Source organism: Streptomyces paromomycinus (assembly GCF_003865155.1).
Classification (GTDB): Bacteria; Actinomycetota; Actinomycetes; order Streptomycetales; family Streptomycetaceae; genus Streptomyces; species Streptomyces chrestomyceticus.
The window spans coordinates 459154-515412 of record NZ_BHZD01000001.1 but is presented as its reverse complement, the minus strand read 5'-3'; the positions used below and the strand labels follow the sequence as shown (position 1 = coordinate 515412).

At 71.6% G+C, this 56259-nt stretch carries 50 protein-coding genes (1 of these 50 only partly in view); 26 read left to right on the top strand and 24 right to left on the bottom strand.

Features of this window, described 5'->3' with window-relative positions; genetic code table 11:
* Window positions 1-239: 239 nt before the first annotated feature.
* Window positions 240-431, bottom strand: a complete 192-nt coding sequence (locus OEIGOIKO_RS02015; protein WP_125058385.1) for a ferredoxin — start codon at window positions 429-431, stop codon at window positions 240-242.
* A gap of 34 nt (window positions 432-465) precedes the next feature.
* Window positions 466-1686, bottom strand: a complete 1221-nt coding sequence (locus OEIGOIKO_RS02010) for a cytochrome P450 (protein WP_125051247.1) — start codon at window positions 1684-1686, stop codon at window positions 466-468.
* Between the two features lie 221 nt (window positions 1687-1907).
* On the opposite strand from OEIGOIKO_RS02010, the gene OEIGOIKO_RS02005 reads away from it, so the two are divergent.
* Window positions 1908-2480, top strand: coding sequence for a TetR/AcrR family transcriptional regulator (locus tag OEIGOIKO_RS02005; protein WP_125051245.1), 573 nt, complete (start codon window positions 1908-1910; stop codon window positions 2478-2480).
* Window positions 2481-2557: 77 nt separating this feature from the next.
* Window positions 2558-3175 carry a TOPRIM nucleotidyl transferase/hydrolase domain-containing protein gene (locus OEIGOIKO_RS02000; protein WP_125051243.1) on the top strand — a complete coding sequence of 206 codons (618 nt, stop codon included), beginning with the start codon at window positions 2558-2560 and terminating at the stop codon, window positions 3173-3175.
* Between the two features lie 91 nt (window positions 3176-3266).
* Here the strand turns inward: OEIGOIKO_RS02000 and OEIGOIKO_RS01995 are convergent, their stop codons facing one another.
* A complete protein-coding gene (locus tag OEIGOIKO_RS01995) occupies window positions 3267-3935 on the bottom strand; it encodes a TetR/AcrR family transcriptional regulator (protein ID WP_125051241.1) in 669 nt (222 codons plus the stop codon).
* A gap of 70 nt (window positions 3936-4005) precedes the next feature.
* On the opposite strand from OEIGOIKO_RS01995, the gene OEIGOIKO_RS01990 reads away from it, so the two are divergent.
* From OEIGOIKO_RS01990 to OEIGOIKO_RS01970, 5 genes are all read left to right on the top strand, one after another.
* On the top strand, window positions 4006-4242 hold the full coding sequence (locus OEIGOIKO_RS01990; protein WP_125051239.1) for a hypothetical protein: 237 nt from the start codon (window positions 4006-4008) through the stop codon (window positions 4240-4242).
* 299 nt (window positions 4243-4541) lie between these two features.
* Window positions 4542-8225: an nSTAND1 domain-containing NTPase gene (locus OEIGOIKO_RS01985; protein ID WP_125051236.1), complete on the top strand. Its 3684-nt coding sequence runs from the start codon at window positions 4542-4544 to the stop codon at window positions 8223-8225.
* A gap of 165 nt (window positions 8226-8390) precedes the next feature.
* A complete protein-coding gene (locus OEIGOIKO_RS01980; RefSeq protein ID WP_218039966.1) occupies window positions 8391-9155 on the top strand; it encodes a GNAT family N-acetyltransferase in 765 nt (254 codons plus the stop codon).
* A gap of 180 nt (window positions 9156-9335) precedes the next feature.
* Window positions 9336-9602: a hypothetical protein gene (locus OEIGOIKO_RS01975; protein ID WP_125051232.1), complete on the top strand. Its 267-nt coding sequence runs from the start codon at window positions 9336-9338 to the stop codon at window positions 9600-9602.
* Between the two features lie 337 nt (window positions 9603-9939).
* Entirely contained in the window at window positions 9940-10665 is a 726-nt protein-coding gene (locus OEIGOIKO_RS01970) for a GAF domain-containing protein (RefSeq protein ID WP_125051230.1), read from the top strand.
* 111 nt (window positions 10666-10776) lie between these two features.
* Here OEIGOIKO_RS01970 and OEIGOIKO_RS01965 read toward each other — a convergent pair whose 3' ends face one another.
* On the bottom strand, window positions 10777-11238 hold the full coding sequence (locus OEIGOIKO_RS01965) for a lamin tail domain-containing protein (protein WP_125051228.1): 462 nt from the start codon (window positions 11236-11238) through the stop codon (window positions 10777-10779).
* A gap of 616 nt (window positions 11239-11854) precedes the next feature.
* Here OEIGOIKO_RS01965 and OEIGOIKO_RS01960 point away from each other — a divergent pair.
* The gene (locus OEIGOIKO_RS01960; RefSeq protein ID WP_246177132.1) at window positions 11855-12769 is read left to right on the top strand and encodes a chaplin; all 915 of its coding nucleotides are present in this window, start codon (window positions 11855-11857) and stop codon (window positions 12767-12769) included.
* 272 nt (window positions 12770-13041) lie between these two features.
* Here the strand turns inward: OEIGOIKO_RS01960 and OEIGOIKO_RS01955 are convergent, their stop codons facing one another.
* Both OEIGOIKO_RS01955 and OEIGOIKO_RS01950 read right to left on the bottom strand, forming a co-directional pair.
* The gene (locus tag OEIGOIKO_RS01955; protein WP_246177130.1) at window positions 13042-13437 is read right to left on the bottom strand and encodes an STAS domain-containing protein; all 396 of its coding nucleotides are present in this window, start codon (window positions 13435-13437) and stop codon (window positions 13042-13044) included.
* Window positions 13438-13640: 203 nt separating this feature from the next.
* Window positions 13641-14270: a hypothetical protein gene (locus OEIGOIKO_RS01950; protein WP_125051226.1), complete on the bottom strand. Its 630-nt coding sequence runs from the start codon at window positions 14268-14270 to the stop codon at window positions 13641-13643.
* Window positions 14271-14484: 214 nt separating this feature from the next.
* Here OEIGOIKO_RS01950 and OEIGOIKO_RS01945 point away from each other — a divergent pair, with 214 nt between their 5' ends.
* Window positions 14485-16017, top strand: a complete 1533-nt coding sequence (locus OEIGOIKO_RS01945; RefSeq protein WP_125051224.1) for a class I adenylate-forming enzyme family protein — start codon at window positions 14485-14487, stop codon at window positions 16015-16017.
* Between the two features lie 259 nt (window positions 16018-16276).
* Here the strand turns inward: OEIGOIKO_RS01945 and OEIGOIKO_RS01940 are convergent, their stop codons facing one another.
* Both OEIGOIKO_RS01940 and OEIGOIKO_RS01935 read right to left on the bottom strand, forming a co-directional pair.
* Window positions 16277-17905, bottom strand: a complete 1629-nt coding sequence (locus OEIGOIKO_RS01940) for a DUF885 family protein (RefSeq protein WP_125051221.1) — start codon at window positions 17903-17905, stop codon at window positions 16277-16279.
* A gap of 216 nt (window positions 17906-18121) precedes the next feature.
* On the bottom strand, window positions 18122-19051 hold the full coding sequence (locus OEIGOIKO_RS01935; RefSeq protein ID WP_125051219.1) for a LysR family transcriptional regulator: 930 nt from the start codon (window positions 19049-19051) through the stop codon (window positions 18122-18124).
* A gap of 216 nt (window positions 19052-19267) precedes the next feature.
* On the opposite strand from OEIGOIKO_RS01935, the gene OEIGOIKO_RS01930 reads away from it, so the two are divergent.
* Both OEIGOIKO_RS01930 and OEIGOIKO_RS01925 read left to right on the top strand, forming a co-directional pair.
* Entirely contained in the window at window positions 19268-19747 is a 480-nt protein-coding gene (locus OEIGOIKO_RS01930; RefSeq protein ID WP_125051217.1) for a hypothetical protein, read from the top strand.
* Window positions 19741-21102, top strand: coding sequence for an MFS transporter (locus tag OEIGOIKO_RS01925; RefSeq protein ID WP_125051214.1), 1362 nt, complete (start codon window positions 19741-19743; stop codon window positions 21100-21102). Before OEIGOIKO_RS01930 ends, OEIGOIKO_RS01925 begins: the two co-directional genes overlap by 7 nt.
* A 101-nt stretch (window positions 21103-21203) precedes the next feature.
* On the opposite strand, the gene thiD is transcribed toward OEIGOIKO_RS01925, so the two are convergent.
* The 4 genes from thiD to OEIGOIKO_RS01905 all read right to left on the bottom strand — a co-directional run bounded on the left by thiD (window position 21204) and on the right by OEIGOIKO_RS01905 (window position 26909).
* On the bottom strand, window positions 21204-22034 hold the full coding sequence (gene thiD / locus OEIGOIKO_RS01920; protein ID WP_170251495.1) for a bifunctional hydroxymethylpyrimidine kinase/phosphomethylpyrimidine kinase: 831 nt from the start codon (window positions 22032-22034) through the stop codon (window positions 21204-21206).
* A gap of 175 nt (window positions 22035-22209) precedes the next feature.
* A complete protein-coding gene (locus OEIGOIKO_RS01915; protein ID WP_125051210.1) occupies window positions 22210-22722 on the bottom strand; it encodes a nucleoside 2-deoxyribosyltransferase in 513 nt (170 codons plus the stop codon).
* Between the two features lie 261 nt (window positions 22723-22983).
* Window positions 22984-23997 (bottom strand): thymidylate synthase, encoded by a 1014-nt coding sequence (locus OEIGOIKO_RS01910; protein ID WP_125051207.1) that lies wholly within the window; start codon window positions 23995-23997, stop codon window positions 22984-22986.
* On the bottom strand, window positions 23994-26909 hold the full coding sequence (locus OEIGOIKO_RS01905; RefSeq protein ID WP_125051205.1) for a molybdopterin-dependent oxidoreductase: 2916 nt from the start codon (window positions 26907-26909) through the stop codon (window positions 23994-23996). The genes OEIGOIKO_RS01910 and OEIGOIKO_RS01905 overlap by 4 nt, the downstream gene beginning before the upstream one ends.
* Before the next feature lie 549 nt (window positions 26910-27458).
* Between OEIGOIKO_RS01905 and OEIGOIKO_RS01900 the strand changes: the two genes are divergently transcribed.
* Genes OEIGOIKO_RS01900 through OEIGOIKO_RS01885 form a run of 4 tightly spaced genes read left to right on the top strand, consistent with a single transcriptional unit; the run spans window position 27459 to window position 31533 of the window.
* The gene (locus OEIGOIKO_RS01900) at window positions 27459-28793 is read left to right on the top strand and encodes an MFS transporter (RefSeq protein WP_246177128.1); all 1335 of its coding nucleotides are present in this window, start codon (window positions 27459-27461) and stop codon (window positions 28791-28793) included.
* Window positions 28794-28851: 58 nt separating this feature from the next.
* The gene (locus OEIGOIKO_RS01895) at window positions 28852-29751 is read left to right on the top strand and encodes an FAD binding domain-containing protein (protein ID WP_125051203.1); all 900 of its coding nucleotides are present in this window, start codon (window positions 28852-28854) and stop codon (window positions 29749-29751) included.
* Window positions 29751-30446: a TenA family protein gene (locus OEIGOIKO_RS01890; protein WP_125051201.1), complete on the top strand. Its 696-nt coding sequence runs from the start codon at window positions 29751-29753 to the stop codon at window positions 30444-30446. The genes OEIGOIKO_RS01895 and OEIGOIKO_RS01890 overlap by 1 nt, the downstream gene beginning before the upstream one ends.
* Window positions 30430-31533, top strand: coding sequence for an alcohol dehydrogenase catalytic domain-containing protein (locus OEIGOIKO_RS01885; protein ID WP_125051199.1), 1104 nt, complete (start codon window positions 30430-30432; stop codon window positions 31531-31533). Before OEIGOIKO_RS01890 ends, OEIGOIKO_RS01885 begins: the two co-directional genes overlap by 17 nt.
* Here OEIGOIKO_RS01885 and OEIGOIKO_RS01880 read toward each other — a convergent pair.
* From OEIGOIKO_RS01880 to OEIGOIKO_RS42050, 8 genes are all read right to left on the bottom strand, one after another.
* On the bottom strand, window positions 31505-32197 hold the full coding sequence (locus OEIGOIKO_RS01880) for an HAD family hydrolase (RefSeq protein ID WP_125051198.1): 693 nt from the start codon (window positions 32195-32197) through the stop codon (window positions 31505-31507). The two genes, OEIGOIKO_RS01885 and OEIGOIKO_RS01880, sit on opposite strands and share 29 nt — an antisense overlap.
* Window positions 32198-32629: a YciI family protein gene (locus OEIGOIKO_RS01875; RefSeq protein ID WP_170251493.1), complete on the bottom strand. Its 432-nt coding sequence runs from the start codon at window positions 32627-32629 to the stop codon at window positions 32198-32200.
* Window positions 32630-33148: 519 nt separating this feature from the next.
* Complete coding sequence (locus OEIGOIKO_RS01870; protein ID WP_246177126.1) at window positions 33149-34930, bottom strand: ABC transporter ATP-binding protein; 1782 nt, start codon at window positions 34928-34930, stop codon at window positions 33149-33151.
* 148 nt (window positions 34931-35078) lie between these two features.
* Window positions 35079-35495: a lasso peptide biosynthesis B2 protein gene (locus OEIGOIKO_RS01865; protein ID WP_125051192.1), complete on the bottom strand. Its 417-nt coding sequence runs from the start codon at window positions 35493-35495 to the stop codon at window positions 35079-35081.
* A gap of 43 nt (window positions 35496-35538) precedes the next feature.
* Window positions 35539-35796, bottom strand: a complete 258-nt coding sequence (locus OEIGOIKO_RS01860; RefSeq protein ID WP_125051190.1) for a lasso peptide biosynthesis PqqD family chaperone — start codon at window positions 35794-35796, stop codon at window positions 35539-35541.
* 21 nt (window positions 35797-35817) lie between these two features.
* Complete coding sequence (locus OEIGOIKO_RS01855) at window positions 35818-37677, bottom strand: lasso peptide isopeptide bond-forming cyclase (RefSeq protein WP_125051188.1); 1860 nt, start codon at window positions 37675-37677, stop codon at window positions 35818-35820.
* Between the two features lie 147 nt (window positions 37678-37824).
* Complete coding sequence (locus OEIGOIKO_RS41340) at window positions 37825-37932, bottom strand: keywimysin-related RiPP (protein ID WP_125043397.1); 108 nt, start codon at window positions 37930-37932, stop codon at window positions 37825-37827.
* Between the two features lie 133 nt (window positions 37933-38065).
* A complete protein-coding gene (locus OEIGOIKO_RS42050; protein ID WP_174857111.1) occupies window positions 38066-38551 on the bottom strand; it encodes a hypothetical protein in 486 nt (161 codons plus the stop codon).
* 148 nt (window positions 38552-38699) lie between these two features.
* Between OEIGOIKO_RS42050 and OEIGOIKO_RS01840 the strand changes: the two genes are divergently transcribed.
* The 7 genes from OEIGOIKO_RS01840 to OEIGOIKO_RS01810 all read left to right on the top strand — a co-directional run bounded on the left by OEIGOIKO_RS01840 (window position 38700) and on the right by OEIGOIKO_RS01810 (window position 45661).
* Complete coding sequence (locus OEIGOIKO_RS01840) at window positions 38700-39389, top strand: HEAT repeat domain-containing protein (RefSeq protein WP_125051184.1); 690 nt, start codon at window positions 38700-38702, stop codon at window positions 39387-39389.
* Window positions 39376-40380, top strand: a complete 1005-nt coding sequence (locus tag OEIGOIKO_RS01835) for a MerR family transcriptional regulator (protein WP_125051182.1) — start codon at window positions 39376-39378, stop codon at window positions 40378-40380. The genes OEIGOIKO_RS01840 and OEIGOIKO_RS01835 overlap by 14 nt, the downstream gene beginning before the upstream one ends.
* A gap of 55 nt (window positions 40381-40435) precedes the next feature.
* On the top strand, window positions 40436-40633 hold the full coding sequence (locus OEIGOIKO_RS01830; RefSeq protein WP_125051180.1) for a hypothetical protein: 198 nt from the start codon (window positions 40436-40438) through the stop codon (window positions 40631-40633).
* 14 nt (window positions 40634-40647) lie between these two features.
* On the top strand, window positions 40648-42222 hold the full coding sequence (locus tag OEIGOIKO_RS01825; protein ID WP_371859009.1) for an FMN-binding glutamate synthase family protein: 1575 nt from the start codon (window positions 40648-40650) through the stop codon (window positions 42220-42222).
* A 157-nt stretch (window positions 42223-42379) separates the two neighbouring features.
* Entirely contained in the window at window positions 42380-43018 is a 639-nt protein-coding gene (locus OEIGOIKO_RS01820) for a nucleotidyltransferase domain-containing protein (protein WP_125051176.1), read from the top strand.
* Window positions 43019-43922: 904 nt separating this feature from the next.
* Complete coding sequence (locus tag OEIGOIKO_RS01815; RefSeq protein WP_125051174.1) at window positions 43923-44516, top strand: hypothetical protein; 594 nt, start codon at window positions 43923-43925, stop codon at window positions 44514-44516.
* A gap of 323 nt (window positions 44517-44839) precedes the next feature.
* Window positions 44840-45661: a hypothetical protein gene (locus tag OEIGOIKO_RS01810; protein ID WP_170251491.1), complete on the top strand. Its 822-nt coding sequence runs from the start codon at window positions 44840-44842 to the stop codon at window positions 45659-45661.
* A gap of 201 nt (window positions 45662-45862) precedes the next feature.
* Here the strand turns inward: OEIGOIKO_RS01810 and OEIGOIKO_RS01805 are convergent, their stop codons facing one another.
* Genes OEIGOIKO_RS01805 through OEIGOIKO_RS01795 form a run of 3 tightly spaced genes read right to left on the bottom strand, consistent with a single transcriptional unit; the run spans window position 45863 to window position 51048 of the window.
* Window positions 45863-48463, bottom strand: coding sequence for an AMP-binding protein (locus tag OEIGOIKO_RS01805; RefSeq protein ID WP_125051170.1), 2601 nt, complete (start codon window positions 48461-48463; stop codon window positions 45863-45865).
* Window positions 48463-49986 carry an MFS transporter gene (locus OEIGOIKO_RS01800; RefSeq protein WP_125051168.1) on the bottom strand — a complete coding sequence of 508 codons (1524 nt, stop codon included), beginning with the start codon at window positions 49984-49986 and terminating at the stop codon, window positions 48463-48465. The genes OEIGOIKO_RS01805 and OEIGOIKO_RS01800 overlap by 1 nt, the downstream gene beginning before the upstream one ends.
* Before the next feature lie 30 nt (window positions 49987-50016).
* Window positions 50017-51048 (bottom strand): hypothetical protein, encoded by a 1032-nt coding sequence (locus OEIGOIKO_RS01795; protein ID WP_246177125.1) that lies wholly within the window; start codon window positions 51046-51048, stop codon window positions 50017-50019.
* A gap of 719 nt (window positions 51049-51767) precedes the next feature.
* Here OEIGOIKO_RS01795 and OEIGOIKO_RS01790 point away from each other — a divergent pair.
* Window positions 51768-52016 (top strand): hypothetical protein, encoded by a 249-nt coding sequence (locus tag OEIGOIKO_RS01790; protein WP_125051166.1) that lies wholly within the window; start codon window positions 51768-51770, stop codon window positions 52014-52016.
* A gap of 60 nt (window positions 52017-52076) precedes the next feature.
* Here OEIGOIKO_RS01790 and OEIGOIKO_RS01785 read toward each other — a convergent pair whose 3' ends face one another.
* On the bottom strand, window positions 52077-52721 hold the full coding sequence (locus OEIGOIKO_RS01785) for a TetR/AcrR family transcriptional regulator C-terminal domain-containing protein (protein ID WP_125051164.1): 645 nt from the start codon (window positions 52719-52721) through the stop codon (window positions 52077-52079).
* Between the two features lie 58 nt (window positions 52722-52779).
* Here OEIGOIKO_RS01785 and OEIGOIKO_RS01780 point away from each other — a divergent pair, with 58 nt between their 5' ends.
* The 3 genes in view from OEIGOIKO_RS01780 to OEIGOIKO_RS01770 are tightly spaced (each overlapping or abutting the next) and all read left to right on the top strand, a layout consistent with a single transcriptional unit that may run on beyond the window.
* Window positions 52780-54297 carry an FAD-dependent monooxygenase gene (locus OEIGOIKO_RS01780; RefSeq protein WP_125051162.1) on the top strand — a complete coding sequence of 506 codons (1518 nt, stop codon included), beginning with the start codon at window positions 52780-52782 and terminating at the stop codon, window positions 54295-54297.
* Window positions 54294-54716 (top strand): RidA family protein, encoded by a 423-nt coding sequence (locus tag OEIGOIKO_RS01775; protein WP_125051159.1) that lies wholly within the window; start codon window positions 54294-54296, stop codon window positions 54714-54716. The genes OEIGOIKO_RS01780 and OEIGOIKO_RS01775 overlap by 4 nt, the downstream gene beginning before the upstream one ends.
* Window positions 54704-56259: the 5' portion of an MFS transporter gene (locus OEIGOIKO_RS01770; protein WP_125051157.1), read on the top strand. Its footprint extends 28 nt past the window's final position; 1556 of the gene's 1584 nt are visible here — the first part of the coding sequence; it begins with the start codon at window positions 54704-54706; the stop codon falls past the right edge of the window. The genes OEIGOIKO_RS01775 and OEIGOIKO_RS01770 overlap by 13 nt, the downstream gene beginning before the upstream one ends.

The following is a 56259-nucleotide window of genomic DNA, read 5'->3' as shown; positions in this document are numbered from 1 at the left end:
GTTGTGTACTCAACGTGCGGAATTCAAGGGGTAGGTGAATGTTGCGTAGGTGAAGCCTGGGGGCTCGACAGTTACGTACGTAATCGCGGCCGGCGGCATCGTCACATGCGGAAGCGCCGACCACTCCACGAGCCCCGCCCTGTACCGGCGCCCGTGGCAAGTGATCGGCGAACCTCACCGAAGCCGGAGCCCGTCCGGCTTCGCCGCTGTCCCTCGGTTGCTCCTCCGCTGTTTCTCCGTCATTCCTCCACCCGCAGGGCGCCGGACGGACACAGCATTCCGGCTTCGAGGGCGGCGTCCCGGCTGTCGTCGCCGGGCTCCGGGGTGAGTACGGTGACGATGCCGTCCTCGTCCTGGTCGAAGACGTCGGGCGCGGTCAGTGCGCACATTCCGGCGCCGACGCAGACCGCTCGGTCGGCGGTCACCTTCATCGGTTCCACCTCTTCTCCCTCTCCTCTGTCCGGGTCACCAGGTGACGGGAAGTTCGTTGACGCCCTGGATGGTGGTGCCGGGACGCAGTTCCAGGCGCTCGACCGGGGTGGCCAGCCGCAGGGTGGGGATGCGCTCGAACAGCGCGGTCAGGATGATCTCCAGTTCGAGCCGGGCCAGGTTCTGGCCGAGGCACTGGTGGACGCCGTAGCCGAAGGCGAGATGGTGCCGGGCCGAGCGGTGGATGTCGAAGGTGTCGGGATCGCGGAAGACGTCCGCGTCGCGGTTGGCGATGGAGTTGGTGACGATCACGCCCTCACCGGCCCGGATCAGCTGCCCGTCGATCTCGATGTCGGCGGTGGCGACCCGGCCGCCCGCGATGTCGGCGATGGCAAGATAGCGCAGCAGCTCTTCGACGGCGCCGGGGACGAGTGCCGGATCGGCGCGCAGGGCGGCCAGCTGGTCGGGGTGGTCGAGCAGGGTGATGACACTGAGGGAGGTCATCGACGCGGTGGTCTCGTGCCCGGCGATGAGCAGCAGCATGGCGTTGGAGATCAGCTCTTCGCGGTCGGTCGCACCTTCCGCGAGCTGCCGGTGGACCAGCGCGCTGAGCAGGCCGGGTCCGGGCTCGGCCGCCAGGCCGGTGATCAGTTCGTCCAGATACCGCTCCAGGTCGTCGCGCGCGCCGGCCGCGTCCGCCGCGTCCGTGGACTGCACCAGGCGCCTGCTGGCGTCCTGGAAGAAGTCGTGATCGGCGTACGGGACACCCAGCAACCGGCAGATCACCATCGAGGGCACCGGCAGCGCGAACCGGCTGACCAGGTCGGCGGGCGGGCCCGCCGCGAGCATCTCGTCGAGGAACCCGTGCACGATGCGTTCGACGTCCGGGCGCATCCCCTTGATGCGCTTGACGGTGAACTCGCTGATCGTCATCCGGCGCCGCTTGCCGTGCTCGGGCGGGTCCATGCCGATGAAGGCGGGTCGGCGGTCGCGCAGCGCCTCCAGGCGCGGGGAGGTGAGCGGGAAGGTCGGGTGGTTGCGGTCGGAGGACAGCCGGGGGTCGGCGAGCAGCTTGCGGGCGGTCTCGTGCTTGGTCACCACCCAGGCTTGCCGGCCGTCGTAGAGGGTCACCGCCCGCAGCGCGTCCGGTTCGTCACGCAACCGGGCGTAGGAGGCGGGTAATTGGTACGGGCAGGTGCGGTTGCTGGGGAAGGCGGGGGCGTCGGTCGTACGGAGAGGTGCAGAGGTCTCGGTCATCGGTCCCCTTGAAGGTGCTGACAGCCTTTTTAAAGAACGGTCAGTTCTCTAACTCGGAGGCTAGAGTGCTCCCTTAGAGAACGCAACGTCCTCTCGGCATCCTTTGCCCACTCCAAGGAGTCACGCTGTCTTCGAACGCCGACGACCGGCCCGCCCCGCCGGCCGCCGACCACCGCAAAGGGCCGCGGCGCCGCGGCGAGGAACTGGAACACGCCATCCTGATGGCGGCGTTCGACGAACTGGCCGAGGTGGGCTACGCCGCGCTGACCATGGAACGCGTCGCCGCCCGCGCCCGTACGAGCAAGGCCGCCCTCTACCGCCGGTGGACCGGACGCGCCGAACTGGCCCTGGACGCCTGGCAGGCACGCGGCCTGTCCGACGTCGAACTGCCCGACACCGGCACACTGCGCGGCGACATGCTTGCCCTGCTGCGGCAGGTGTCCGCCAAGATGGACAGCCCGATCGGCGGCATCATGCGCGGCCTGCTGGTGGATCTGACCCGCGACCCCGAGTTCGCCCGGCTGATCCGTGAACGTATCCACACCACCGGCCCGGTGGCGGTCCGGACCATCCTGCGGCGGGCCGTCGAGCGCGGCGAGGTCGAGGAGTGGGTGCCGGTCTCACGGCGGGCCGGCGTCGCCACCGACCTGCTCCGCAACGAGTTCCTGCTCTTCGGGGCCCCCGTGGAGGACGAGACCATCATCGAGATCATCGACGATGTCTACCTGCCGCTGGTCCTGGCCCCGGCCCCGAGACCGACGCCGCGCTCCGGCCATCCTCGCGAGGAGCGGTAACTGCGGGGCTGCTGAAGGGCGCGAGGCGCCGTCGAAAATGCCGTGCCGCGCCAGCGGCGGAGGCGCAGACTCGCTCCATGGCGGACATGTGCGCGTTCCGGGACGCGGTCAGCGGCTGGGCCGGCGGCGGGCGGGGCGGGCCCGCGAGCGATCTGGCCGTGCGCCTGGGAGTGCGGACGGCGGTGCTGCTGGAAGGGCCGAGCGACCACGCGGCCGTCGAGGCGCTGGCCGAACGGCGTGGCCGAAACCTCGCCGCCGAAGGAGTGTGCGTCCTGCCGATGGGCGGGGCGATGTGCGTCGGCCGCTACGCCGGACTCCTCGGGCCGCCCGGCCTCGGCCTGCGCCTGGCCGGCCTGTGCGACGAGGGCGAGCAGCGGTACTACGAGCGCGGCCTGGCGCGGGCAGGGGCTCCGTGCGCGGGGTTCTTCGTGTGCGTGACGGACCTGGAGGACGAGCTGATCCGGACGCTGGGCACGGCGAGGGCCGAGGAGATCGTACGGGCCGAGGGCGACCTGCGGGCCTGGCAGACCTTCTTGCGTCAGCCCGCACAGCACGGCCGGCCCCGGCACCAGCAGTTGCGGCGTTTCCTCGGCACGAAGAAGGGCCGCAAGATCCGCTACGGCCGCCTCCTCGTGGAGGCCCTCGGCCCTGGACAGGTGCCGGCCCCGCTGGACGGCCTTCTCCTGAGCCTGTGAATGTCGGGGCGGAGCCACGGCCGAGGCCCGAGCGACCACCGCGTACGACGGTGCGTTCAGGCGCAGCGCACCGCGTATCCGGCGTATGTCGCTACGCGGTCCGAGCCGAGTCCGAGTCCGCGCCCGGGGCCGCCTCCGCACCAGGCAGCGACAGGTCGCGAAGATGCGCGGCCAGCACATCGACGCAGGTCCGCGGGGACAGGCTCGCGGGGTGCAGTACCGCTCTGAGCCCGAGGCCGTCCAGGAGTGCCGTCAGCCGCTCGGTCTCGATGCCGATGTCGAGGCCGGGCCGCAGGGTGCCTGCCGCGACGAGCCGCGTGAGCGCCCGGCGTACCAGGTTGCCCGTGCCTTCGGCGGTCCGGCGCGACAGGTCGCCGAAGGCCGGGTCGGTACGGGCCGCGGTGTTGAAGTCCAGGAAGACGGTGACCTCGGCGCGGCGGCGCTCGTCGAGCGGCAGGAGCTCGGCCAGGAACCCGGCGGCGAGCCGGAGCTGTTCGGGGCGGGGATGCCGCGCCAGGTCCCCGATCCGCTCGACGTGTTCGAGCAGGCGTCGTTCGACCCGGTCGAGCATCGACTGCATGGCGAAGCGCATCAGGTCCTGCTGGCTGTCGAAGTAGTGCCGCAGTGAACCGATGTTGAGCCGCGCCTCGTCGGCGACGGCACGCAGCGAGGTGCGCTGCAGACCATCGCGGACGACGACGCGGAACAACGCGTCGACGACGAGGCGGCGGCGCGCCTCCGGATCTACATGTCGGGGCATGCGACCTTTCTATCACGCCTGTGATACAACGGATTTATCACAGGCGTGACACAACGAAGGAGAATGCTCCGTGGAGACGTACCTCCATCTCATGCTCATCAGGTTCGGTCTGATCGCCGGCGGGCTCGTGGTGCTGGCGGCGCTGGTCTTCGCCATCGCTCTGACCCTGCGGCGCAGGGGGAGGCTCGACGGAGTACGCCGCTGCGCGGACCCCGCGGTGAAGGCCGGGCTGCGGGCCGCTGTCCGTCGGTTCGAGGGCGGTAGGAGCGGGAAGCCGGGATCCCGGCCGGGGGACGGCCGGCAATGACCGGCGGGCCGACCGACGGGCCGCCCCCCGCCGCGTCACGTCCCCGGTCGTTGTGCCGCACCCCCGTGCCGCGCCACACTCCCGGTGCCGTGCCGTGCCGCACCGCGTGCCGGCCCGCCGGCCGTCGTGCTCCAAGCTCTCGTGGTTCCGCATTGATGCGCAGGGCCCTCACCTGCGGTGAATCAAAAACCGCAGCTTGCCCCCCCGCGTACCGCAGTTGGCTGACAGGCGTCTTCTACGGGTGGGCGGGCCGTGCTGGGGTGGGCGGGACGTGATCGCGAGGAAAGGGGCAGGTACGGATGGGACGCCGGGAGCTTCCCCTGGATCCGGCCGCCGGCCCCGTGCAGCGCTTCGCCCACGAGCTGCGCACGCTGCGCAGGGCGGCCGGCGGGATCACGTACCGGGCGATGGCGCAGCGGGTCGATTGCTCGGCTCCGACGCTGTCGCGGGCCGCTTCCGGCGAGCAACTCGCCTCGTTGTCCACGGTGCTGGCGTACGTACGGGCCTGCGGCGGGGAAGAGGCGGAGTGGGCGGAGCGCTGGCGCCGGGCCGCGCGCGAGGTGGCGGCCGTGCCCGTGCCGCCGGAGCAGGAGGAGGGGGTCGAGCCGCCGTACCGGGGGCTGGCCCGCTTCGAGGTGGCGGACGAGAAACGGTTCTTCGGCCGGGAAGCCCTGGTGGCCACCCTGGTGGACAGCGCGCTCGCGCACCGGCTGACGGTCGTGGTGGGCCCGTCCGGCAGCGGCAAGTCCTCCTTGCTGCGGGCCGGACTGGTGCCCCGGCTGCAGCAGACCGCCGACCCGGACCGCCGGCCCGCAGCACTGCGCCTGCTGACTCCGGGAGCCCAGCCGCTGCGCACCCACCGGGCCCGCTGCGTCCCGGCCGGCCAGGAGAGCGGAGCGGGGGACACCTGGCTGATCGTGGACCAGTTCGAGGAACTCTTCACGCTCTGCCACGACCCGAGTCAGCGGACCGGTTTCCTGCGCCTGCTGCTGGCGGCCCGTGCGGCGGACAGCGGGCTGCGCGTGGTGCTGGGCGTACGGGCGGACTTCTACGGCCGTCTGCTGGAGCTGCCGGAACTGGCCGCCGCCACGGCCGAGTCCACCGTGGCGGTCGCCTCGATGAGCCCGGACGAGCTGCGCCAGGCGATCGTCAAACCCGCCACGGCCGCGGGCCTGTTCGTCGAACGCCCGCTGACCGCCCGCCTGATCCACGAGGTGGACCAGGAGCCGGGCGGCCTGCCGCTGCTCTCGCACGCCCTGCTGGAGACCTGGCGGCGCCGCCGCGGCCGTAACCTGACCCTGGAGGCGTACGAAGCCGCCGGCGGTATCCACGGCGCGGTCGCCCAGAGCGCCGAAGACCTCTGCACCGGCCTGACGCCCGACCAGGCACGGGCTGCCCGGCGTATCCTGCTGCGCCTCATCGCCCCCGGCCAGGGACGCCCGGACACCCGCCGGCCGGCCCCGCGCACCGAACTGGGCGCCGAGGATCCCACCACCGCCCGGGTGCTGGAGCGCCTGGCACGGGCCCGTCTGGTGACCACGGAGGAGGACAGCGTCCACCTCGCCCACGAGGCGCTGATCACCTCGTGGCCCCGGTTGCAGCAGTGGGTCGACGACGACCGCGAACGCCTGATCGTGCACCGCCGGCTGACCGAGGCGGCGGCCGTGTGGGCCGCGCTGGACCGCGACCCGGGGGCGCTGTACCGCGGTACCCGCCTGGCCGCGGCCCGCGAGGCGTTCGCCACCTCCGCCGCCCGCGGTGATCTCGCCCCGCTGGAAGAAGAGTTCCTGACCGCCGCCACCACTGCCCACGAACAGGAGCAGCGGACGGCGGCCCGCACCACTCGCCGGCTGCGTCAGGCGGCCGTCTCGCTGGCGGTCCTGCTGGCTCTGGCCCTGATCGCGGGCATGGTGGCCTTCGCGCAGTACCGCAGCAGTGAGGGCCAGCGCCGTACGGCGCTGTCGCGGCAACTGGCCGCCCAGTCCGTCACCCTTCTCGACGGCCACCCCGACCTGGCGTCCCTCCTGGCCGTCCACGCCTACCGCATCCGCCCCACGGCCGAGGCCACCGCCAGTGTCTTCGCCGCGGCCGCCCTGCCCGCGCGGCGCCGCCTGAGCGGCCACACCCAGGGCGTGAAGACGGTGGCGTTCGGCCCGGACGGGACCTTCCTGGCCTCCGGCAGCGACGACGGCACCGTACGGCTGTGGAACACCGGCACCGGCCGGTCCCGCACCGTCTCCAACGCGACGGCCGCCGGTCGCCGCACCGGCCCGAACACGGTGGCCTTCACCGCAGACGGCCGCACGCTCGCGACGGCGGACGGCGAAGGCACCGTACGCCTGCAGGACACCGGGACCGGCCGGAGACAGGCCACGCTGCCCGGCCACGCCTCCGCCGTGACGTCGATGGCCTTCAGCCCCGACGGCCGGACGCTGGCCACCGGAAGCTGGGACACCACAGTGCGCCTGTGGGACACCCGGGAGCTCACCGCCCGCACCGTCCTCACCGACCACAGCGACCGCATCAAGGCGATCGCCTTCAGCCCCGACGGGCGCACCCTGGCCACCGCCGGCGACGACGGCGCCGTCAAACTGCGCGACGCGGCCACCGGCGAGCCCCGCACCACCCTCGCCGACCGGTCGGACGTGGTGGTGACCCTGGCCTTCAGCCCCGACGGCAGCACACTGGCCACCGGCAGCGACGACGGTACGGTGCGGCTGTGCGCCCCGGACGACGGCGCGACCCGCACGGTCCTCAGCGGCCACACCGACGCCGTCACGTCGGTGGCGTTCAGCCCCGACGGGTCCACCCTGGCCTCCAGCAGTGACGACGGCACCGTACGACTCTGGGAGACACGGACCGGCAAGTCCGGAGCGGCGCTCAGCGGCAACGCCGGCGGGACGACCGCGATCGCCTTCGGGCCCGGCGGCCGCACCCTCGCCACCGGCAGCGCCGACGGCGCACTCTGGCTGTGGGACGTCCGCCGGACCCGGGCCCGCACCACGCTCACCGGCCACACCGGCGACGTCACCTCCGTGGCCTTCGGCCGGGACGGGCGCACCGTGGCCACCGGGAGCGACGAGGGCGCCGCGCGCCTGTGGGACTCCCGGACCGGCCGCTCCCGTGCCGTCCTGGGCGGCCACAGCCGCGCGGTGCTGTCCGTGGCGTTCAGCCCGGACGGGCGCACGCTGGCCACCGGCGCCGAGGACGAGACCGTACAGCTGTGGGACGCCGCCACCGGTCGCAAACGGGTTGCCTTCGACGTCGAAAGCAGCGTCCTCACCTTGGCGTTCAGCCCCGACGGGCGCACGCTGGCCACCGGCGACACGGACGGTGGGGTCCGGCTGTGGGACACGGACCGCGGCCGGTCATGGTCGACCCTCGGCGAGTCCGGGCCCCCCGTGACATCGGTGGCCTTCAGCCCGGACGGCCGCACGCTGGCCACCGGCGGCCACGACCACAAGGTACGCCTGTGGGACCTGTCCGTCCGGCAGCTGAACGCGACCCTGAGCGGACACCGCGACACCGTGTGGGCCGTGGCCTTCAGCCCGGACGGGCAAACCCTGGCCTCCGGCAGCTCCGACGGCACCGTCCGGCTGCGGGACACCGAGACCGGCGGCACCCGTACGGTCCTGACCGGCCACACCGGACCTGTACGGTCCGTGGTCTTCACCCCGGACGGCCGCACCCTCGCCACCGGCGGAGACGACCGCACCGTACGGCTGTGGGACCTCGCCTCGGCCCAGCCCCGCCTGACCCTGCCCGGCCGCGGCTGGCCGGTGACGTCCATGGCCGTAAGCCCCGACGGCCGCACCCTCGCCGTCGGCCAGACGGACAACAAGGCCCACCTGTGGCGCCTGGACCTGCCCGTCCCCGAGGAGGCCATCGCCAGAATCTGCCGCACTGTCGACCGGGACCTGACCCACCAGGAACGCACCACCTATCTGACGGACCCGCCGCGCCATGAGGGGTGTGCGCCGTGAGGGATGTGTGTTGTGGGGGCGGTGACGGTGAGGGCGGTGCGGCGTGAGGGCCGGGCGGCAAATTCGGATGCTGCCCCGCAGCCAAGGGTGTTGCATGCAAGCACTATGTGTACACCGAACACTTCGCATCCCCCGGCGGCCGGCCAAGCTGATCTCCAGCTCAGGATGGAACGCAATCTGGCCGAGCACGCCTGCCACCTCCACCGGCGCCTGGACGGCGCGGCGGTCGTCGAGGCGGACGACCTGTTGGTCGCCGACAGCGGACTGGCCGACGACACCTTCAACATCGTCGCAGCGGCGCGTTTCACTCCGCAGGCGGCACCACAACGTGTCCGTCGGACCGTCCGGGAACTCACAGCCACCGGCCGGCCCTTCTCGTGGTGGGTGGGCCCTGCCTCGACGCCGGCCGATTTGCCCGCACACCTGGAGGCCGCGGGGCTGAGGGCCTCCGAGACCGAGGCGGGCATGTGGCTGGACCTCCGCGAGGCTCCGCCGCGGCCGCACGCCGACCGTCTCGACATCCGCCCGGTGACCACCCGGGAACACCTCAGCGACTACGCCATGGTGCTCGCCTCGCTGTGGAACCCTCCGGCCGCCACCGTCCGGCAGTTCTACGCCGAGACCGCGCGGTGGGCGCTCGCCGCCGACAGCCCGGCCCGGTACCTGGTCGGCTACCTGGAGGGCCGGCCGGTCTGCTCGGCGGAGGTCTTCCTGCACGCCGGTGTGGCAGGGATCTACAACATCGCGACCCTCGCCACGCACCGCCGACGCGGCTACGGAGGCGCCGTCACGCGCGCAACGCTCCACGCCGCCCGCGACGAGGGGTACCGGACCGCCGTCCTGCAAGCGTCGGCGGACGGCGAGCCCGTCTACCGGGGGCTGGGATTCGGCACCTGTGGGTCATTCACCGAATACGCGATTATTCCCTGAGCGGAACGTCGGGTCCCCCGGCGTGTACGCGGGCGCGAGGAGCGGTGGTGCGCCGGGAGGAATTCATGCGCGCCGTAAAGCTGACCGCCAGGAGGAGGTTACCCGTGTGGGTGATCGTGCGGCTGCCCGCGACGGGCCTGGGGTCGCCCCTGTCACGGATGACGACGAGGGGGAACGCTCATGTTCAGGAAAATGCTGCGCGGTGTATCCGTGGTCGTACTGACCTCCGCGGCTTTCGCGCTGCCGTCGGCCGCGACGGCAGCTCCGCAGGTCTCCGACTCCGCCGCCCGGGCCGTGTCCGCAGCTCCGACGGTGGTCTACGGTCCGTACGCGAGCTTCGAAGTCTGCTGGGTCGTCGGAAACCAGGGCCAGCAGGCCGGTCAGTGGCAGTCGTTCTTCTGCGCGCAGAACGGTACGACCTCGTGGTGGCTGTTCACCACTCCGTAGTCTGCTCTGTCCGCACCTTTCGCCGGGCGGCTTCCCGCCGCCCGGCTTTTCGCTGCCCTTTCGGCGCTTCGTGCTTTCGTCCTTCTGGTCTTTCGGCTGTTCGTGCTTCCGGCTGTCAGTGCCGGTGCCGGACAGGGAAATTGCCGGTAACCCACGAAGCCCGGGTGGTTTCCCGACGCTCCCGCTGTCGGTGCTCCCGCATTCGCCGGTCGCCGTGCGGCACGCAACCACGCTGTCGCGACTCATGCCGCCCTGAATTCCGGGCGACATGACCGGTTCGCCTCCAGGAGGGACGGGCACCCGGGGAACAGGAACCGACGCTTCCCGGAGGGAGACCGTGACACCGTTCGGCAGCAGGACGGCGCGCCTGGTACGCGCAGCCGCCCGTGAACGCGACGACGCCCGCCTCCCGCAACGGCTGTGCGCCGCGATCCGCCACGGCTTGCCGGTGGACGACGTGTCCTTGTGTCTGGCCACCACCCCGGCCGACCGACAGCTGCTCGCGGCGACCGGACCGGCCGCGCTGCGCCTGGAGGAAGTGCAGTACGAGACGGGAGAAGGCCCGGGCCCGGAGGCGGCGGCCACCGGCCGTCCGGTGCTCTATCCGGACGTCCGGGCACACCCCATGCCGTATCCGTTCTTCGCTCCCCGCCTGCACGAGGAACTCGAACACGCCGCTGCCGTCTTCGCCTTCCCCCTCAACCTCGGACCGCGCACCCTCGCCACGGCCGACTGCCTGCGGTACCAGCCCCTGCGCCTGGACGACCCCACGCTCGACGACACCATGCAGGTGCTGGAGGAGACGGCCGCCGTCCTGGCCGACCGGTGCCTGCCCTATTTCGCCAGGGACGCCCCCTTGCCCTGGCGTCCGGCCCGGCTCATCGACGATCACTGGGGTACTACGTACCGCGCCGCCGGCGCACTGGCCGGCCTCCTGAGCATCTCGGTCAGCGAAGCCCTGGCACGCCTGCGCGCGAGCGCCTTCACCACCGGCCGCCCCCTGCCGGCCCTCGCGCGCGAAGTGTTGAAGCGCCACCGCGAGGGACCGCACGAAGAGGGGTAGCGTCGCGGGCCCTCAGGTACGGCCGTGGACAGTGCGGTGCGCCGCGGCCCCCCCATGGCCGCGGCGCACTTGGGCGTCCGGGGCCGCCGGCCGACGGCCCCGGAGTGGTGGTCAGCGGCGGCCCCAGCGTTTGATGTCGATCACGTGGCGGTGGCCGTCGTGCAAGGTGGCGGTGTCGCGGTGGTTGTGCCAGACGTAGTCGCGGCGGCCCTGGTGGACATCGCGCCAGGTGTCGCGGCCCTTGCCGGTGTGGACCCGTACTTCCTGATGGCCGCCGAGGCGCAGGTGGCGGAAGTGGTAGGCCTGGTGGGTGCGCTCGCTGGTCAGGGTCCAGCCGTCGAGGTCGACCGCGCGGCGCCCGGTGTTCTTGACGGTGACCCACTCGGCGTTCAGGGACCGGTTGGAGCCGTCGTCGCGGCCGGGGCTGTCGGCCTGCACGGCACCGATCACGACGGGGGAACGGTGCTTGGCCGGCAGCGTGTGCGCGTCGGTGGCGGCGGCGGGCAGCGCTGCGGTGGCGACCAGGGCGGCCGAGCCGAGAGCGACGGCGGCCGTACGGGCGGAACGGAACATGACGAACCTCCTGCGGGCGGCCCCGCACCCAGCGGGACCGGTGTGACTCGACGCCCGGACTGCTGCCGGGCGGACCTCACTGTGCGCCCGCTCGCCAGCCCGTGGCCGAAGAGGCGACCGTCCTTTACACAACACGGACATTCGCACACCCGCGCCGTACCCGTGGTGTACGCCTCCGCGCGTGACCGGCCCTCGCGCGCCCCCGGCGCACCGCCGCACATGCGCCGCTGACCTGGGGGCTTGGTGCTCCCGGTGCCGTTGGGGGTGGTGTTCCGTACGGGCGTGCAGGGGCGTCGCGGGTTGAGGCGAACGCATGTCCAAGCGGAGGTGGGTTCGTACGGGGGCCGTGGCCGGCCGGAGAACCGTTTCGGTGAACGGGTGCGGGAAAAGTCGTGCGTTTCCTTCGGGCGGATCACTCGTTTGGTCCGATACGACGCGCTCAGCACTGCTGCCCGTCTCCGTTGCGGTTGACCAACGGAGCGGGAGTGACCGGGTGTTCGCCCTCCGGGCGGCGCTACCCGGTCCCGGGTGCTGGGCGGTATCCCTTTCGGGATGCGGGTGCCCGGTCAACGGCGGGTGCCCGGTTCGTCACCTTCGGAAAGATGAAGGACCACACGTGCAACACATCGTGAAACGAAGCGTGCTGGTCGCCGCGACGGCGACCGGGATGCTCACCGGCGTGGCGGCGAGTGCCGCCCACGCCGACGCCGGTGCGCAAGGGGCCTCCGTCGGGTCTCCGGGCGTGATCGCGGGCGGCGTGTTCCAAGCGCCCGTGCACGTGCCGGTGAACCTCTGCGGCAACACCGTCGACGTCATCGGCCTGCTCAACCCCGCTTTCGGCAACACCTGCGCCAACCCTGGCGGACACCGCCCGCCGTCCGGCCACAAGCCTCCGGGGCACCAGCCGCCCGGGCACAAGCCTCCGGGCCACAAGCCGCCCGGCAGCCATCAGCCTCCTGGGCACAAGCCTCCTGGGCACAAGCCGCCCGGCAGCCATCAGCCTCCTGGCCACAAGCCTCCGGGGCACAAGCCTCCCGGCCACCAGCCTCCTGGGCACAAGCCTCCTGGGCACAAGCCGCCCGGCAGCCATCAGCCTCCGGGCCACAAGCCCCCAGGTCACCAGCCCCCCGGCAGTCACCAGCCGCCCGGGCATCAGCCCCCTGGCCACCAGCCTCCCGGCCACCAGCCCCCGGGCCACCGGCCTCCCGCGCACGAGACTCCCGGCACCCCGGGGCCGGGCGGTCACCGGCCGCCCTCCGACCCCCGCCTGCCTGGTCAGCGGCCTCCGGCCGAGGTCGCCGGCGCGGTGGACTCCCGGACCGGGCCCGCGGCACACCACCGCCAGCCGTCGTCCGCGGCGGCACCGGCCGGAGGCAAGGGGCGGCAGGTCGACCACAGCGTGCAGGACGCCCAGCGGCCGGCACTCGCGCACACGGGAAGCAGTCATGCCGGTGCCACGGCCGCCACGGGCGCGGCGCTCCTGCTCGGCGGTGTGGTGCTCTTCCGCCGCAGCCGTGCCTCGCGCGCGTGATGTGCCGGCGCGTCTGACGTCCTGACGCACCTCCTCCACCAGCCGCTACGGCGGTTCCCGGCCCCGGCCGGGAACCGCCAGGACGAGAACGCCGACGCCCCGCCCGCGCCCGCCCCGGTAGCTGCCTCCCCACCCGCAACATCCGTAGCGTCCGCAACGCTCACAGCATCCGCAACGCCCGCAACGATGACCTCCACGCCGGGTCAACGACCGTGCTTCGCAGCGGGCAACGCGCCCCGTCGCACCCTTCACACGACCGGCACCGGGTGTTCTCAGCTGTGCCCCACCGGCGGGTCGGGGAAGAGCGTGCCCCGTCCGGAAGCCAGCTCCGTTTGGTGCCAGGTACGGCCGTCCTGGGCCAGCGCCCGGACGGCGGCGGCACTGCCCGCGAAGACGGGCAGCAGGGAGCCGGTCGCGGTGCGCTGGATGAGCTTGCGTACGGCGGGATGCGGGCCGGCCAGCAGCAGCGCACCGCCGACCGTGTGCAGCCGCATGGCCTTGCGGACCAGGACGGCCAGCGCGTCGATGGTCAGCCGGTGGACCGCCGACACATCGACAATAACGGTGGGCACCGTGGCGCGGCGGCGGATCATGGCGGCCAGGCACTCCACCGCGTCCCAGGAGCCGTCAGGCAGGAGGAGCAGGTGGTAAAGAGCGGGTCGGGTCAACAGGGCGGCGGCCTTCCGTACACAGAGTTGGACGCCTCGAACCCCAGGAGCGCGCGGCCCCTGACGGCCCAACGCGCTTACCGTGCCCTTGGCATACCCACCTCCGCCGACGCCACCCCGACCCACCGCAACGACTTTTCCTACGCCCACCGGACGAACCGGCACCGGCCCGCCCCGCCCCGCCCGGCCCAGGCCCGGGAAACTCAGCTGAGCGGCCGGATGTCGATACCTATCCAGTCGTCCTGGCTGTAGTTGTACACGTTGTCGACGAGGAACAGGCTGACCAGGCTCTTCCCGCGTACCCAGGAAATCTGCCGCTCGGGAGGGTCCGACTGCACGGGCGGCGGCGTGCGAAGCGGTGTGCCCAGCCGGGCCCGGAGCAGGTGCGCGGCACGGTCGTAGCAGGCGAGGAATTCCGCCCGCGTGGCATGCGCCGTGTACACGCCCTCGGAGGGAAGCGGGTCGCCCCACAATTCCCGCGGATCGACCGGCTCCTCGGTCACGGAATCGGTGAGCCCGATCGCCGCGTAGGCCAGCGGAAAAGCGAGGAAGGAGTCCTCGTGGCATTCCGGTTCGTCGCACGCGACGCTTCGGTCGTCGGTTCTTGAACAGCCCGGGTATTCGCCCAGCAGTACGTGCCAGGACAGCGGGTCCGGGTCACCGAGCGGCCAGTGGTCCAGCCATCCGACGGCGGGTTCACCGCCGCTGGCCGGGCGGGCCCAGCCGCGGCGCTGGAAGGCCGCGTCGAAGGCGTCGCAGCACCACGGGACGTCAGCGAGTTCCAGCAGGTGGTCGAGGTAAGAGGGAGTGAGCGGAAAGGACAGCATCGACATGAGGTCGAACCTACTGGAGGGCATGCGGGCGGCCGCGACCGGCGACGCTCGCGGCCGTCCTCGTACATGCCGTTCTTCCAGGGGCCGGACTCCGCAGTGATGCGGGACAGTGAATGCCGAGCAGACAGCAGACAGCAAGCAGCAAGCAGCAAGCAGCAAGCAGCAAGCAGCAACAGCAACGGCAACAGCAACGGTGACGCTGACGGAGGACGATATGGACGCGCACTACGCCGCGGGACTGATGCGAGCCGCTGACGGCCCGTGGGCGCGCCGTGAGGCGTTGGTCCACGGTGACCGGCGGTGGACGTACGGGCAGCTGGCGCGGACCGTCCGTGGCATCGCGGCCGTCCTGCGTTCCTCGCCCGGCGCGCGAAGCGGCGTCGCCGTCCTGGCGGACAACCGCCCGGAGGTGGTCGCCGTCCAGCTCGCCACCCACCTCCTCGGACACCGACTGGCCCTGCTGGCACCCGGCGCGACCAACGCCGAGCGGGCGGAACTGCTGCGGCACAGCCACCCGGGAGCACTGGTCTTCGCCCCCGGCCACGCCGCGTCCGCCAGGGCTCTGGCCGCGGCGGCCGGCATCGGGGAACTGCTGTCGCTGGGCCCGGCACCGTCCTGCCGCGACCTGGCGGCGGAGGCTGCCGCGCGGCCGGCCGAACCAGGCCCGCCCGCGGTGCCCGCCGACCGCGTACGAACCGTGCTCTGCACGGGCGGCACGACGGGCCTGCCCAAAGCGGTCGTGCACACGCACGGCCTGTACGACGCCCTGGCCGGGCTCGTGGGCGGGCACGGGCTGGCCGTGCCCGGTGAACGGCGGCTTGTGTGCACGCCCATGAGCCACATCAGCGGGCACTTCGCGCTGCCCACCCTCCTGTCGGGAGGCACCTTGGTGCTCCACGACGGATTCGACCCCGGCGCGGTCCTGGCGACGGTCGCCGCGGAGCGCATCAACGCACTGGTGCTGACCTCGCCCCTGCTGTACCAGCTCCTGGACCACCCGGAGCTCAGCGTGACCGATCACTCCTCCTTGCGCTGCCTCGGCTACGGCGCCGCGCCCACCCCGCTGCGCCGTCAACAGCAGGCCCTCGACCGTCTCGGCCCGGTGCTGCAGCACATCTACGGTCTGACCGAAGCGGGTGTGGTGACCGTGCTCCAGCCCGGCGAACACCACGCCGACCGCCCGCAGAGCCTGGCCGGGGCCGGCCGCCCGGTCCCGGGTATGAGCATCGAGGTACGCGACGAGGACGGACGGCGGCTGCCGGCGGGCCGGGCGGGGGAGGTGTGGGTCCGTGGCCCGAGTGTGATGGCGGGCTACCTCGGCCATCCCGACACCACGGCGGAGGTGATCCGGGACGGCTGGCTGCGGACCGGGGACATCGGGAGTCTGGACGCGTCCGGCACCCTCTTCCTGAAGGCCAGGAAGAGCGAAGTGATCATGCATGCTTCGGGGCTGCGCATCTATCCGCGGGTCGTGGAGGAGGCGTTGCTGAGCCACCCGTCCGTCCGCGCGGCGGCGGTCTTCGGCGTCCCGGACGGGGGCGACGGCGAGCGGGTGCACGCGACCGTCGCCCCGCATCCGGACGCCCCCGTCGATCCCGTCGCCCTGCGTGCCCACGTACTGGCCGAGCTGGGCCAGGAACTCATGGTGCCGGAGTCCGTCGACGTCGTCCCCCGCCTGCCCGTGAACCGTAACGGCAAGGTCGACAGGCAGGCGCTCAAGAACGGAGCGGCCTCGGACGGCCGCTGACGTCGCGCCTGGCAGCCACCTCACACGCTCCGCCCAACGGCAGACCTCTCCTGCCGCACCCGTGGACGGCGTAGCACTGGGAACCCGTAGAGAGCCGAAGGACACGCGGGAATGGCATGGCATGCTCGGCTACCTGGCGCCTGTTGGTGGGTCAGGGGCCCCGGGAGTCTGCGAGTGCGGACGCAACTCGGTCTGGCCATTGCCGTGTTGACCGCATCCAGCAGATCGTGAGGGGGACGGCTGCAACGAATCGGCTGCATCACCCGAGCAGGCGGCTGGGGCGTTCAGGCCGGCCCTCGGCGAGGGCGGACGGCAGCAGGCCCAGTGGCGGGGAGCCCAGGGCGAGGACAGCGCTGTGGAAGCGCAAGGGGGAGTAGGCGTCGCCCCAGCGTCGCCGGGCTTCGTCCCGCAGGTCGCGCAGGGCCAGTTTGCCCCAGGTGTAGCGACCGTAGGTGGGGTCGAAGGTGGCCCGCTCGGCCTCCGCGCGGGCGGCCCGGCCCGACAGGTAGGTGTCCGCCTCGAAGCGCCGGGCGGCCTCCGGTACGTCCATGGCTCCGCTGTGCACACCGATCGCGCAGGCGAGCCGGGTCACCCTGATCAGTGCTTCCATGCAGACGCCGATGGCGAAGCGGGGGTCGGTCGCCCGGAAACCCTCCTCCACCATCAGCTCTTCCCCGTAATGGGCCCAGCCCTCCATGAAGGTGAGGGACTGCAGGATCCGCCGGACAGGACTGCCGGCCCTGCGCAGGCAGCGGGCGTGCGCGAAGTGCCCGGGCACCACCTCGTGTGCCGTGACGGCGGGAAGCATGGCCGGGCTGAAGACGGTCAGCCACTCCGCGGCGTCCTCGTCCTTCCAGCCGGGCCCCGGCAAGGTGATGTGGTACCAGGACGGGGCGTCGGGCTCCCCGGGGGCGGCGAAGCTCATCATGGCCCAGGTGTCCTGGCGTGACGGCGGTGTGGGGCCGACGAGCACCTCGCCGTCGAGGTGCGGGAGGAGCGCCCGGCCGCGGGTGAAGGCCATCAGCTCGTCGGTGACGGCTCGCGCCCGGTCCAGTACGGCGTCGGCCGGCGGGTGTTCCCGTACGAGATCGCGTACGAGGTCGTGCGGGCGGCAGCCGGGAACCAGCCGGTGGCAGGCCTCGCGCAGCAGTGCGCGCAGCCGTTCCGCCTCCTGGTCGGCACGGTCGGCCAGCCGGGACACGCTGACCTCGATCCCTTCTGGGGCGCCCATGAGCAGGGCGAGGTCCCGCTCGCCGAGGGCGGAGCGCGGGTCGCCGTGGTCGGCCGCGTGTTTCAGGCGAGCCATCAGCCGCCCGTGTGCGCTGCGGGCGCGTACGGCGATGTCGGTGCCGGCCAGTTCGGGCGGGATGACGGCGGTGAGGCTGTCGGCCGTGTCGAGCACGGCGCGGGCCGTGGGGGCGTCGACCTGGTCGAGTGCGCGGACGGACGCGTCGATCGCGTCGGGCCAGTTGGCGAGGTGGGCGCGCTTGGCGCGGTCCCGGTCGGCAGCCGGTGCGTACTCCCGGTCGTAACAGCAGAGGTCGAGGTTGAGCAGGTGGGGCAGCGGGTTGCGGCGGTGCATCTCCAGGTCGCCGTAGACCGTGCGCAGGGCCGTCTCGAAGATGTGGAGGTGCGCGGCGTCGTGAGGGTCGGGCGCCCCGGGGGAGTCCGGCGGTCCGAGTGAGTCGGGGGATCCGGGAGAGCCGGGCGGGGTGAGGGAGGAAGGCGGTTCGCGGGGGCCGGGGGCGGGGCCGCCGAGCCCGGCGAGTCCGGAGCGGATGCCGTCCGGGGAGAGGTCCTGTACATGGCCGTCGTATTCGTGCAGGCCGGCTTGTTCACGCACCAGCTCGACCATCAGATCACACACCGCGCGCAACCGAGCATCCATGGCCGCATATTCCTTTCGGATATCCCTTTCGGATGTCTCTCATGGGTATTCCTCGCGGATGTTCCTGACTGAAGTTCCTGGCCGATGTTCCTCATGGAGGTTCTGCAGAGATCCGCTCCTGACTCCTGCGGACGCGAGGTCGCTACTGCCGGATAATTCCGGACAATCGTCGACGTCGATCGATGGCCGCCGACGTGCACGGGCGATCTCGGACGTTCAACGAATGGCCGTACCGGCGAGCAGTGTGCCCTCCTTGCGGGCCACTTCCAACAGAATCTCGATCATGGGTTCCGCCGCGGGCGCGTGCCGTCCCTCCGGAAGTGCAATGTACACACGACGCGGTGGAAATCTTCCCGCCAGGGAATGCAGGGAGATTTTTCCACTGCTGCGGACCGCGAGCAACCCCGGAACAAGTGTGACACCGGCCGACATTTCCACCAGTCGGCTGACGGCGCTCCAGTCCCCGACCTGGAAATGGATGTGCGGTGCGAACCCCAGCGCCCTCTCGAATTCCGGCTGCGGGCCGAGGCAGTCCGGATGGGCGCCCTCGATCCACGATTCCTCCGCCAGGTCGTGCAGCTCACCCCGGGAGAACCCGCCACGGCCGGTCCGGCGGTCATGGGCTACGGCGATGTACAACTCGTCCTCCAGCAGTGGCAGGACGTCCAGCCCGCAGGCCTGTCCGCCGGTGAGGTCCCAGTCGGTGACCAGCGCGATGTCGATCAGCCCGGAGCGCAGGTCCGCGGCGTGGTGGCGCGTGGTCCAGCCGGACAGCGAGAGCCTCACCTGCGGATATCGTTCGGCGAAGCGGGCCAGTGACTGCGGCAGCAGATACGCGTTGACGCCGGCGAAGCCGCCCACCCGCAGCCGCCCGCCACGCAGCCCGCTCAACGCCCGCAGATCCTGCTGGACGGCGACGACCTGGGACAGGATGTCGCGGGCCCGGTCGGCCAGCAGCGCGCCCGCGTCGGTCAGCCGGACACCGCGGCCCAGCCGCTGTACGAGTTGCGCGCCCACCTCGTGCTCCAGCGCCTCGATCTGCCGCGAGACGGCCGGCTGGCTGAAGGACAGCGCCCTGGCCGCGGCCGACATCGACCCCCGGTCGGCTATCTCGACGAGCACCCGCAGACGATGAAGGTCACGCATGCCCGGAAGGTATAGCAGCCATCCGGAAGCCGCAATTATGCTCTTGCGCCGGATTCGGTGATCTCGACGAGTACACGTAAACGATGAAGGTCATGCATGCCGGGAAGGTATGGCAGACATGCGAAACCTGCAATTGTGCTTTTTCGCCGGATCCGGAAATCTGAAGACGGCTGTCCTGCTGGACGGTCAACCGGAAGCAGCGGAAGGGGATATTCCATGAGTGTCACACCCCGAAAATCACCTGAGCGGGGCGCCGCGGATATGGCGGCACCCTGCAGGCAGTACTCCTGGACTCCAGAAGTCCACGACTTGTACGGCGATCCGGAATCCATCCTGCGCAAGGTGGATGCGCTCAACATGGAACTCGCCGAGCGTCGCATTTTCGTTCTCCTCACCGAAAGTGAAGGCCACGCCCAGCTCCGTTTCTTCGAGCAGGTGGAAGGCAAGAAGTACGCGGTTTCCGCCTGGACCGGCGAGTCTCTCGACGGCGCCGGCGGAGCGATCGGCGACACCATCCTGAAGAACAAGGGAATCAACTGCGTCGGCGAGCAGGTACGCGGCCTGCTGGCCAGGTTCCCCATGGTCTCGCCCACCACGGTGCCGGCGCCGGCCAACGCCCGGGCGGCGTTCGCCCACACCGTCCGCGCCCACGGTGAAGACACCTTCATGCGTGCCACGTTCGCCCTTCTGTGCTGACACCGGCGGAACAGCACCGATCCGGCCGTCCCGGCCATCGTGGGGGCGGCCGGGTCTTCGCGCGTCTGTGGGCCGCGACGGCATCGGCGAACCTCGGCGACGGCCTGGTGCTGGCCCTCATCCCGTTGCTCGCCGTACAGCTGACGGCATCCTCGGGCCTGGTCGCGGGGGCGAAGCTGGCGCACACGCTGCCCTGGGCGGTGGCTCCGCTGGCGGTCGGTCTGCTCGTCGACAGCATGGACCGCCGCCAACTGATCATGGTCTTCGACCTGTTCCGCGCGGCGGCACTGGCCGCCCTCCTGGCCGCCCTCCTGCTCGACGCCACCGCCCTGTTCGTTCTCTGCGCCCTCTACCTGGTCGCATGCTGTCTGGCGGTGGGCGAGGCCGTCGCCGACATCGCCACGACCGCACTCGTCCCCTCGGTGGTGCCACGCCACCGGCTGGAGTGGGCGAACTCCTGGATCCGGGGTACGGAGTCGGTGCTGAACGAGTTCGTGGGGCTGCCGCTGGGCGGGCTGCTGGTCGCCCTCGGCCCGGCATGGGCGGTCGGCGGTGCCGGCGGACTCTATGCCGTCGCGGCCTGCGCCATGCTGACGCTGCACGGGAAGTACCGGCCGGTGGCCCAGGACGCGTCACCTGACGGGGACGCGGCCGAGCACGGCGTACGAAGCGGCGAAGGTACGGGACAGCACGGCGACGACGGGCTCGACGGGCGCAGGCGGCACCTGCTCACCGCGGGCTTGAGAATCCTTTGGCGCAACCGGCCGTTGCGCACGCTGACGCTCATGAGCACGGTCATGGCGGGCTGCTGGAGCGCCTGGCTCGCCGTACTGGTCGTGTACACCGTCCAGGGCCCGGTCGGCCTGTCCCCGGCCGGCTACGGACTGCTGCTGACGACCCTGGGCGCCGGCGCGGTGACCGGCGCCGCGCTGGCCCCGCGCCTGGCCCGCACGGTGGGCGTCCGCTGGATCCTGGTCACGGACGTGGTGGCCGGCGTCGTCATGCTGGGCGCCCCTGCCGCGAGCGCCGACGTCGCGGTGATCGCCTTCGCCACGTTCCTCGGAGGGGTGGGCAGCGGACTGTGGAACGTGGTGGTCATCTCGCTGCGCCAACGCCTGACTCCCCAGGACCGGCTGGGCCGGATCAGCGGCGCCATCCGGTGCCTCGGCTGGGGCGGTATGCCACTGGGTGCCGCGCTGGCCGCCGGACTCGCCGAACTGACCGGCCCGCGCCCCGTGTTCGCCCTGGCCGCCGTGCTCACCGCACTCACCCTGATCCCCCTGCTCCGCATCCTGAACACACCGGCCCTGGACGCTCCGGCGCAGGAGGCGTCCCCGGTCGCCGGGAAACGCTGAGGCGCCCGTGCCGGAGCTGTCGGGGCGGGCGAGCGGTCCCCCTGATGCCCGCGGGGCCCGCCAGAGGAGATTTCAGGACCGGCGCACCCGCGTGCGCGTGCTCACGTCCACCGCCCGCCGACCTCCCCCTCCACCGGCGGTACGCGGTGCACGAGACCGAGGACATCGACCGGGTGCACCCGCGTGCCGAGGTGACCGAGCCCGGCGCGGACGCCCGCGGCGGCCCGCGCGCCGGCCTCCCGCACGGCCTGGTCCAGCGGCCGGCCGTGGGCGAGCAGGCCGGCGGTCAGGGCGGAGTGCGCGCATCCCACGCCGTGCTCGGCCGCGTTGTCGTGGCGTTCGCTGGTCAGGTGCGCGTGCCGTTCGCCGTCGAAGAACCAGTCCCCGCTCTCGCCAGGCCCCGGTGTGATGACCACCGTCGGCGCTCCCAGCCTCGTGATCGTCTCGGCGAGCTCCCGGCGGGAACCGTCCCCGCCCGCCAGCAGACCGGCCTCCCTGCGGTTGGGTGTGATCACCACCGAGGACGGGAACAGGTCGCGGATCACGGCCTTGGTCACATCCGTGTCCGCCGAAAGCCAGGAACCGGCGGCCGTCACCATGACCGGGTCCACGACCACGGGCACCCCCTGGGCCGCGAACCCGGCCAGTTCGGGGGCGAGGGCCGCGAGGAGTTCGGGGCTCCAGGTCGTCCCCACCTTGACCGCGGCGATCGGCAGGTCGTCACGGACGGTGCGCAACTGAGCCGCCACCGCCTCCACGGGCACGGGCCAGCGGCCGGTCACCCCGCTCGTGTTCTGCGCCGTGATGCCGACGAGGACGGTGGCCGCGTAACAGCCCACCGAGGCAAATGCCTTGATGTCTCCCTGGATTCCCGCGCCTCCGCTGGAGTCGCTGGAACCGATGGTCAGACAGACCGGAACGCCGGCTGTCATCGGTGCCCCCTTCCGGAGCGTTCGGTGCGGTGGTCCGAAGTGGTGCGCGGTGGTCCCTGCCCACATGCACCGACGGCCGGTGGTGCCGTCGGCACGTGACGGGGCCGGGTACCGGGCGCGGTGTTCCGTCCGGCTCCGTTCGCGTCTCGGCCCGTACGCCGGACCGGTCGGCGTATCAGCCGATGGTGGTCCGTTCGCCGCTGCGCGCGAGAACGCGCTCGACCGCCGTGTCCAGATGTGCGTAGATCTCCGTCGGGTCGGCGAACCAGATGAATTCCACGTTCGCCTGGTTCTCCAGACCGGTGACGAGGAAGGTGTGCTTCTGTTCCTTCTCCAGCATCAGGACCATCGGTTTCCGCAGCGCGCTCGCCCAGCCGATCTCTACGTGGGTACCGGCCGACGCCGGAACACCGGGGAAAGCGATGAACAGGTCGGAGCGGCTGATCTCCAGGTAGTCCCGTTTGGTGGCCTCGGGCGCCGTGAGGAATTCCGCGCCCCATGCCTCGCGCCGGTGCGCGTTGTACACCGTGGCACCGCGCTGTTCGAAGTGCTCGATGAGCCGGTGGAACTTGAGCCGGTCGGAGTCGGACATCAATCCGGTCTTGGGATCGACGAGCTGAAGGAAGGGGCCGCCCACGAATACTTCGCGCAGGGCGGTGGGGTGCGTAGCAGTGCTGTCGGATGTCATGCCGTCCTCCATCGGGAGTTCAACTCACCGGGCCGGATTCTCCGGCGCGGTTTTGCGGGGTATGTCTTTCAGGGAATGGGCGAGGGGTACGGGTGGGGAATGGGAGAATGCCTCCGGTCGGAGATGCCTCCGGTCGGAGATGCCTCCGGTCGGAGATCGCCTCCGGTCGGAGATCGCCTCCGAGGCCCTCCGGAGCGGACCGCGCAGCCACCGCCCACGCGAAGCGGCGGCCGTGCGGTCCGCCGTCGGGCGGACGGCGCGTCAGGCCCGGCTCTGCGCGAGCGCTCCGGCGAAGTGCCGGGGCCAGCGGGTGGCCAGCGCCCGGCGGTGGAGGCCGGGCAGGACGGCCGCCACCCGCGGCGCCAGGCCGGTGCCGTGCCGCACTTGCCGGTAGCACTCGAAGAGCCCGATGACGTTGCGCCAGTACGGCGGCAGGTCGAGCCGTTCCAGCGCGGAGGGGGAAAGCTGTACGGAGTCGGTGCGCAGCCGGGCCTCCCAGTTCAGGACCTCTTGGATGCAGGGCCAGTTGTCCTGTGGGGGCATGGCGGGGAACGGGGCGGGCGGGGTGGGGCTGCGCGCCGCCTCGGCCAGCACCTGCTCCGCCCACGGTGCGTCCGAGTCGTAGACGTGGACGGAGCCGACGTGATGGCTGTACGAGCCGACGCCGACGCCGAGTTCACGGGCCATCACCTCTTGGAGCACGGTGAACGAGAAGACGTCGCTCACCATGCCGCGGAAGGCGTCGTTGGCCCGCATGAATGCGACCGTGCACAGCTTCCCTTCGCGGATCATGAATTGCAGGGCGAGGGTGCAGGCGACGTCGATGTTTCCGGGAACCGTCAGTTCCCGTGGCGTGAAGATCTGCATCACCGCGCGTTTGCTGTCCGGGTCCTCGCGCAGGGTGTTCAGCACGTTCTGCCACTGATCCAGGCCGTCCGGCGGGTGCCGGAAAATGCGCGGGCCGTACGCGGTGCCTTGCAGGGTCCGGCCGTCCTGCGAGTAGTGGGCGATACTCGACGCGTAGTGGCCGATGAAGTCCAGCCCGTTCGTTCCCGACAAATACCAGAGCGCTTCGGCATAATTGAAGACGAGATTGGCTCGCCGGGCGGGCAGGGCGAGATGGCGCTGGACGGGATCGAGGAGACCGAAGGCGACGCCGATGCGCTCGCGGCTCCGGAACCCTCTCGGCGCGTTGCGGTAGGCGGAGTTCTCGAACGTCTCCCGCAACTGGGCGAGATAGGCGTCCTGAAAACTGTGGTACAGGGGCATGTTCATGTGTCACTCCTCGGTACGGGAATACCGCGGCCCGGCGAATGTCGGGCGCCGGTCCGCCGGGTGAGTGCGTCCACGGAGGCGTGCAGGTGCTCCGGGGACAGGGGCAGCCGGTCGATGGCGGGCGTCCACTCCGGGACGGCCGCGCATATCGCGGCAGCCACCGCCGCGGCGGCGGCCGAGGTGCCCGCTTCCCCGATGCCTTTGACGCCGAGCGGGTTGTACGGGGTCCCGGCCGTCGGGGCGGCGGGCGGCAGCAGGTCGACGTCGACATCGGGCACGTCCGCCGCCAGCAGGAGCGGGTACTCCGCGAACCCGGTGACCAGTGGCCGCTCCCGCTCGTCGTAACGGATCTCCTCCAGCAGCGCGGCGCCGACCCCCTGGACCAGACCGCCCGCGAGCTGGCCGCGGACCACCCGCTCGTCGATCACCCGCCCCGCGTCGCAGGAGATCGCGAGCCGCTCGACCCGGACCAGGCAGAGCTCCGGGTCCACCGCCACCGCGCAGGTCACCGCGCCGTGGGGGTAGGTGTGCGCGTCGATCGCGTACCGGCCGACCGCCCGGAGCCCGGCACCGCCCCGTCGCGCGATGCGGTCGAACGGGACGGCGGTCCGGCTGGTGCCCGAGGCCCGAACGGCGGCCTGCGCTCCGAAGGCGGTGTCCTCGGCGTCCTCGGCGTTGCCGGGCTGCTCCCCGTCCGCCCCCTCCGCCCGGGTCCACTCGGCCGCGCGACGCCGCAGTGCGACGCAAGCCGCGTGGACGGCGTTGCCCGTGTGCGTCACGGTGCGGCTGGCGAAGGTGCCCGGCCCCGTGGCGCCCGACGTGTGGTCGTCGAGCACGATGTCGACGCGGTCGCAGGGGATGCCCAACGCGGTGGCCGCCACTCGGGCGAGCGTCGTGCGGTGGCTCTGCCCGGAGGGCGCGGCGGCCGCGTCGATCCGTACGGTGCCGTCCGGCCGCAAAGTGGCGACCGCCCGCTCGTCCCCGCCCAGGCCGGCCTTGTCGACGAAGGGAACGACCGCCGTCCCGCGCCGCCACCCGCCCTCCGGAGCGTCGCCGGGGTCTTCGGGACCGCCGGGACCGTGCGCCGTGCCGTCTGGAGAGCCGCTCGGCCCCGGTCGCGCCGCGCCGGCCCGGCGGAGCGCGCGCTCGTACGCGCTGAGGAAGTCACCGCTGTCGTAGCGCACCGGCCCCTCGTTCACCGTGCCGACGTCGTACGGCATGTCGGCGGCGGTCAGCAGGTTGCGACGACGCACCTCGACCGGATCCAGGCCCAGTTCGTGGGCGAGCAGGTCCAGCATGCGTTCGCGCACGAAAGCGGCCTCCAGCCGGCCGGGCGCTCGCAGGGGCCCGACGGGGGTCCGGCTGGTCAGCAGGCAGCGGGCCCGCGCGCGGTAGCGGGGGAGCCGGTACGGGCCGGGGAACAGGGCCGTGGCCAGCAGGGCCTGGAGGGTGGTGAGCGGGCGGACGTACGCACCGGCGTCGGCGACGATCTCGGCACGGGCGCCCAGCAGGCGCCCGTCCGGGTCGGCCCGCAGCTCGGCCCGCCACACCATGCCGCGCGAATGGTGGGCCGCGACGACGTGTTCGGCCCGGTCCTCCAGCCACTTCACCGGCCGTCCGGCGCGCATCGTGAGCCAGGGGACGAGCAGATCCTCGGGGTGGGTCTCGCCTTTGACGCCGAACGCCCCGCCCACGTCTCCCGCGGGCAGACTGATGTGCCGGGGGTCCAGGTCCAGAGCCCGGGCGAGCAGTTGCCTGGTGAGCTGCGGGTGTTTGGTGACGCCGTGCACGGTGAGCCGGGGAGCGCGGACGTCCCACTCGGCGAGCAGGCCGCGGGTCTCCAGCGGCATGGCGGTCTGCCGGGGGAGGCGGAAGGTACGGGTGAGGACGACGGCGGCGTCGACGTCCGCGGGCTCCGGGCCCACCCGCTGGCGGACGGTGGCGATCCAGCGCGGGTCGTCGTCGGAGAGGTGGGCTGTGCCGTGCTCGGGGCCGGACAACGGGGTGCGCGGGGCGCACACGACGTCGACCAGTTCCGCGCCGTCCTCGGCGGCGGCGGCGCTCTCGGCCAGGACCACTGCCACCGGCTGGCCCACGTAGCGCAGGTCGGTGGTGGCGAGGACCGGTTCCGCCGGGGCGGGAAGCTCCCGGTGGAGCACGCGCATGGCCTCGGGCAGATCGTCGGCGGTGTACGCGGCGAACACACCGGGATGGCGCAGAGCGCGCCGGACGTCGACGCGCAGCAGGGCCGCGTGGGCGACATGACTGCGGACCACCCGTGCCCACAGCTGCCCGGGCAGATCGCGGGCGCCGACGAAGTCACCGCGGCCCGTGAGCAGCCGCTCGTCCTCGACGCGCGGGGGGCGTCCGGGAGGGGATGTGCCCGCCGCCAGGCCGGACGCCGCGTGGGCCAGGCCGGGGTAGCCGGTGCAGCGGCAGGTCGCCTCGCTGATGCGGTGGCGTGCCGGTGCGCCGGCTACGGCTGCCGGACCTTCTTCAACGGTCCGGTTTGCGGTGTCGGCGGTGCCAGCGGTGTCGGCGGTGTCGGCGGTGTCGGTCAGCAGCGTCACGAACGCAGGTGTGCAGTACCCGCACTGGAGCGCCGAGGCGGCGCTCAGCCACGCGCGCACACCGGTCAGGGCCGGAGCGCCGGAGCGTGCGGTGTGGATGCTCGCGCCGTGGCACTGCGCGGCCAGGACGAGGCAGGACCGTACCGGCCGGCCGTCGAGGCGCACCGTGCAGACCCCGCATTCTCCCTGGTCACAGCCGGTGCTGACCGGGGAGCCGAGGCCGGCGAGCAGCCCCGCGAGCGTCTCGCGCGGCTCGGCGCGCAGGCAGTGGCTCACCCCGTCGACCTCGCAGGTGACCTCCACGCGGGTGTCGGTGCGAGCGCCGGAGTCGGTTCGAGACATGATTTCCCCCCAGGAGAACCGCACCGTGGCGTTGCCCCGCCGCGCATTCCGTCCGTGCGGAGGTGGTGCTCACCCGCGGCTTCGGATCGGACGGCGGCGCTTCTGACCGGACGGCGGCTTCACGCCGGACGGCTGTTCCGGACCGGACGAATCAGCAGAGGTTCGTCGGCCTGTTCCGGCACGAGTGCTCAATACCCACAGTCATTAACGGTCAACCAGAATTTACGCGCTTGCCGGAAAGTGATGTGTCCCGCCCGTATTGGCGAGATTGCCGGTCGCGTCGAAATGCTGGAATGAGCGAGGTGTTGAACTTCTGATCGTTTTCTGGACGACGTGCGCGGGGCGGGTTACCGTTTGGCTGAACAATCGGCCCGTGACCCGGTGTTACTCGGCGGGGCGCACCAAAAGGGCGCGGTTCTCCAGCACTTCTCGTCTCCTTCGATGTATGAGCCGCAGGACGCGGTGATTTCATATTCTTATTTGTCCTTGCTGGTGTGCGCCGGAACAATGTACGGCACCCGCACCCGACAAGAGGAGAGGTCGCCCACGGTGCCTCGTAGAAAATCCCGGGAACATTCCCCCGCCGCCTGGCCCCTGTTCGCGGCGATGTCGGTGGACGCGCTGGGCACCGGCCTGTACGTGCCGCTGTCCCTGCTGTACTTTCTGCACGCCACGGACATCGGGCTGCCTCTCATCGGCACGCTCGTCAGTGTGGCGACCGCGCTCACCCTGCCCGTGCCGCTGCTCGCGGGCCGGGTGGCCGACCGCTTCGGCGCCCGTCCCGTCGTCATCACCGGGCAACTCGTCCAGGCCGTCGGATTCTTCCTGTACCTCCAGGTCTCCGGACCGGTCTCCCTGATGGCCGCCGTTCTCGTGGAGGGCATCGGCGCTCGCGTCTACTGGTCCTCCGTCTTCACCCTCATCGCCGAACTGGCGGACGCCGACACCACCGGCCGGGCCAAGGAGTGGTGGTTCGCCAGGGCGAGCATGATCCGAGCCGCGGGGACGGGCGCGGGCGGCATGACGGCGGGGGCGGCCCTCGCCTGGGAGTCCACCCGCGCCTACCACCTCCTGATCCTGGTCAACGGCGTCTCCTTCACGGTGGCCGCGCTCCTGGTGTGGTCCCTCGTCCGGGTGAGCCCCGCCGTCCGCACGCACCCTCCGCGCGCCGTCACGGAGACGGAGGCCGCCGCGGAGGCCGGGGCCCGGACGGAGCCGCTCGGCGTCGGCCACCGCGCCCTGCTGCGCGACCGGCCCTACCTCCAACTGATCTTCGCCAACACCGCGTTCGCCGTGTGCAGCACTTTTCTGACCATCGCGCTGCCCGTGTACGTCACCAAGGGCCTGGGAGTGGACGACTGGGTGGTCGGGCCCTTGCTGGCCGTCAACACCGTGCTGCTCGCCACCACCCCCGCCCTCGTCAGCCGGTTCGTCCGGCGGCATATGACGCGTGTGCGGACGATGGCACTGTCCGGCCTCTGCTGGACTGTGTGGTGCGCCGGGTCGGCCGTGGCCCTCCTGCTGCCGCACGCGGCGCTGCCCGCATTCCTGCTGCTCGTGCTGCTCTGCTACACCGCGGGCGAGCTGATTCACGAACCGGCGTCCAACTCCCTGGCCGCGAGCGCCGCGCCGCCTTCCGCACGCGGCTTCTACCTCGCGGCGTTCCAGTACTCCTTCACCGTGGGCACCATCGTCTCCCCGGTCCTGTTCACCGTGCTGTTCAGCCGGCGCGCGGAGCTGCCCTGGATCGTCCTCGGCGGGGTCGCGCTGCTCGGCACCGCCCTGATGCTGCCGCTGGAACGGCGGCTGCCGTACGCGGCGGTGACCGGTGAGGAGTACGTGCCGGCCGGTGAGGTGAAGGTGACCGCCGAAGAGGCCGACTGAGCGCCGCGATTCCCGTACGGCCCGACAAGGGCAGCCCGTCCGACCGCCGGAGGCGTCCATGCACGCAGCACCTTTCGCATTCCACGCGGCCCGAGACCTGAAGGACGCACTCGAAGTGCTCGACATGTCGCCGGGCGCCGCCGTACTGGCCGGCGGGCTGAGTCTCATACCGGAACTGCGCTCGCGCCGCCGCCGGGCCGCCCTGCTCGTGGACATCAACAACGTCCCCGGACTCGACGGCGTCACTGCCCTGGCGGGCCGGCCGGGCGGCCCGCGCCCGGTACTGCGGATCGGCTGCGCCGCCCGCCAGGCCGATGTCCTCGCCGTCGCGGCCCGGCATCCCGGACACGCCCTGCTGGCAGCCGCACTGCGCACCATGGGCACCGCTCTCGTACGGCAGCGAGGCACGCTGGCCGGGGCCGTCGCGCAGGCCGCCCCCGAGCTCCAGATGTCCGCACTCTGCTCGGTGCTGGACATCCGCGTCACGGTGCGCCGGGCCGCGGACACGCACGACCGTGCCGCCCGCGAGCTGTTCGCCGAGGCCGGCCCCGGCCCCGGGGAACTGGTCACCGCCGTCGAGGTACCCGGCTGCCGCTCCGGCGAGGGGTGGGCCTTCCTGCGGGCCGGCCGCCGGACCTTCGGCGCCCACCTCGGCGGCGTGGCCGTACGGCTGGACCTGCGCCCGGACGGCCGGTGCCGCGGCGCCCGCATCGCGCCGTTCGTCGCCGGACACGACGGCGCGGCACTCGCTGAGGCCGGTGCCTCGCTGTGCTCCGGCCCGGTGGACGCACCGGCGGTGCGCCGGGCGGCCGACCTGGCCGCGCGGACCGTCCGCACCCGGTCCGACGCGCTGGCCTCCGCCGACTACCGGCGCCACCTGGTCCGGGTCCTCGTCCGCCGGGCTCTCGTACAGGCAGTTGACCGCACGCGCGGTCCCTCCGGAGAGGTGGTCTCTTGATGGTCGACTCATTCGTGGAACGGTGCCGCCGGCACGCCTGCGGAGCCTGGCGCGCCTACCGGCACCACCCGTGGATCGAGGCGATGGCCGCCGGCACACTCCCGGTCGAGAAGTTCGTCTCCTTCCAGGTCAACGACGCCCCCTACATCTCCGACCTGCACCGTGCGCTCGCCCTGGGACTGGCCAAGGCCCCCACCGGCTCCGCGTGGTCCAAGGCCGCCGCCACCGTCCTGGACGACGTGTGGGTGCTCGGGGAGATCAGGGCGAAGGAGGAGATCCTCGCCGAGCTGGGAGTCACCGGGAAGCTGAGCATCGGCCCCGCCGCCTACATCCCCGCCCGCGAGGCGTACGCCAACCACCTCGTCCGCACCTCCCTGGAAGGGAGCATCGGTGACATCGCCTCGGCGCTGCTGCCGTGCGCGATGTTCACCGAGGTCATCGGGCGGCGGTTCGCGGACGTCCGCGTCGCCGGGCCGTCCGCGTACCAGAGATGGGCCGACATCTACGTCCAGCGGGCCGTTCACCGGATGGCCCAGGTGCACGCCGAGATGATGGAGACGGAGGCGGCCCGGACCGACGAGGCGGGCCGGGAGCGGATGCAGCTCCTGTACCTGCGCAGCGTGCAGCACCAGGTCGACGTGTTCGACGCCGCGTGGCACCTCGACGTGCGCTGGCCCGGTGAGCAGGGTGACTGACCTCGGTGCCACGGCCGGTGCCCACGCTGTCGACAGCGACCCGGACCACACGATGCTCGCCGCCGTCCTGAACGGGGCCGGCCGGCCGCTGACCCTGGAGCGGCGTGCCCGCCCGCTGCCCGGCGCGGGCGAGGCGGTGATCCGGGTCCGGGCCGCGGGCGTGTGCCACACCGACCTGCACCTCGCCGCGGGGGTGCCGGCCACGCCCCGGCTGCCCCTGATCCTGGGCCACGAGATCGCGGGCGAGGTCGCGGAGCTGGGGGAGGGCGCGGCCCGGAGCACGGGGCTCGCCGTCGGGGACCGTGTGCTGGCGTACTACTACCACGGCTGCGGCGTGTGCCGCCGCTGCGCACTGGGCCTGGAGAATCTCTGCCCCACCCCGCTCGCCAAGTGGGGGTTCGACACCGACGGAGGATTCGCCGAGTACTTCCTGACCGCCGCGCGCTGTCTGGTGCCCGTCCCGGCGGACGTCCCGCTCGCCGAGGCGGCGGTCCTCGGGTGCTCGGGCACCACCGCGCTGCACGTCCTCCGGTCGGTGGCCAAGCTGCTGGCGGGAGAGGCGGTGGCGGTCGTCGGCGCGGGAGGCGTGGGACTGGCCTGTGTCCAGGCGGCCGTCGCGCGCGGTGCCCGCGTCGTCGCCTTCGACCCGCGCCCCTGCGGCCGGGAGGCGGCGCTGCGGTACGGGGCGCTCGCGGCCGTCGATCCGGCGGACCCGCACCCGGTCGGCGCCATGCAGCGTTCCTCCCGTATGGAGATCCTCCGTTGCGACGTCGTGGTGGACACCGTCGGCAGCACCGACACCCTCAACCTCGATGTGCTGCTGGCCGACCTCCAGGGGCGGGTGGCCGTCGTCGGCTACACCGGCAGGCCCGTGGCCCTGGACGTGTTCCCGCTGGTCTCCCGTGAGACGGCGGTGCTCGGCTCCGTGGGGGCCACGCTCGACGACGCACGGGACGTGGTGCGGATGGCCGCTGCCGGGAGCCTCCGCGGGCTGATCGCCGCGGAGTACCCGCTCGCCGGGATCAACGAGGCGTTGGACCGCCTGGCGCGCGGCGGGGTCACCGGCCGTCTGGTGATCGTTCCCTGACCCCGGGGCAGCCGGCGGTGAGCAGCGCGCCGGCCACCTCCGCCAGCGGCCGGGCAGCCAAGGACGGCAGCGTCACATCCGCGGCGGACAGGTCGAAATGCGCGGTGACCATGTTGGGCACCGCCACACACCGGATCCGGGCGGCCCGCGCGGCCCGGATCCCCACCGGGCTGTCCTCGAACGCGAGGGCGTCACCGGCCGCGCACTCCAGTTCCCGCAGCGCCGCCAGGTAGGCGTCCGGGGCCGGCTTCCGTGCGATTCCCTCGGTCTTGCAGATGATGACCTCGAAGAGCTCCGGAGCGATTCCGGCGCTGTCCAGCCGCTGCCGGATCCACCAGTCCGGCGCGTTCGACACGATGGCCAGGTCGAAACCGAGCCGCCGGGCTTCGGCGAGATGGTCCTCGGCACCCGGGCGGGCGACGAGGAGTTCGTCCCGCCACACGATCCGCCGGCGTTCCACCGCCTCCCAGTCCACGGGTTTCCCGACGAGCTCCGCAAGCCGCTCCGTCGGCATGCAAGGGCCCCGCCCCGCTTCGGTCTCGGAAAGCCAGTGGGCCAGGTCGAGTTCGTGTCCGAACTCGGCGTACACCCGTTGCCACGAGAGCAGCCCCGCCGTTTCACTGTCGATGAGCAGGCCGTCGAAGTCGTAGAGCACGGCAGGCATTCAAGCTCCTTTCCCCGGCTCGTCGGTGCGTTCCCAAGAGGCCGTACCGAGCTCCGGTTCGGACCCGCCGAAGATCTCCTCGATCCGACGCCCCACGGCGATCGTGACCCCTTCGTTGAGCAGCCACGTGTGCACCACGCAGGTACGCCAGCCCGCGCGCGCGAAAGGCTCTCGGGCGACGAGTTCCTGGGCCTCTTCGGGGGACGCGGCGCCGATGACGAAAAAGCCGGTGGGGTCCACGGCCGATTCCCTCGGCGGCGCCTCCTCCGGCCTGCCGGCGCGGAGCGGCCCTCCGGCGAAGAGGCGCCCTTCGTCCTCCAGGTCCAGCAGCCAGTCCAAATGGTCGAGCATCAGGTCACGTCCGCGTTCGCTTTCGACGTCGTACGCCGCTGTCGGCCGCATGAAGACGGCGAACAGCCGTACTCTTCCCATGCGTTCGACAATGGCGGCGGTGTCTCTGCGGCGGGAAAACCGAGCGGGCATGCACACTCCTTGGACATACGTCGATCCGGCCCGCCCAGCCGGATGCCGGAAACGGCAGGGAATTCCCTCGCGCGAGCCACGAACGGGATGAGTTGCTGAAGGGGGCCGACACCGGGAACGCAGCCCGCAACGGGCCGCATCATCGGTCGGAACGAGGCACGGAATGATCGGGCGGCTGAACGGCTGGACCGTCGCCTCCAGAGATTCCCTGAGGAGTCACCGGGAAACCGCATCGCCGTCCGTCAACCGGAAAGCCGTCACCGACGAGCGGAACATCTCAGGCAGCTTTCCGTGAACACACGCGACGGTCGATGCCGCACTCGACCGTACGACGCTGCGGCCGACCCGATCGGCGCCGATGCTCCTGGGGAGAGCCGGGCCGGTGAGGTGGATGCGGGGTGCCGGCCTCGGCGTCGGTTTCCCGGGAGACGACTGGGAAACCGGCCGAGTGCTGTCTGCGGGAAGAGGTCAGCACTCCGGTACCGGGGCCGAGGGGCCGTGCCCTCGCCCGGGGCCGATCAGTTGGGTGCTTGCCAATGCGGCGTACAGGGAGTCACGTGCCAGCAGTTCGGTGTGGGTTCCCAGCGCCCGTACCCGCCCGGCTTCCATGACCAGGATGCGGTCGGCGGTGGTCACGGTGGACAGACGGTGCGCGACGACCAGGACGGTGGTGCGGCGCGCGACATCCGTGACGGTGTCGCGCAGGGCCGCCTCGTTGGACGCGTCGAGTTGGGAGGTGGCCTCGTCCAGCAGGAGCAGCCGGGGCCGGCGGAGCAGGGCCCGGGCGATCGCCACCCGCTGCCGTTCACCGCCGGAGAGCCGGCTGCCGCGGTGGCCGACCGGGGTGTCCAGACCGTGCGGCAGGCGGTCCGTCACGGTGTCGAGCCGGGCCAGACGCAGCACCCGGGCGACCTGTTCGTCGGTGACGTCGGCTGCGCCCAGCGTCAGGTTGTCGCGCAGGGTTCCGGCGAGTACGGGCGTGTCCTGTTCGACGTAGCCGATGGCGGCACGGAGTTCGCCGAGAGGCCACTGGCGCACGTCCCTGCCGTCCAGCAGTACGCGTCCGGCGTCCGGCTCGTAGAAACGCTCGATGAGGGCGAGAACGGTGGTCTTGCCCGCACCGGACGGCCCGACGAGCGCAGTCGTGCCTCCGGCGGGAAGGGCGAAGGAGACGTGCTGGTGGGCCGGCGGGAGACCCGGCCGGTACGTGAAGCGCACGTGCTGGAAGGCCACGGCGGCGGGGCGTTCGCACCGTGCGCGCGGGGCCGGGGGCCGCCGCGGAGCCGCGGCCGCCTCGTCGCCGCGTCGTCGCGCACCCTCCGGTTGCGCGGACCCCGCTTCCGCAGGCCCTGCTTCCTCGGCCTCCAGCGTCTCGGCTTCCCGGATGCGCACCGCGGCCGCCGCCCCGATCTGCAACTGGCCTACCCCTTCGACCAATTGCCCGATCCGGGGAGTGAGGGCGAAGAGGTAGAGGAGGAAGGCGACGAGCGTGGAGACGCCGGTGGCGCCGGAGGCGACGCGTGCGCCGCCGACTCCGAGTACGACCAGGAAACAGACCTGGAGGACGACGGCCGACAAGGTGGCGGAGACCGCCTCCCACGCGGCGGCGCGCACGCCCGTGCGGCGGGCGTACTCGGCCGCACGGTGCAGCGCGGCGGTCTCCCGATGCTCGGCACCGGCCGCCTTGACGGTGCGCAGGGCACCCAGGGTCCGTTCGAGCCCGGCCCCCAGGCGGCCGACGGCCTCCTGCGTGTGCCGAGTGGCCCGGCCGATGTGCGGGGACACCACGAGGACGACGAGGCCGACGAACGCGATCACGACGAGGGTGACGCCGAGCAGGACGGCGTCCAGCACCCCCATCATCACGACGGTCGCCGCGGTGATCAGCGTGCCGGTGACCGCGGCCGACACGGCCTGGGGGGCGGCGCGCCGCAGCAACGCGGTGTCGGAGGTGACACGGGCGATCAGGTCTCCCGGCTCGGTGTTTTCGAGCACCGGCACGCGCAGGCGCGGCAGAAGGTGGGTCAGCCGGCGGCGGGCGGTGCAGACGATGGACTCGGCGGAGCAGTCGAGCACGTAGTGGCCGAGGCCCGCGAGAAGTCCGCCGACCGTCACCAGCGTGCTGAGGATCACCACGGGACCGGCCGCCGGCCGCCCTTGGCCGATGGTGTCCATCACCTGCTTGGCCACCATCGGCTGGGCCAGCCCCAGAAGGCTGCCGAGCAGACCGAGCCCGACACCGGCGAGCATGCGCCCGCGTTGCGGCCGGAGGTGGCCGGCGAGAGCCCGGAGGCCGGACCACGCGGTGCCGGGGCCGGGGAGGCCGTCCGGTCGTTCCGATGGGTGCGCCGGTCCGCCGGTGGGCCGCGTCTCGACGGGGGGTGCTGAGGTCACGGCCTCACTCCACGGCGAAGAAGCGCTGGAAGTAGGAGGCCGGCACGTTCTCACCGACGAGTTCGCCCTCGGCCTCCACCCAGGCGTGTGCGGCGAACGGAGGGCGCGTGCGGACTCCCACGCACCAGACGGGCCACTGCCCGTGCAGACGGCACAGCAGCACCGTGGCCAGGGACCGGGGCAGACACCCTCTGCTGCCTCCGGCGGCCAGGCTCACGGCGAGCACCGTCTGCCGGGCCCGGCCCGCCTCGGCGAGCGTGGCGGGCCGGGCACCGCGCCGCAACAGGCCCAGGACGGCGCGGATGCGGCCGGGCGGCAGGGTGGCCAGTACGTGAGCACAGCTCACCGCCACCCGGGCCGTGAAGCGGCGGGGCAAGGGGATGGAGCGAGGGCGGTAGGGAACCGCTTCCGGTGCCGACATTGCGTACCTCTTCCCTGGGCCGGGTGCGCGCCCGGTGCGGCTCTTACGATGCGATGAGGCCCGCGGAGCGCAGGTCGTCGATGATGCGAGTGACGTCCTGGGTGGCCAGTTCGGTGTCGACGTCCTCGTAGCGCCCGGTCAGCGCCTGCACCGCCCGGCCGACGCCGTGGCCGTCCAGCAGCGTCTGGAGGACGACGGCCGCTGTGGGATTGAGGGTCCAGTATTCGGCGCTCTTCTGGTCGAGCAGCGCCATGCCGTACTCGGTCTCGGTCAGCAGAACACCGGGCTTCAGCGCGTACATCGCCTTCACCTTTCCAATCGGTCAGCGGCCGGGCGGTGCCGGTGCCGTCTCGCGGGAACGCAGCCACACTTCGCAGGCCACGGTCGGGTGCAGCAGATAGCTCTCCGTCTCCGCGGACAGCGAGCGGCGACACCATTCCCGCAGGACGCCCACGTCGACGAGGCCGAGCTGCCCCAGCCGGGATGCCTCGCAGAGCGACAGCAGCCGGGCGCGGTGGCGCCGCAGCCCGGTCTCTTCCTCGAACGTGGCGTTGGCCTTGGTGTCGCGGGTGCGGACGGATTCGGGCACGATGCCGCGGGTGGCCTCGACGATCAGGGGCTTGTAGCGCCATGGGGTGATCCGGTCCGGTGTCCGGACCGCGAGGCACGCTTCGATGACGCGGTCGTCGTAGTACGGGGCGGCCACGGTGACCCCCAGGGGCGCGGCCATCTGCCCGATGTGCCGGGTCCACTGGGAGATCCCGTCCATGGCGGCCAGCTCCCGGTGTTCGCCGTGTCCGCTGCCCCGTGGCTCGGCGTCCGGCAGGCAGGAGGTCAGCAGCTCGCGCGCCGCCGCGACGGCCTCGGGCGTGGCCCAGGGCGGCATACGGGGAGGCACGGACCAGTCGAGCAGCGGCTCGTCCGCGGCGGCCGCCGGCTCGGTCAGGTCCCGGGCGACCCGGGCGAGCCAGGACCGGTAGGAGCGGCGGTCCGCGAGTTGGCGCAGCACCTTGCGTCGGGGCCACTGGTACTTGGCGGCGTACCCGCGCACGTCCCGCAGGGCGACGAGGGGGTGGGCGGTTGTCAGGTCGTGCAGCCGGGCGGGCGTACCGGCCAGCAATTCGTCGCCTCCCAGCCCGGTCAGGTGCAGGCCGGACCCCCGTGCGGCGGCCAGAGACACGAGGTGCATGCGGCGGTTGCGGTCGACCGTGAGCATGCTGGGCGTATCCAGGATGTCCCGGAGCGTGTCGATACCGTCGAAGGTCAGGGCCGTGTCCTGGGCGGGTACGACGTGATGCTCGACGGACCCCAGGGCCTGGACGGTCCGCCGCGCCCAGTGCACGTCGTCACCGAGTTCGTCGTGGAGGGCTGCGGTGTACGCGACGACCTGCGCGTCCCCGCCTGCCGCCGCACAGCACACGGCGGTCGAATCCAGCCCGCCCAGGTCCGCCGTCACCAGGTCGCGTCCCCGCACGCGCACCTGGACGGCGGTGGTCAGCGCCTCGCGCAGGCGCGCGGCTCCCTCCGCCAGGGAGACTTCGGGGGCGGGTGGTGACCACCACCGGACCGACCGGGCCCGTCCGTCGATGCCGAGAGTCAGGTAGTGACCACCGGGCTGGGCCCGGACCCCCCGCCACTGCGGTGAGCCGGACAAGGGGTGGGGCACGCCCAGGGTGAGCAGCTCCAGGGCGAGCCGGCGTTCGTCCAGCGCCGCACCGACCAACTCGGCCAGCACGTCGGCCCGGTCGGAGGCGACGCTCACCGGGCCGGACGCCGGGGAGGGGGCGTCGGCGTGGAACACCCGCCGCAGGTCGACGACGCCGCCCTGCACCCGGACCCGGCCGCCCGAGCTGGCCATGAGGTGGAAGCTGCCGGCCCATGTGGTGCTGTGCCGGTCCAGCGCCGTCAACGAGGCCGTGGTGGCCACCGCGGCGGCGGCGCGCCGCGCTTCCTGGAGGGTGACGGAGTGTTCCCCGATCACGGCGACGCGGGTCTCGCCGTGCACTCCGACGACGGCCGTCTCCGCCGCCCACCGGCCCACCAGCCAGGGCCTGCCGGACGCATGGCGCAGGCTGTGCGACGCGTAGGCAAGTGCCTTCGTGGCGACCGCCGTGGCCGCGTCGGTGTCGGGCAGTACGACGAACCAGCTGGGCAGGGCCGACAGGGACAGGGTCTCTTCCACGGCTACGGCCTTCGGTCGGGGGCTCCGGACGTCGGAAGGGGCGGGGCAAGCCGGCGGACGGGCCCGGCCGGCCGCGGTCCGGGCCGGCGCGGGGCCGGCCCGGACCGGGCAGGGTGCGGGTGCGCTCAGCGTCCCGCACCGGTCGCGTCAGAGGAGCTGCTTGCCGCCGAGAACATCCTTGGGCCCGGTGTTCTTGACGCCCGTTACCTTCCGGAAACTGCCGGCCTTGGTGAGTGTGGGACGCTCGTACGTCATGGTCGCACTCCTTTTCCCTTGGAGAATGACGGGAATCGCGGGGGCCTGGCCGACGCCATGCGGAAGCATTTGCGCCTTCGCTCCCGCGAGCGGTTGTGGCCGCGACGTAACCGTAAGAGCGACGAGCGCATCATCACAATGATTCGCTCACGGCGGTGTGTAGTGCGCTGGGGGCGGGTGTTCCTGTTGTCATGTAGCGATGTGATCCCATGCGCTCCCCGAGGGTGGCGTGAACCGGTTTGAAGGCGCGCACGCCTTCGTCGAAAGGCGGTCGGGAAATGCCGCCGGTGCCTCGGCCGAGCCCGTTCAGGAAGTGCCGCTGGTCGTCCAGGAATCCGGCCGCGAAGAGTGAGCGGGGCGAGAAGAGCGCGGTGAGCGTGGTCTTGGCGTCGGACTGCTCGATGGACTGCTTGAGCAGGGAATGGGTCGCGTCCGGGCAGCGCTCGACGGTCAGCGCGCCGCCGCCCAGCGTCCTGCGGTAGGTGCGCTCCGTGTCGGCGGTGTCCACGTGGACGTCGTGGCCCGCGAGGGTCAGCAGTACCGGTACGCCGCTCACACCGGCCCGGACACCCGTTCTCGCACCCATCCGGACGCCGGTGCCGGTGTCCGGGCTCACCATGCTTCACCCCATACGGGGGCGTGCACCCCGTTCGGCAGGTGGTACGGGAACAGGGCGGGTGTGCCGGAGCCCACACACTCTCGTCCGGTCCCCGTTTGACCTTGTCACGGTGACAAGGTCTTCACTGCTGCCCAAGGAGGTGGTCCCGATGGCCATGACGAGACAGGACACGGAAGCGATACGGGCGTTCCAGCGGCTGGCGGACAGTCGCTCGTCCGTGCGACTGCGGGCTGCCCTGGCGGTCGGTACGGCGCCTGACCCGTGCTTCGTCGACAAGCTCGTCGAGCGATGCGCGATCGAGCCCGAGTTCTTCGTCCGCGACATGCTGACCTGGGCGCTCACCCGCCACCCGGTGACCTTGACGCTCCCCGGACTGCTGCGCGAGGTCCGCTCCGGGCGTGCGCAGGCACGGAGCCAGGCCCTGCACACGCTGTCCAAGATCGGGGACCGGCGGGCGTGGCCCGCGATCACACCGGCCCTGTTGTCCGACGCCGACGACGAGGTGGCGCGGAGCGCCTGGCGGGCCGCGGTCGTACTCGTACCGGAAGGCGCGGAGTCCGCCTTGGCCACGGCGCTGGCGACCCAGCTCGGGCGCGGCGATCGGGACACCCGGCTGAGCCTCAGCCAGGCGCTGGTCGCGCTGGGCGAAGCGGCGGTGCCGGCTCTGCTCGCCGCGACCACGGCCGCTGACCCCCGCGTACGGGCACACGCGCTCGCCACCCAACGGCTGCGGCGCGACCCGGACGCCGGATTCGAGTCGGCGATCGAGGAGGCCAAGCGCGTCGGGGTCCTCGCCGGGGCCCCCAGGACGGACGAGGAGAACCGTGCTGATCGGTGAGGTGTCGAAACGGTCCGGGGTCAGTGCCCGTATGCTCCGGCACTACGAATCGCTCGGTCTCGTACGGCCTTCGGGCCGTACGGGCTCCGGCTATCGGGAGTATGCGGCGCAGGACATCCGGCGGGTCTTCCACATCGAGAGCCTGCGGTCGCTGGGCCTGTCGCTGCGTGAGATCGGACGCGCGCTCGACGATCCCGGTTTCACACCCTCGGCGCTCGTCGGCGACCTCATCCGTCAGACACGTGAGCGCATCGCGGCCGAGACCGAGCTGCTCACGCGGCTGTGCCGGATCGACGCCGCGGACCCCGCCGACTGGGAGGACACCCTCCAGGTCGTCGCGCTCCTCCAGGCGCTGGGGTCGCAGAGCGCCGACATCCGCCAGCGCGCGGCCCTCTCCTCGGCCGACGGAATTCCGGTGCCGACGGAGGCCCTGGTAGAGGCGGCACTGAGCGAGACGGAGCCGGGCGTCGCCGGCACCCTCCGCTGGGCACTGGCGCGATCCGGCGACGACGGCCCGGCGCTGCTGGCGAAGGGCCTCGGCTCACCGGTGGCCGAGGTGCGCAGGCGGGCCGTTCGGTCCCTCGCCGGGCTGCCCGGCGGCGAGGCGACCGCGCATCTGCGGAACGCCCTCACCGACCCCGACGCCGAGGTCTGCGGGTATGCGGCTCTGGCGCTCGGGGCACGGGGAGTGGCCGAAGTGGTCCCGACACTCATCGACATGATCGTTGCAGGCAGGAACGACACCGACGCGGCCGACGCACTGGGCAGGCTCGCGAGCGACTCCGCGACGGCAGACCGGATCGCGACCAGTCTTGTCGACCGCCTCGCTCGTGACACCACCGGAGCCCCCGCACGTGGACGGCTGACCCAGGCACTGGCGGACATCCCGGGGACTGCGGCGTCCCGTGCCCTTGTGGAGCTTTCGCACGACGAGGACCGCGCTGTTGCACTGACCGCCGCCTATCTCCTCCAGCTCCGCGACGTACAGTGACAGGAGGGGCAGTCGGCCGAACGGCACGTGTCGCCGGCGTTGTCACCTGAGCGGGATGGTCCTGTACGGCGCAGGGCTGGCCTGGCTCGCGGACGGCGTGGTGTTCGCAGAGGCCGACGGCGTCGCACAGCACGTCGAGGCCGTCACCCCGTACGGGGCGTACGGTCGGCCGGCCATCGACGCAGCGGACGTGACCCGGACCACGGACAGGCATGTCGCCCTTCGTGTTCGACTGCGGTATCCGGTTGACTGACAGATGTGCTGCGACTGTCGGTTGTCTTCGTCCTCGTCCTGACGGGTGCCGTCCTGACGGCGTCCGCCCTGCTCGCCTCGCCCTGGTGGTGGACGGCCGCCGGCCCCGTACTGGCGCTCGCCGCCCTGAGCGTGCACGACGCCTTGCAGCGTCGCCATTCGGTGCTGCGCAATTACCCGCTGATCGGCCGGCTGCGCTACCTGCTGGAGAGCGTGCGCCCCGAGATGCAGCAGTACTTCATCGAGCGCAACTACGACGGCCGCCCCTACGACCGCGATGTGCGCAACATCGTCTACGAGCGCGCCAAGGGGACCGAGGATGAGGCGCCGTTCGGCAGCGAGCGGGACATGTACGGAGGCGGTTACGAGTTCCTGGTCCCCTCCATGGCGCCGCAGCCGGTGCCGGACGAGCCGCCGACCGTGCGCATCGGCGGCCCCGACTGCACCCGGCCGTACGACATGGCACTGCTGAACGTCTCGGCGATGAGCTTCGGGTCGCTGTCCGCCAACGCGATCCTGGCCCTCAACCGGGGTGCCGCACTGGGCGGCTTCGCGCAGGACACCGGCGAGGGCGGGCTGTCGGAGTACCACCTGCGGCACGGCGGCGACCTCGTGTGGGAGATCGGCACCGGCTACTTCGGCTGCCGGACCCGCGACGGCGACTTCGACGCGCACGAATTCGCCGACAAGGCCGCGCACGACCAGGTCAAGTGCCTGTCCCTGAAGCTGTCGCAGGGCGCCAAGCCGGGCCTGGGCGGCGTGCTGCCCGGCGGCAAGGTCAACGCCGAGATCGCCCGGGTCCGTGAGGTGCCGCAGGGCGAGACGGTCGTCTCTCCGCCCTACCACCGGACGTTCGGCACGCCCCGGGAACTGGTCGGTTTCCTGGCCCGGATGCGCGAACTGGCGGACGGCAAACCGGTGGGGTTCAAGCTGTGCGTCGGCTCCCGGCGGCAGTTCCTGGCCGTGTGCAAGGCCATGCGGGCCGAGGGCGTCACCCCGGACTTCATCATCGTCGACGGCGCGGAGGGCGGTACCGGAGCGGCACCGCTGGAATTCGCCGATCACCTGGGCAGCCCGCTGACCGAGGGACTGATCACGGTGCACAACGCGCTGGTGGGCACCGGCCTGCGGGACCGCATCAAGATCGGGGCGAGCGGAAAGGTCGCCACCGGCAGCGACATCGTCAAACGCATCGCGCAGGGCGCTGACTACACCAACGCGGCCCGCACGATGATGTTCGCGGTCGGCTGCATCCAGGCACAGCGCTGCCACACCAACCGCTGCCCGGTCGGCGTCACCACACAGGACCCGCGGCGCACCCGCGCCCTGGTCGTCGGCGACAAGTCCGAGCGCGTGCACCGCTACCAGCGCGCGACGGTCCGCAGCGCCCTGCAGATCATGGCGGCGATGGGCGTACGGGAGCCGGGCGAGCTGCGCCCGCACATGCTGCGCAGCCGCGTCGGCCCCGACACGGTCCGGTCGTACGCCGAGCTCTACACCTGGCTCGCTCCGGGGCAGTTGCTCGACGGGCCGCCCCAGGACTGGGCGGCGGACTGGGCGGCGGCGGACCCCGACCAGTTCACCGTGTGACTCCAGCAGTCCCGGTACGAACGGAATATCGCGACTGTCCGCCTCGGCGGGTCGGCCACGGCAGGCAACGAGGTCGTCCCGTCCTGGTAGGTCCTGGCGCCGGCCGCCGCAAGAATGCGGCATCCGGTCCGGGGCGTGGCAGTAGTAGGTTGTGCCGATGACCGAGGTCCTGCCGCCCGGCGGCATTGTGCCCGACGCGGAGGAACTGGATGCCCGGTGGGCGGATGCCTGGCGGCCGGAACAGGTCGCGGAGCGGCTGGACGGGGTCGGTACGCCCTGGTGCGTCGTGGCGGGATGGGCGCTGGATCTGTTCCGTGGGGGGCGGCCGCGGCCGCACGGTGATCTGGAGATCGCGGTGCCCGCTGCGGGATTCCCGCAGATTCGGGACCGCTTCGCCGAGTACGTGTGGGACGCGGTGGGCTCGGGGCGGATCTGGGCGGGGGCGGGACCTGAGCCGCTGGCGGTCACCTACCAGACCTGGCTCCGAGACCCGGCGAGCGGTCAGTTCCTGTTCGACGTCTTCCGCGAGCCGCACGAAGACGGGACGTGGATCTGCCGTCGGGACGTGCGGCTGCGGCTGCCCTACGACACGATCGTCGAGCGGACGGCAGACGGGATCCCCTACTTGGTGCCGGAGCTGGTGCTGCTGTTCAAAGCGAAAGCGGTACGCCCCAAGGACCAGGCGGACTTCGACAGGGTGCTGCCGCTGCTGAGCCGGGCGCGGCGGGTCTTCCTCGGCGAGTGGCTGGAACGCGTGCACCCCGGTCATCCGTGGTCGGCAGAGCTGGCGAGGTAGGCGGCGCAGGACGTGCACCGCGGCGGCAGGCACAGCCGGGGCGGGGGCGCTCACCGTACCGTCGCGGTGATGTGACAGACCGGCTTGTACAGGGCCGGCGCCGCTGTCGCGGCGCCCTTCCGAACCGTTTTCGACACCACCCGGTACCGGCAGCGCAAGAGTCGAGCGGCGCATGAGCAAGGGGAATCAGTTCCGCGCATCAGCCACCCGCTACGACGAACGCTCCTGCATCTCCGACGGCACCCTCACCGCTACCGCCATCGTCATCCGGCTTCGCGACACCGTTCAGAAACCATCAGAAGCGCTCTGGCCCACACGAACTCCAGCGTGCGGCAGGGCCTCGCCTCTACCCTGGCACTGCGGCGTCCAAGTGTGGAAGCCCGATGATGTCTGCCGGGGGGCGGGACATGGGGGACCGGAGGAGAAGGACCGCAGTGGTGCTCGCGGTGGTGCTGGCGTTGTCGTCGGCCGGGTGCGGGTCCGGGAACGACCGGGCGGAGAAGACACCGAAGGGGGCGGCGCCGACTGTCTCGTTGCCGTCATCGTCGCCGTCGGCATCGCGTACCTCTGGGGGGCCGGACTCAACCGGTGGGCCCGGTAAGACCTCCGGGCCGGAAGAAGCCACCGGGTCCGGTGAGGCGTCCGGCCCCGGGGACCGACTGCTACGAGCCCCGGTGGTACCTGGCCCGGCGCGCACAACAGCCCGCGCGCAGGGCAGGGCGGTTCGGACGGCCAAGGCGGAAGGTGGACACCCGGCGGCCCGGCAGCCCGCTCGCACGGAAGCTGGTCGTCTGGTGGCGCCGCCCCTGGTCGGCCGGAGCCGAGCAAGGAGCTGGCCTGGACGCCGTTCGGCCCGAAATCGCCGTCCAACGACTACGCCAACTTCGATCATGTCTACGACCTGGTGCAGCGCAGGGACTGTCGCCTGGCACAGACGCGCTACCTGGCCGCCGGACGGCAAGGACAGTGGGAGGTCGCCCCGCACCCCTGGAACGTGCTCAAGGGGCTCGTCGCCGCCTGTTTCGTGGCTCAGGGGCAGACCGACCGGTGGCAGACCGTCACCACCGCATACGCGCAGGTGAAGGGCTACTCGACGGGCAGTTGCAAGTACCGGGCGGCCTTCCGGGTGCTGGAGGAGCTCGCCCTGTTCCGGATACGGCACCCGGACGGCAAGGTGGTGTTCGGGGCCGCGCCGGCGGGACGTAACGCGTGCCCGAACGGGATCACCGATCACAGCTCGACGACCGTGTACCAGGGTGGCGACTTCTTCATCTCCGGTACCTGGCCGGTGCCGGTCTCGGTGTACTTCAACAACAGGAAGGTCCCGTTCCAGGCAGGCGACCCGAACGACCGCTGCTGCCACAAGGGAATACTGCCCGTCGAGGTACCCGCCGACCTGCCGCTCGGCAAGGCCCAGGTCTCGCTGCGGGGTGACGGCAACGCCTTCCGCCTCGATGGGCCCACCGTCACCGTTCTTCGCCCGCAGTCGTCACCGTGACCCGCGTCGCGTCGCTCGTGGCCCGAGTGCGCCGACGTGCCAGGAGGGGGTGGAACCGCCGGGAACCGGGAACTGGGCCCGCACCCGGTGATGGGCCGGGGGCCGGGCCTGATCGGGATCCGGTGGCGGCTCCCGCCCCGTCACCCGCTCCCGCCCCATCACCCGCCCCGGCCCCGGCACCCAGCCCCGGCCGTGTCCCTGGCCCCACCCCTGCCCCCGCCCCGGTTCCCGGCTCAGCTCCCGACCCAGGCCCCGACCCCGCCCCCGACCCCGCCCCCACGGCCGTCCCCGGCTGGCTCGAACTGGCCGGCACGGTCGGCTCGTTGGTGACACTGCTGACGGCGGTGCTCTTCTACTTCGGCTGGGCGAGCAGCGACGCGGAGAGCACCGCCCTCGGTCTGCAGGACTCCCTCTTCCACCTCTCCACCAGCGACTATCTGCTGCGGAGCGTGCAGGCGCTGTTTCTGCCGGCATGGGTGGTCGCGGGGGCGGCACTCGCCGCGGTGGGACTCCACCGGTGGGCCGCCGACGAACCCCGCAGGACCGCGTGGGCCGCGCGCCGCCTGCGGTTCGCCTGGCTCCCGCCGCTGGCGCTGCTCGCTCCCTACCGGCTCCACCCCGGCTTGTTCGACCTGCTCATCCCGCTCAGCGCCATCATCGGGTTCCTGCTCACGGCGTACGCCCGCACCCGCCCGCCGCCCGCCACGCCCGAAGCCTCCGGCACCACCGGCCTCACCGGGACGCGAAGACGTCACCACCAGCGCGTGTGGGCACTGACCGTACTGATCAGCGTGCTCCTGCTGTTCTGGGCCGTGTACGCCTACGCCGGTGTCGTGGGCCGGGGCCGGGCCGCCGAGACCGCACGGAGCATGAGCACCAAGGACCCCGCCGTGGTCGTCTTCAGCAAGTACGACCTCATGATCCGAGGGGGTGGCAGCTGCTACTTCCGCGTCCTGGAGAAGGGCAGCGCCTTCGGCTTCCGGTACTCGGGCCTGCGCCTCTTCCACATCGCCGGGGACCGCGTCTACGTCGTACCCGTCCGCTGGAGCCCGGGCGAAGGGACGGTGTGGGTACTGGAGAAGAGCGACAGCGTGCGGGTGGAGTACGTGAGCGGCCCGGCGGGACGGGCCGAGAAGTGCGAGTGAGGCGAGACCAGGACCCGAAGGTGTCCTACGTGGTGAGCCGGGCAAGACACCTGTGGCAGACGATGGCGGCGGCCAGGCCGGGAAGGCCAGGGAAGCCCGAGCGTTCGACGCTGATACCGGCGACGACTCGGCCCCTGCGGCGGGGCCCTTGCCAGAGGTGGCGAAGGCCCCGCCGATGCTTCTCCGCTGCGGCCGATCCGCTCAGCGCGGCACGTACGGTGCGGGCCCGTGCTGGGCCCGGGCTGCGAGCCAGTCACGGACCAGTTCGTCGTTGGGTGATTCGAGCAGGGCGAAGTGATCGACCGGCAACCGGTCCACGGCGTCGTCGGACAGGATGTCGCGCCACTGGCCGATGGCCTCTCCGCCCGTCCACGGTGTGCCGCCGTCGGCCGCGACGGCGGTCGGTCCGCGGCGGGCGTAGTCGATCTCGCCGCCGGTGTCGCCCTGCAGGATGTGCACCTGCAGTCCGTCGGGTGGGGTCAGCACCAGGCCGTTGAGGATTCGCGCGTTCGATTCGTACACCGTCCAGGCGTCCTCGATCTCCCGCTGGTCGGCGTCCCGCGCCAGGGTTCCCGCGTCCTTGGCCGCCGCGGTGACCGCCGCCAGGTCGAACCCGCCGGCCTCGGTGACGAACCGCTGCGCGGGGACGGGGATCGACCAGCCGACGCGGACGAAGATGTCGAAGGCGTCGTTCACGCTCACGCGGTGTGCGCCGGGGTCCGGCGGGTCGATGAGCAGGGCACGGACCCGTTCGCCACAGGTGTCGCGCAGCCGGCGGGCGACCTCGTAGCCGAACACGCCGCCCAGCGAGAAGCCGGACACACAGATGGTGCCGAACCGGTCGACGCCGCCTTCCAGCAGCACCTCGGCGAGCCCGTCGGCGAGCGCCGCCATGCCCTTGCCGGACAGTTCGGGAGGGGTTTCCATCGCCCACACGGTGTCGTCGGCGGGCAGCAGACGGGACAGCGACGCGTAGCGGGTGACCGCGCCGGACAGCGGCGGCAGGAAGACCCAAAGCCGGTCATGTCCCGCCGGGCGCATCCGTACGAGGGTGGTTCCGGTGGTGTGATGCGCGGTCGGGATTCCGTCGCGGCGGTCGGTCAGGAGCCGTGCCAGGGCGTCGAAAGCGGGGGTACGGTACAGCTCGGCGGCGCGCAGGTGCACACCGAGCCTGCTGCGCACCTGGGTGATCAGCTCGATCGCTGTGATCGAGTCGCCGCCGGCCGCGAAGAAACTCGTCGACGCGTCCTGGGGCGGGCTGCCCAGCACATGCCGCCAGGCCAGCCGCAGCTGTGCGGCCGTGTCCGTGGGATCGGCGCTCGCCCCGGCATCCGTGTCCGGCCGGGTCTGTGCCCGGTGGAGCAGCGCCGCCTGGTCGACCTTGCCGCGTGCGGTCAGCGGGAACGCGTCCACCACGGTGACCTGCGAGGGCACCATGTAGTCGGGCAGGGCGGCGGCCAGCAGACGCACGATCGCCGCTGCTGGGTCCGGCTGCGGCGCGCGGCTGTCGTCGAGCCGGACGAACGCGGCCAGTAGCCGGCTGCCGGCACCGTCGAACGGCACGATCACCGCGTCGAGAACGAAGTCGAGGGACAGCAGCCGGGAGAGGATCTCACCGGGCTCCACGCGGAAGCCGCCGTGCACCTTGACCTGTGCGTCGAAGCGGCCGTGCAGGTGGTAGCCGCCGTCGGGCTGCGCGGTGGCCACGTCGCCGGTGCGGTAGGACCACTGGCCGTCGAGCACGCAGAAGGCCGAGGACGACGCCGCGTGCCCCAGGTAGCCGCGGCCGACCGCGACACCTTGGACGACCAGCTCGGTCGCCTTCCCGTCCTCGCCGAGCGGTGCCAGTCGGAAGCGGACGTCGTCGATCGGAGCGCCGATCGCGATGGCGTCGCCGGGCAGCAGGTCCCGGTAACAGACGACGACGGCCGTCTCGGTGGGCCCGTACCCGTTGACCACGCGGGTACCCTGCGGCGCGGCGTTCGACCAGGCGGCCACCGCGCCCGGGGTCGGTGCCTCGCCGCCGGCCATGACCAGCCGCAGGCCCGGCGCGGGGTGACCGGCGGCGGTGGCCAGTTCGGCGCCGAACCGGTTGAAGACGCCCGTCGGCAGGCTCAGTACGGTGATGCCGAGCCGGCGGCAGTGGTGCAGGAAGTCCTCGGCTCCGCCGTACACGAACGTCTCGTCCCGGAAGGCGAGTTCACAGCCGGCTGTCATCGCCGTGCAGATCTGTTCGAGCGCAAGGTCGAATGCGATCGAGGAGAAGAGGAGCCGGGTGTCGGCCGAGGTGAGGCCGTACCAGTCGATGGTGCGCCGTACGTGGTTCTCCAGCGCGGCCTGCTCGATGACCACGCCCTTGGGAGCCCCGGTCGACCCGGAGGTGTAGGCGACGTACGCGGCGGGCGAGGTGCGCCGGACGAGCCGTTCGTCCAGCGGCGGTCCTGGTTGCGGGCCACGCGCCGGTCCCGACTCCGTGATCAGCGCGACCGGGCGGCAGTCGTCGATGATGAGCTGCTTGCGCGGGGCAGGCAGGTCCGGTTCCAGCAGGGTGAAGGCCGCGCCGACCTGGCTGACCGCAGCCATCGCGACGACGGTCTCAAAGCCGACCGGCAGGTCGATGACCACCACGGTTTCCGGCACGACGCCGAGCGCGCGCAGTCGCGCGGCCAACGTGTCCGCGGCTGTGGCGAGTTCACGGTAGCTCAGCGTGGTCTCGCCACGGGAGAGGGCGGTTTCGTGGGGCCGGTCGGTCGCATGGGCGGCGATCGCGGCGTACAGCGTGGCGCCGGTGCGCGAGGTCATCAGGCGTTCACCTTTCGCGGGCGGGGAGTGACGCGGGTACGAGGGGTGGTGGGCAGGATCGCGAGGGCGGTGAGGGCGGCGACCGCCGCCACCACCGCGCCGGTGATCCAGGCGGCGAGCAGGCCGGAGCTCACTGCGTCGGCGAACCGAGCGGCGGCCTGGCCGGAACCGTGGGCGAGCAGCTCATGATCGTCACCGACCGATCCGGCCGCCGTCGGAAGACCGGGAGCCGAGGCGATCCGCGACCCGTAGCCCGCCGAGAACACCAGGCCCATCACCGCAACGCCGCCGGCGCCGCAGATCTGCTGGAACATGGCGTTCACGGAGGACCCGACGCCCGAGTCGGCCGGCCGCAGACTGGTGACGATCAGCGTCAGCGCGGGGCCGACGGACAGCCCCATCCCGAGCCCGCAGCACAGCAGTCCGGTGGCGAGCAGCGGATACCGCAGATCCGCGGCGGCCAGCGCGCACAGGGCGCAGCCGGCCGCGCCCAGGCCGAGCCCGGTCACCACGGCGGCCCTGGCCCCGGCCCGGGCGGTGATCGCGGCACAGGACACCGAGGCGGCGGTCAGCCCCACCGCGAGGGGAAGCAGACCGGCACCGGCGGCCAAGGGGCTCCAGCCCAAGCCGTACTGGGTGAACTGACCGGCCAGGAACACCGTGCCGAACAGGGCGAAGAACAGACCGGACATGGCCACGACGGCTCCGGTGAAGGTGCGCACCCGGAAGTAACCGAGGTCGAACAGCGGCCGGTCGGTACGCCGTTCATGAGCCGTGTAGCCGATCAGCGCGAGCAGACCGGCGGCGCCGAAGGCGCACCTCAGCCAGCCGGGGAGCCCGCCGTCGGCAGCGAAGATGATCGCCGAGGCGAGCGCCGCGACGCCGGTCAGCAGCAGTGCCGCTCCGACGAGGTCCGGGCGCGCCGGGGCGGACACCGGCTCCCTGCGCCGGACGAGGGTGGCGGTGCCGATCAGGGCGATCACCCCGACCGGCACGTTGATCAGGAAAATCGATCCGTACCAGAACCGGGTCAGGAGCAGACCGCCAAGTACCGGTCCGATGGCCACGCCGAGTCCGACGACAGCGGGCCACAGCGCCAGCACGCGCCGCCTGCCGTCGTCGGTCAGCTCCGCGGCGAACAGCCCGAAGATGCTCGGCACGATGAATGCCGCGCCGATACCCATGCCCGCGCGGGACAGCACCAGCGCAGGCACGGAGGGCGCGAACGCGCCCAGCAGCGAGGCAGCCGTGAAGACGCCGACGCCCACGGCGTAGGAACGGCGCACGCCCATGCGGTCGACGGCACCGCCGGCGATGATCAACGACGAGGCGAAGACCAGCATGTACGCGTCGATCGCGAGCTGTACCGCCGGCGTGCTCGCACCCAGTGCCGCCGAAATGCTCGGTACCGCGGTGTTGATGATGGAATTGTCCGCGGACACCATGAACAGGCTCAGGTACGCGGTGGCCACGACACCGCCGCTGCGCGAGATCAGTCTCGGCCGCCTTGCTGCCAGCGACATTCAGTCCTCGATCTTCCTTTGAGTCGGCTGCTAGCCGTTGACCAGGTATTCGGTGCCGTCCACGAAATGGTGCAGATGCCGGGCCACCGAATCGACATTGACGGTCTTGATGATCCACCGCTGCTTGAGCGTCTCCTCGTTCCCTACCTTCACCACCTCTTTCGCGTGGATGGTGTGGTTGTTGTAGGTCACGACGAAGTCGCCGGGCTCGATGAACAGTCGGCACTTCTGGCTGTGCAGTACGTCATTCAGCTTTTCGAGCAGAGCGCTCGCCTGATCGGTCAGCCCGCGGGTGCGGTTCTCGAAGTACCGGAGATCTCCGAGTTCACCGAGCACCGGGTGCCGGTCGGCCTCCCCGAGCTTTTTGTCGCCCACTACCGTCAGGTCGTCGAACGGGGTATGGAACTCGGGCTTGCGCAGCAGGGCGAGTTCGTCCTCGTCGAACCGTGCCCATACGTCGATGTTCCTGACGAAGCTGGTGTACACCTCGTTCACGGGGTCGCTGCGCATGCCGACCATGTACACCTGGTCCGGGCGGACGAAATGATTCGCCAGATCCTTGTGGAAATGGATTTCCCGCAGCGCCTTCTGTGACTGGGTGTCGGCCATCGCCTTCTTGGGGTAGATGTCCTGGAATACGTCACCGTCGTTGACGTTCACGTAGCCGATGGCCGGGGTTCCGCACAGCTGGGCGAACAGTGACAGCATCGCCTCGGCGACGAACGTCTTCTTGAGTTCGTATTTCGACTCCACCGGGTTCTCGAAGTCGAAGGGTGGAACGTCCCGGTCGTACGGGCCGTTCTTGATGCATACCACGGGCTCCAGATCTCGATCCCTGGATGCGAGCGTGGCGACGAAGTCGACGAAACGCTGTGGAATCCGCCGCTGCCGGATGATCTCCTTCACCTGGCTGACGAAGGCGTTGTACTCCCGGTACGGCGATATCGTGGTCCGCGACAGCGCCTCCTGCAGGTTGTCCCGTTCGTCATCCGTAAAGGTGAACTCGGGTTCGATCTCCCACTTCGCGCACTGCTGGTCAAGTGACATGACGAGCTTCGACAAGGTGTTCCCTTCCTTGGAGCCGACATCAAGGAAGCGCCCGGCAGGGGGCGCTCGCATGCATGAGAACGCGACAGGCAAGAATTTCCGTTGCTCTGTGCCGCAACAAAAGAGATGAGCGCGGGGGTGCTTCCGGATGACGGTGCATCGCCGCCGCGCGAGCCTTTTTCATGATCGCGGAGTTCCGGACGGCACTGGCCGGGCGCGCGGAAAATCAATAGTGGGCCATTCGGATCCCGAACCCACTCGGCAGGTAAAGCGTTGGCGGGTGTTCGGTCGATGGCCGTGCTCCCCCTCGCGGACGAGCTATTGTGGACTCGCCGGTTTTTCAGACGCTAACAGCCTGGTCAGCCGCGCGGAAGAACATCCCCGAGTGGCTCAGATCACAACCTGTATCGGTGGCGCCTCTCCAGAGGCCGGCCCCTTTGCCTCCTCCTGCTGGTCGGAGTGCGGCCGCGTGCGCCGGGCGTCCCTGATCGCCATGGCGGCAGGATCCGCTGCTCGACCGGTCGGAGGCGGGTGGGCGGTGGGAAGGCGAAAGGCGCCCATGGGGCCCGGGCGTTCCTTGACCCGTAACGACTATGGGAAGTTTCCTCGGTGGTAACAAGTGTGCCGGGGGAGAGCGGAGGTGTTGCGGCAGGGATGACGAAGCCGAAGTCGGTGTCTCCACCGTTTCTTCGGTTATGCACCCCGAACCGGGAATGCCCCTTCGAGCCGAGGAGATGCGCGCCGAATCGGAGCCGACGGCCGCCGTCACCGGACCGACGGCGGCCCTGGCCCGTCGCCGGTACGCGGCCGAGACGGTGGGTGGGGCCGAGGCCCCCGCGCCGGCCGGCGGCTGCTCTTCGTGCGTGCATGGCGGTCAGGCGGCCGAGGCGGTGGGCCCGACCGCCGACGACGGGGACATGCCTTCTTTCGTGCCCGCACCCGGCCATGTCCTGACCGCCGCAGCTCTCTGGACCAGCCTCTGATTCCCCACCAGTTACCGACGGAACCTCTGGAAAGGCGCTTGCTGCCTGCCCGGTCCCTTTTCAGTGCTCAGCTGCCGCTTCGGTCGAGGCGGAGTGGAGGATCTGTCCGATGCCGAACCGGAAGCGTGCCTCGAAGTCGACGGACATGAAGTCGTCCAGCGCCGAGTTCAGTCCGGGAAAGTGGTGTTCGGCCACGTGGGCGCGGAGCCGGTCGCGGTCGTCGGCGGGCGCCGCCTGTTCCTCCTGGACGAGGCCCAGGGTGAAATAGAAGAGGTTCCAGGCCGTCCATGCGGCCGTTCTGCGGGTGGGGCAGCCGCGCAGCAGGGCGGTCAGCAGGCGGTCGGTGAAGGCGAGGGTCTGCGGTTCGGCGGGGAAGGTGCCTGCGACGAGCAGGGCGCCGTCCCGGTGCCGGAGCATCGCCCGGCGCAGTCGCCCCAGCAGTTCGGCCGCCTGATCATGCCAGCTCTCGGGCAGGTCTGTCAGGTCGATCTCCCCGAGGACGGCATCGGCCATGGTCTCCAGGAGCCGGTCCTTGGTGCGGATGTGCCACATGACGGTGTTCATGCTGACCCCGAGCTCGGCCGCGATGGCCCGGGTGGAGAGCTTGGCGACACCGCCCCGGTCGAGTACGTCGAACGCCGCGCCGACCACCTGGTCGAGGGTGATCCCGACCTTGGTGCGGGCGGCAGCTTGTTTCTTGGTCACTGATCGAGTATACCTGGCACCGGCATTTCCACTTGGTCAGTGATAGAGAGGTGTGGCAATGAGTGAACGTGTCGTCATCGTCGGCGGCGGACCGACGGGCATGTGGCTGGCCTGCGAGCTGCGGCTGGCCGGGGTCCGCACGGTGGTCCTGGAGCGGGATCCGGAGATCGACCCGCATTCCCGGGCGCTGACGGTGCACGCCCGTACGATCGAGACCTTCGCGCTGCGTGACGCGCATCAGGGCCTGTTGGCGGAAGGCGGCCGGATACCCAGCGGGCACTTCGCGGTCCTCGACGACCGCCTGGACTTCGCGGAGCTGGACACCGACTTCCCGTACACACTCACGATCCCGCAGGCGCGCACGACGGAGCTGCTCCAGCAGCGCGCCGTGGCCATGGGCGCGGATGTCCGTCGCGGACACCAGGTGACCGGCTGTGTGGACACCGGCGACACGGTGACCGTGTCGGTCGACGGGCCGGAGGGCGCGTACGTGCTCGACGCCGCGTACGTCGTCGGGTGCGACGGCACACGCAGCGAGGTGCGCCGGTGCGCGGGCATCGAGTTCGAGGGCACCCCGTCCACCGCGCTGGGGGTACTCGGCGATGTGGTGCTCAGCGACCCGCCGCCCGGCCCGGTGACGAGCCAGTGGACGACGCGGGGCACGTTCATGCTCGTCCCGCTGTCCGGGGGCCGGCACCGGATCGTGGTGCACTCGCCCGAGGACCTCCGTGACGACTGGCCTGGCGAACTGACCCTGGAGGAACTGCGGGAGCGGGTCCGGCGCATCGCCGGCACGGACTACGGGATGCACAGCCCCTCCTGGCTGTCCCGCTACAGCAACACCAGCCGCGTGGCCCGGCACTACCGCAAGGGCCGCATCCTGCTGGCGGGTGACGCGGCCCATCAGCACATGCCGATGGGCGGCGTGGGGCTGAACGTCGGCGTGCAGGACGCGATGAACCTCGGCTGGAAGCTGGCGGCGACCGTGCGCGGGCGGGCGACGGACGCGCTGTTGGACACCTACCACCACGAGCGGCATCCGGTGGGGCAGGACACGATCGAGCACACCCAGGCGCAGACCGCGATCATGTCCGTCTTCTCGCCGCAGGGAGCCGCGCTGCGGTCGCTGCTGGGGAAGCTGATCGTGGAGCGGCCGCAGCTCAACGACGCCCTGGCGCAGCGTCTGTCCGGGTTGGCGGTGGCGTACACGCTGCCCGGTCAGCGTCATCCGCTCGCGGGCTGCCGGGCGCCGAACCTGAAGCTCTCGGACGCGGAGCAGCTGTTCGACCTCTTGCGGGACGGGCGCCCCCTGCTCATCGACTTCGGGCGTGTCGACGGCTTCGCTTCCGACCGCGCCGCTGCGCCCTTCGACCGGTACCGCTGTCCGCAGCCGGTCGAACAGTCCCGTGCGGCATGGGCCGACGTCAGCTCCGCCCTGATCAGGCCGGACGGCTACGTGGCGTGGGCCTCGGACGACACCGACGCGGCCGCCCTGACAGCCGGGGCCGCGAACGCCGTCGCCGCCCTCCACGCTCCGCAACCCGCACCTGTACAGCCCGAAGGGAACCACGCATGATTCACCGCATCGAACCGGACGGTGTCTACGGCCTTCCGGACCTGGTCAGCCAGATATCCGTCCCTGACGGCCGCCGACTGGCTTTCCTCAGCGGCCAGGTGGCCTGGGACGAGGAGGGCCGCGTCGTCGGGGAAGGCGATCACGCGGCGCAGGCCGCGCAGGTGGCCCTCCGTATCGACCGCCTTCTTGACGCTCTCGGCGCGCAGCGGCAGGACATCGTCAAGGAGACGATCTACGTCGTGGACCACGAGCCGCATCTGACCCCGGGCATTCTGGCGGCCCTGCACGGTGCGCCGCCGCCCTCGTCGACTCTGGTGGGCGTGGCGAAGTTGTTCGCCCCGGAGTTCTTGATCGAGGTCGAGTGCGTGGTCGCCCTGCCGGACAGAGAGCCCGACGAAGAGCAGGCATGCGCGCGATGAGCATCACCGAAGAGACCGCCGAAGCGACCACCGAACAGACCACCGTCCAGCCCTTCCGCGCGCTGCTCGCGCTCACGCTCACGGTCTCGGCGGTGCTGCTGGGCAGCACCATCCTCAACGTGGCGCTGCCCACGATGCAGAGCGAACTCGGCGCGAGCAACACCGAACAGCAATGGTTCCTGAACGCCTACACCCTCACCTTCGCCGGTTTCCTGCCGGTGGCGGGAAGCGTGGGCGACAGGTTCGGCCTGAAGCGCCTCCTGGCCTGGGGAACGGCCGCCTTCGCCCTGACGACGGCAGTGGCCGGGCTCCTCGATTCGGCCCTGGGCATCATCGTCCTGCGCGCGCTCATGGGCGTGGCCGCGGCCACCATCATGCCCACCACCCTCGCGGTGATCCTGCGGATCTTCCCGCCTGAGCGCCGGGCTCGGGCCATCGCCTCGTGGGCGGCGGCGTCAGGTCTGTCCATCTCGCTCGGCCCGCTGCTCGGGGGCGCGCTGCTGAGCGCGGGCATGTGGTGGGGTTCCGTCCTGGAACTCGTCGCACTGTTCGCCCTCCTTGGTCTCGCCACGACCTGGGCCTGGATTCCGGAGACGCCGGCGAGCGGCGTCGGACGGCTGCGCATGGTGCCCGTCGCCGCATCCTTGGCGGGTATCGGTCTGCTCGTGTTCGGAGTGGTGCACGCCACCGGCGACGGCTGGGCCTACCTGGGGACCTGGCTGCCCGCGGCTGTCGGCCTGGCTGTGCTGGCCGGACTCGTCCTGGCAGAGGTGCGGCACCGTGAGCCGCTCCTGGATGTCCGCCTCTTCAGACACGCCTCCTTCACCACCGCGGCGGTGGCCCTGACACTCGGCTCCTTCGTCGTCTTCGGGTACCTGTACTTCACGACCTTCTACCTGCAATTGGTGCGCGGCTACTCACCGTTGCAGACAGGTCTGCTGTTCATTCCGCTGTCGGCGGGTCTGGTGGTCGGAGCACCGCTCTCACAGCGGGCGGTACAACGGTTCGGCGCCCGGACGGCGATCGCTGCCGGTATCGCGCTCATGGCTGTGGCGTTCGCCGGCGCGGCCGGGCTGGGTGCTCACACCGGTCCGGCGTGGTTCGTCGTGGACGCGTTCGCCCTGCAGCTCGGCTTCGCACTCGTCCTGGCGCCCGGCACGACCTTGGCCTCGTCCTCCGTGCCCACGGACCGGGCGGGGGCGGGATCGGCACTGCTGAACACGCTTCGCCAGTTGGGCAGCGCGCTCGGGGTGGCGGTTCTCGGGTCGGTCCTGTGGTCCCGGTACTCGGGCATGATGACCGAGCGGCTCGCGGACAGCCCGGCGGGCGTCCGCCGGACCGCGGCGGAGTCGCTCGCCTCGGCCTTGGGCGCCGGCGATGTTGCGGCGACGAAGGCCGCCGCACCGACGTTCCTCGACGCCATGCACACGACGACGCTCATCGCCGCCGGAGTGTGCGGGGTCGCCCTGCTCGCCACGCTGTTCATCCGCCCGTCCCGCCGGAACGGAACAACCCTCCCGTCGGGACCCGTACGAGAACGGGA

Excerpts from the sequence above, each read along its gene's own strand:
- OEIGOIKO_RS02015 (WP_125058385.1), bottom strand. The coding sequence starts at position 431 with ATGAAGGTGACCGCCGACCGAGCGGTCTGCGTCGGCGCCGGAATGTGC.
- OEIGOIKO_RS02010 (WP_125051247.1), bottom strand. The coding sequence starts at position 1,686 with ATGACCGAGACCTCTGCACCTCTCCGTACGACCGACGCCCCCGCCTTC.
- OEIGOIKO_RS02005 (WP_125051245.1), top strand. The coding sequence starts at position 1,908 with ATGGCGGCGTTCGACGAACTGGCCGAGGTGGGCTACGCCGCGCTGACC.
- OEIGOIKO_RS02000 (WP_125051243.1), top strand. The coding sequence starts at position 2,558 with ATGGCGGACATGTGCGCGTTCCGGGACGCGGTCAGCGGCTGGGCCGGC.
- OEIGOIKO_RS01995 (WP_125051241.1), bottom strand. The coding sequence starts at position 3,935 with ATGCCCCGACATGTAGATCCGGAGGCGCGCCGCCGCCTCGTCGTCGAC.
- OEIGOIKO_RS01985 (WP_125051236.1), top strand. The coding sequence starts at position 4,542 with ATGGGACGCCGGGAGCTTCCCCTGGATCCGGCCGCCGGCCCCGTGCAG.
- OEIGOIKO_RS01980 (WP_218039966.1), top strand. The coding sequence starts at position 8,391 with ATGGAACGCAATCTGGCCGAGCACGCCTGCCACCTCCACCGGCGCCTG.
- OEIGOIKO_RS01975 (WP_125051232.1), top strand. The coding sequence starts at position 9,336 with ATGTTCAGGAAAATGCTGCGCGGTGTATCCGTGGTCGTACTGACCTCC.
- OEIGOIKO_RS01965 (WP_125051228.1), bottom strand. The coding sequence starts at position 11,238 with ATGTTCCGTTCCGCCCGTACGGCCGCCGTCGCTCTCGGCTCGGCCGCC.
- OEIGOIKO_RS01950 (WP_125051226.1), bottom strand. The coding sequence starts at position 14,270 with ATGTCGATGCTGTCCTTTCCGCTCACTCCCTCTTACCTCGACCACCTG.
- OEIGOIKO_RS01945 (WP_125051224.1), top strand. The coding sequence starts at position 14,485 with ATGGACGCGCACTACGCCGCGGGACTGATGCGAGCCGCTGACGGCCCG.
- OEIGOIKO_RS01940 (WP_125051221.1), bottom strand. The coding sequence starts at position 17,905 with ATGGATGCTCGGTTGCGCGCGGTGTGTGATCTGATGGTCGAGCTGGTG.
- OEIGOIKO_RS01935 (WP_125051219.1), bottom strand. The coding sequence starts at position 19,051 with ATGCGTGACCTTCATCGTCTGCGGGTGCTCGTCGAGATAGCCGACCGG.
- OEIGOIKO_RS01930 (WP_125051217.1), top strand. The coding sequence starts at position 19,268 with ATGAGTGTCACACCCCGAAAATCACCTGAGCGGGGCGCCGCGGATATG.
- thiD (WP_170251495.1), bottom strand. The coding sequence starts at position 22,034 with ATGACAGCCGGCGTTCCGGTCTGTCTGACCATCGGTTCCAGCGACTCC.
- OEIGOIKO_RS01915 (WP_125051210.1), bottom strand. The coding sequence starts at position 22,722 with ATGACATCCGACAGCACTGCTACGCACCCCACCGCCCTGCGCGAAGTA.
- OEIGOIKO_RS01910 (WP_125051207.1), bottom strand. The coding sequence starts at position 23,997 with ATGAACATGCCCCTGTACCACAGTTTTCAGGACGCCTATCTCGCCCAG.
- OEIGOIKO_RS01905 (WP_125051205.1), bottom strand. The coding sequence starts at position 26,909 with ATGTCTCGAACCGACTCCGGCGCTCGCACCGACACCCGCGTGGAGGTC.
- OEIGOIKO_RS01895 (WP_125051203.1), top strand. The coding sequence starts at position 28,852 with ATGCACGCAGCACCTTTCGCATTCCACGCGGCCCGAGACCTGAAGGAC.
- OEIGOIKO_RS01890 (WP_125051201.1), top strand. The coding sequence starts at position 29,751 with ATGGTCGACTCATTCGTGGAACGGTGCCGCCGGCACGCCTGCGGAGCC.
- OEIGOIKO_RS01880 (WP_125051198.1), bottom strand. The coding sequence starts at position 32,197 with ATGCCTGCCGTGCTCTACGACTTCGACGGCCTGCTCATCGACAGTGAA.
- OEIGOIKO_RS01875 (WP_170251493.1), bottom strand. The coding sequence starts at position 32,629 with ATGGGAAGAGTACGGCTGTTCGCCGTCTTCATGCGGCCGACAGCGGCG.
- OEIGOIKO_RS01870 (WP_246177126.1), bottom strand. The coding sequence starts at position 34,930 with ATGCTCGCCGGTGTCGGGCTCGGTCTGCTCGGCAGCCTTCTGGGGCTG.
- OEIGOIKO_RS01865 (WP_125051192.1), bottom strand. The coding sequence starts at position 35,495 with ATGTCGGCACCGGAAGCGGTTCCCTACCGCCCTCGCTCCATCCCCTTG.
- OEIGOIKO_RS01860 (WP_125051190.1), bottom strand. The coding sequence starts at position 35,796 with ATGTACGCGCTGAAGCCCGGTGTTCTGCTGACCGAGACCGAGTACGGC.
- OEIGOIKO_RS41340 (WP_125043397.1), bottom strand. The coding sequence starts at position 37,932 with ATGACGTACGAGCGTCCCACACTCACCAAGGCCGGCAGTTTCCGGAAG.
- OEIGOIKO_RS42050 (WP_174857111.1), bottom strand. The coding sequence starts at position 38,551 with ATGGTGAGCCCGGACACCGGCACCGGCGTCCGGATGGGTGCGAGAACG.
- OEIGOIKO_RS01840 (WP_125051184.1), top strand. The coding sequence starts at position 38,700 with ATGGCCATGACGAGACAGGACACGGAAGCGATACGGGCGTTCCAGCGG.
- OEIGOIKO_RS01830 (WP_125051180.1), top strand. The coding sequence starts at position 40,436 with ATGGTCCTGTACGGCGCAGGGCTGGCCTGGCTCGCGGACGGCGTGGTG.
- OEIGOIKO_RS01820 (WP_125051176.1), top strand. The coding sequence starts at position 42,380 with ATGACCGAGGTCCTGCCGCCCGGCGGCATTGTGCCCGACGCGGAGGAA.
- OEIGOIKO_RS01805 (WP_125051170.1), bottom strand. The coding sequence starts at position 48,463 with ATGACCTCGCGCACCGGCGCCACGCTGTACGCCGCGATCGCCGCCCAT.
- OEIGOIKO_RS01800 (WP_125051168.1), bottom strand. The coding sequence starts at position 49,986 with ATGTCGCTGGCAGCAAGGCGGCCGAGACTGATCTCGCGCAGCGGCGGT.
- OEIGOIKO_RS01790 (WP_125051166.1), top strand. The coding sequence starts at position 51,768 with ATGCGCGCCGAATCGGAGCCGACGGCCGCCGTCACCGGACCGACGGCG.
- OEIGOIKO_RS01780 (WP_125051162.1), top strand. The coding sequence starts at position 52,780 with ATGAGTGAACGTGTCGTCATCGTCGGCGGCGGACCGACGGGCATGTGG.
- OEIGOIKO_RS01775 (WP_125051159.1), top strand. The coding sequence starts at position 54,294 with ATGATTCACCGCATCGAACCGGACGGTGTCTACGGCCTTCCGGACCTG.